At 69.7% G+C, this 42,014-nt stretch carries 41 protein-coding genes and 3 tRNA genes; 8 read left to right on the forward strand and 36 right to left on the reverse strand.

The genetic code is table 11. The annotated features are described in order from the left end of the window. The 20 genes from rpoC to AB0K82_RS38250 form a co-directional block, all read right to left on the reverse strand. On the reverse strand, nt 1–2,194 hold a 2,194-nt coding region (gene rpoC / locus AB0K82_RS38155), incomplete at its 3' end, for a DNA-directed RNA polymerase subunit beta' (RefSeq protein ID WP_364406656.1). Between the two features lie 139 nt (nt 2,195–2,333). After that, nucleotides 2,334–5,804 carry a DNA-directed RNA polymerase subunit beta gene (gene rpoB / locus AB0K82_RS38160; RefSeq protein WP_364406659.1) on the reverse strand — a complete coding sequence of 1,157 codons (3,471 nt, stop codon included), beginning with the start codon at nt 5,802–5,804 and terminating at the stop codon, nt 2,334–2,336. A gap of 429 nt (nt 5,805–6,233) precedes the next feature. Beyond that, a complete protein-coding gene (locus tag AB0K82_RS38165) occupies nt 6,234–6,860 on the reverse strand; it encodes a hypothetical protein (RefSeq protein WP_364406662.1) in 627 nt (208 codons plus the stop codon). After that, nucleotides 6,857–7,381 (reverse strand): hypothetical protein, encoded by a 525-nt coding sequence (locus tag AB0K82_RS38170; protein WP_364406665.1) that lies wholly within the window; start codon nt 7,379–7,381, stop codon nt 6,857–6,859. Before AB0K82_RS38170 ends, AB0K82_RS38165 begins: the two co-directional genes overlap by 4 nt. Then, complete coding sequence (locus AB0K82_RS38175) at nt 7,345–8,781, reverse strand: MlaD family protein (protein ID WP_364406668.1); 1,437 nt, start codon at nt 8,779–8,781, stop codon at nt 7,345–7,347. The genes AB0K82_RS38170 and AB0K82_RS38175 overlap by 37 nt, the downstream gene beginning before the upstream one ends. Next, complete coding sequence (locus tag AB0K82_RS38180; protein ID WP_364406671.1) at nt 8,778–10,049, reverse strand: MCE family protein; 1,272 nt, start codon at nt 10,047–10,049, stop codon at nt 8,778–8,780. The genes AB0K82_RS38175 and AB0K82_RS38180 overlap by 4 nt, the downstream gene beginning before the upstream one ends. A gap of 1 nt (nt 10,050) precedes the next feature. After that, nucleotides 10,051–11,094 carry an MCE family protein gene (locus tag AB0K82_RS38185; RefSeq protein WP_364406674.1) on the reverse strand — a complete coding sequence of 348 codons (1,044 nt, stop codon included), beginning with the start codon at nt 11,092–11,094 and terminating at the stop codon, nt 10,051–10,053. A gap of 36 nt (nt 11,095–11,130) precedes the next feature. Next, complete coding sequence (locus tag AB0K82_RS38190; RefSeq protein ID WP_364406677.1) at nt 11,131–12,150, reverse strand: MlaD family protein; 1,020 nt, start codon at nt 12,148–12,150, stop codon at nt 11,131–11,133. Then, entirely contained in the window at nt 12,147–13,454 is a 1,308-nt protein-coding gene (locus tag AB0K82_RS38195) for an MCE family protein (RefSeq protein ID WP_364406680.1), read from the reverse strand. Before AB0K82_RS38195 ends, AB0K82_RS38190 begins: the two co-directional genes overlap by 4 nt. A gap of 50 nt (nt 13,455–13,504) precedes the next feature. Further along, entirely contained in the window at nt 13,505–14,269 is a 765-nt protein-coding gene (locus AB0K82_RS38200) for an ABC transporter permease (protein WP_364406758.1), read from the reverse strand. A gap of 86 nt (nt 14,270–14,355) precedes the next feature. Continuing rightward, entirely contained in the window at nt 14,356–15,150 is a 795-nt protein-coding gene (locus AB0K82_RS38205; protein WP_364406682.1) for an ABC transporter permease, read from the reverse strand. Further along, nucleotides 15,150–16,172 (reverse strand): ABC transporter ATP-binding protein, encoded by a 1,023-nt coding sequence (locus AB0K82_RS38210; protein WP_364406685.1) that lies wholly within the window; start codon nt 16,170–16,172, stop codon nt 15,150–15,152. Before AB0K82_RS38210 ends, AB0K82_RS38205 begins: the two co-directional genes overlap by 1 nt. A 458-nt stretch (nt 16,173–16,630) precedes the next feature. Further along, entirely contained in the window at nt 16,631–17,017 is a 387-nt protein-coding gene (gene rplL, locus AB0K82_RS38215) for a 50S ribosomal protein L7/L12 (protein WP_364406688.1), read from the reverse strand. 74 nt (nt 17,018–17,091) lie between these two features. Then, nucleotides 17,092–17,667, reverse strand: coding sequence for a 50S ribosomal protein L10 (gene rplJ, locus AB0K82_RS38220; RefSeq protein WP_364406690.1), 576 nt, complete (start codon nt 17,665–17,667; stop codon nt 17,092–17,094). 415 nt (nt 17,668–18,082) lie between these two features. After that, nucleotides 18,083–18,901: an LppX_LprAFG lipoprotein gene (locus AB0K82_RS38225; protein ID WP_364406693.1), complete on the reverse strand. Its 819-nt coding sequence runs from the start codon at nt 18,899–18,901 to the stop codon at nt 18,083–18,085. 275 nt (nt 18,902–19,176) lie between these two features. Then, entirely contained in the window at nt 19,177–19,899 is a 723-nt protein-coding gene (rplA, locus tag AB0K82_RS38230; protein ID WP_364406696.1) for a 50S ribosomal protein L1, read from the reverse strand. Nucleotides 19,900–20,087: 188 nt separating this feature from the next. Beyond that, a complete protein-coding gene (gene rplK, locus AB0K82_RS38235) occupies nt 20,088–20,522 on the reverse strand; it encodes a 50S ribosomal protein L11 (RefSeq protein ID WP_364406699.1) in 435 nt (144 codons plus the stop codon). Between the two features lie 156 nt (nt 20,523–20,678). Then, complete coding sequence (gene nusG / locus AB0K82_RS38240) at nt 20,679–21,410, reverse strand: transcription termination/antitermination protein NusG (RefSeq protein WP_364406702.1); 732 nt, start codon at nt 21,408–21,410, stop codon at nt 20,679–20,681. A gap of 48 nt (nt 21,411–21,458) precedes the next feature. Beyond that, complete coding sequence (gene secE / locus AB0K82_RS38245; RefSeq protein ID WP_364406704.1) at nt 21,459–21,701, reverse strand: preprotein translocase subunit SecE; 243 nt, start codon at nt 21,699–21,701, stop codon at nt 21,459–21,461. A gap of 101 nt (nt 21,702–21,802) precedes the next feature. Continuing rightward, a tRNA-Trp gene (locus AB0K82_RS38250) sits at nt 21,803–21,876 on the reverse strand. 188 nt (nt 21,877–22,064) lie between these two features. Between AB0K82_RS38250 and AB0K82_RS38255 the strand changes: the two genes are divergently transcribed. After that, nucleotides 22,065–23,267 (forward strand): pyridoxal phosphate-dependent aminotransferase, encoded by a 1,203-nt coding sequence (locus tag AB0K82_RS38255; protein WP_364406707.1) that lies wholly within the window; start codon nt 22,065–22,067, stop codon nt 23,265–23,267. A gap of 293 nt (nt 23,268–23,560) precedes the next feature. Here AB0K82_RS38255 and AB0K82_RS38260 read toward each other — a convergent pair whose 3' ends face one another. From AB0K82_RS38260 to AB0K82_RS38270, 3 genes are all read right to left on the reverse strand, one after another. Next, nucleotides 23,561–24,313 carry a hypothetical protein gene (locus AB0K82_RS38260; RefSeq protein WP_364406710.1) on the reverse strand — a complete coding sequence of 251 codons (753 nt, stop codon included), beginning with the start codon at nt 24,311–24,313 and terminating at the stop codon, nt 23,561–23,563. Between the two features lie 3 nt (nt 24,314–24,316). Further along, on the reverse strand, nt 24,317–24,832 hold the full coding sequence (locus tag AB0K82_RS38265; protein WP_364406712.1) for a SigE family RNA polymerase sigma factor: 516 nt from the start codon (nt 24,830–24,832) through the stop codon (nt 24,317–24,319). Between the two features lie 81 nt (nt 24,833–24,913). Further along, complete coding sequence (locus tag AB0K82_RS38270) at nt 24,914–25,906, reverse strand: hypothetical protein (protein WP_364406714.1); 993 nt, start codon at nt 25,904–25,906, stop codon at nt 24,914–24,916. Between the two features lie 161 nt (nt 25,907–26,067). Between AB0K82_RS38270 and AB0K82_RS38275 the strand changes: the two genes are divergently transcribed. From AB0K82_RS38275 to AB0K82_RS38285, 3 genes are read left to right on the forward strand one after another with little or no spacing between them, the layout of a single operon-like run. Further along, entirely contained in the window at nt 26,068–27,123 is a 1,056-nt protein-coding gene (locus tag AB0K82_RS38275; RefSeq protein WP_364406717.1) for an adenosine deaminase, read from the forward strand. A 9-nt stretch (nt 27,124–27,132) separates the two neighbouring features. Further along, nucleotides 27,133–28,053, forward strand: a complete 921-nt coding sequence (locus AB0K82_RS38280; RefSeq protein ID WP_364406720.1) for a GNAT family N-acetyltransferase — start codon at nt 27,133–27,135, stop codon at nt 28,051–28,053. After that, nucleotides 28,050–28,424, forward strand: coding sequence for an SDR family NAD(P)-dependent oxidoreductase (locus tag AB0K82_RS38285; protein WP_364406761.1), 375 nt, complete (start codon nt 28,050–28,052; stop codon nt 28,422–28,424). The genes AB0K82_RS38280 and AB0K82_RS38285 overlap by 4 nt, the downstream gene beginning before the upstream one ends. 171 nt (nt 28,425–28,595) lie before the next feature. On the opposite strand, the gene AB0K82_RS38290 is transcribed toward AB0K82_RS38285, so the two are convergent. The 8 genes from AB0K82_RS38290 to AB0K82_RS38325 form a co-directional block, all read right to left on the reverse strand. After that, a complete protein-coding gene (locus AB0K82_RS38290; protein WP_364406722.1) occupies nt 28,596–29,735 on the reverse strand; it encodes a UDP-N-acetylmuramate dehydrogenase in 1,140 nt (379 codons plus the stop codon). Further along, nucleotides 29,735–30,160 carry a MaoC family dehydratase gene (locus tag AB0K82_RS38295; protein WP_364406724.1) on the reverse strand — a complete coding sequence of 142 codons (426 nt, stop codon included), beginning with the start codon at nt 30,158–30,160 and terminating at the stop codon, nt 29,735–29,737. Before AB0K82_RS38295 ends, AB0K82_RS38290 begins: the two co-directional genes overlap by 1 nt. 2 nt (nt 30,161–30,162) lie before the next feature. Continuing rightward, a complete protein-coding gene (locus AB0K82_RS38300) occupies nt 30,163–30,600 on the reverse strand; it encodes a MaoC family dehydratase N-terminal domain-containing protein (RefSeq protein WP_364406727.1) in 438 nt (145 codons plus the stop codon). 149 nt (nt 30,601–30,749) lie between these two features. Next, nucleotides 30,750–30,914, reverse strand: coding sequence for a 50S ribosomal protein L33 (gene rpmG / locus AB0K82_RS38305; RefSeq protein ID WP_252780260.1), 165 nt, complete (start codon nt 30,912–30,914; stop codon nt 30,750–30,752). Between the two features lie 73 nt (nt 30,915–30,987). Next, nucleotides 30,988–31,064, reverse strand: a tRNA-Met gene (locus tag AB0K82_RS38310). A gap of 102 nt (nt 31,065–31,166) precedes the next feature. After that, nucleotides 31,167–31,239, reverse strand: a tRNA-Thr gene (locus AB0K82_RS38315). A gap of 349 nt (nt 31,240–31,588) precedes the next feature. Beyond that, nucleotides 31,589–32,218: a LysE family translocator gene (locus tag AB0K82_RS38320; protein WP_364406730.1), complete on the reverse strand. Its 630-nt coding sequence runs from the start codon at nt 32,216–32,218 to the stop codon at nt 31,589–31,591. Nucleotides 32,219–32,248: 30 nt separating this feature from the next. Then, a complete protein-coding gene (locus AB0K82_RS38325) occupies nt 32,249–33,376 on the reverse strand; it encodes an acyl-CoA dehydrogenase family protein (RefSeq protein ID WP_364406733.1) in 1,128 nt (375 codons plus the stop codon). A gap of 148 nt (nt 33,377–33,524) precedes the next feature. Here AB0K82_RS38325 and AB0K82_RS38330 point away from each other — a divergent pair, with 148 nt between their 5' ends. Next, nucleotides 33,525–34,436: an amidohydrolase family protein gene (locus AB0K82_RS38330; RefSeq protein WP_364406736.1), complete on the forward strand. Its 912-nt coding sequence runs from the start codon at nt 33,525–33,527 to the stop codon at nt 34,434–34,436. A gap of 47 nt (nt 34,437–34,483) precedes the next feature. On the opposite strand, the gene AB0K82_RS38335 is transcribed toward AB0K82_RS38330, so the two are convergent. Beyond that, entirely contained in the window at nt 34,484–34,957 is a 474-nt protein-coding gene (locus tag AB0K82_RS38335) for a hypothetical protein (RefSeq protein WP_364406738.1), read from the reverse strand. 365 nt (nt 34,958–35,322) lie between these two features. Between AB0K82_RS38335 and AB0K82_RS38340 the strand changes: the two genes are divergently transcribed. Then, nucleotides 35,323–37,770 carry an ATP-binding domain-containing protein gene (locus AB0K82_RS38340; protein ID WP_364406740.1) on the forward strand — a complete coding sequence of 816 codons (2,448 nt, stop codon included), beginning with the start codon at nt 35,323–35,325 and terminating at the stop codon, nt 37,768–37,770. Nucleotides 37,771–37,876: 106 nt separating this feature from the next. On the opposite strand, the gene AB0K82_RS38345 is transcribed toward AB0K82_RS38340, so the two are convergent. Further along, complete coding sequence (locus AB0K82_RS38345; protein WP_364406743.1) at nt 37,877–38,335, reverse strand: response regulator; 459 nt, start codon at nt 38,333–38,335, stop codon at nt 37,877–37,879. Next, the gene (locus tag AB0K82_RS38350; RefSeq protein ID WP_364406746.1) at nt 38,332–38,685 is read right to left on the reverse strand and encodes a winged helix-turn-helix domain-containing protein; all 354 of its coding nucleotides are present in this window, start codon (nt 38,683–38,685) and stop codon (nt 38,332–38,334) included. The genes AB0K82_RS38345 and AB0K82_RS38350 overlap by 4 nt, the downstream gene beginning before the upstream one ends. Nucleotides 38,686–38,804: 119 nt before the next feature. Between AB0K82_RS38350 and AB0K82_RS38355 the strand changes: the two genes are divergently transcribed. Then, a complete protein-coding gene (locus AB0K82_RS38355; RefSeq protein ID WP_364406748.1) occupies nt 38,805–39,167 on the forward strand; it encodes an STAS domain-containing protein in 363 nt (120 codons plus the stop codon). A 232-nt stretch (nt 39,168–39,399) separates the two neighbouring features. Next, the gene (locus AB0K82_RS38360) at nt 39,400–40,386 is read left to right on the forward strand and encodes an alpha/beta hydrolase (protein ID WP_364406750.1); all 987 of its coding nucleotides are present in this window, start codon (nt 39,400–39,402) and stop codon (nt 40,384–40,386) included. 520 nt (nt 40,387–40,906) lie between these two features. On the opposite strand, the gene AB0K82_RS38365 is transcribed toward AB0K82_RS38360, so the two are convergent. Both AB0K82_RS38365 and AB0K82_RS38370 read right to left on the reverse strand, forming a co-directional pair. Beyond that, nucleotides 40,907–41,383 (reverse strand): pentapeptide repeat-containing protein, encoded by a 477-nt coding sequence (locus AB0K82_RS38365; protein WP_364406752.1) that lies wholly within the window; start codon nt 41,381–41,383, stop codon nt 40,907–40,909. A gap of 342 nt (nt 41,384–41,725) precedes the next feature. Next, nucleotides 41,726–42,014: hypothetical protein (locus AB0K82_RS38370; RefSeq protein WP_364406755.1), on the reverse strand; the 289-nt coding region annotated here is incomplete at its 5' end.

Below are 42,014 nucleotides of genomic sequence, written 5' to 3' on the forward strand. Positions count from 1 at the left end.
TGATGTCCGCCTTGTTCGGCGGGGCGATGACGTCGTCGATCGCGATGGTCACGCCGGAGCGGGTCGCCCACCGGAAGCCGGTGTCCTTCAGCGCGTCCAGCGCGTTCGCGACATCGACCTTCGGGTAGGTCTCGGCCAGCTCGTTGACGATCGCCGACAGCTGCTTCTTGCCGACCTCGTAGTTGACGAACGGGAAGTCCGGCGGCAGCGCCTCGTTGAACAGCGTCCGGCCGAGCGTCGTCTCGAGGCGGATCGGCTGACCGGCCTCCCAGCCCTCCGGCGCCGTCCAGCCGCGCGGCGGCGGGACGTCCTTGAGCCGGACGTTGATCTTGGCCTGAATGTGCAGGTCGCCCCGGTCATAGGCCATGATCGCCTCGGAGATGCTGGCGAACGAGCGGCCCTCGCCGTCGGCGCCCTCCTTCTCCGTCGTCAGCCAGAACAGACCGATGACCATGTCCTGGGTCGGCATGGTGACCGGCTTGCCGTCGGACGGCTTGAGGATGTTGTTGGTCGAGAGCATCAGGATGCGCGCCTCGGCCTGGGCCTCGGCCGACAGCGGCAGGTGCACGGCCATCTGGTCACCGTCGAAGTCCGCGTTGAACGCGGTGCAGACGAGCGGGTGGATCTGGATGGCCTTGCCCTCGACCAGCTGCGGCTCGAAGGCCTGGATGCCCAGGCGGTGCAGCGTCGGCGCCCGGTTGAGCAGCACCGGGTGCTCGGTGATGACCTCTTCGAGCACGTCCCACACGGCCGGGCGGGCCCGCTCGACCATGCGCTTGGCGCTCTTGATGTTCTGCGCGTGGTTGAGGTCGACCAGCCGCTTCATCACGAACGGCTTGAACAGCTCCAGCGCCATCTGCTTGGGCAGACCGCACTGGTGCAGCCGCAGCTGCGGGCCGACGACGATCACCGAACGACCGGAGTAGTCGACGCGCTTACCGAGGAGGTTCTGCCGGAAGCGGCCCTGCTTGCCCTTGAGCATGTCGGACAGCGACTTGAGCGGACGGTTGCCCGGCCCGGTGACGGGCCGGCCGCGGCGGCCGTTGTCGAACAGCGCGTCGACGGCCTCCTGCAGCATCCGCTTCTCGTTGTTGACGATGATCTCGGGCGCGCCGAGGTCGAGCAGCCTCTTCAGCCGGTTGTTCCGGTTGATGACCCGGCGGTACAGGTCGTTGAGGTCGCTCGTGGCGAACCGGCCACCGTCGAGCTGCACCATCGGGCGCAGGTCCGGCGGGATGACCGGGATGCAGTCGAGCACCATGCCCCGCGGGCTGTTGCGGGTGTTGAGGAACGCGGAGACGACCTTGAGGCGCTTGAGGGCGCGGGCCTTCTTCTGGCCCTTGCCGCTGCGGATGGTCTCCCGCAGCCGCTCGGCCTCGGCGTCGAGGTCGAAGTTCTCCAGGCGCTTCTGGATGGCCGCGGCGCCCATGCCGCCCTCGAAGTAGCGGCCGAAGCGGTCGCGCATCTCGCGGTAGAGCAGCTCGTCGCCCTCGAGGTCCTGGACCTTGAGGTTGCGGAAGCGGCTCCAGACCTCGTCGAGCCGGTCGAGCTCGCGCTGCGCCCGGTCGCGGAGCTGCTTCATCTCCCGCTCGGCGCCCTCGCGGACCTTGCGGCGCTGGTCACCCTTCGCCCCGGCGGCCTCGAGCTCGGCCAGGTCGGTCTCGAGCTTCTTCTGCCGGGCCTCGATGTCGGCGTCGCGGCGCTGCTCGAGCTGCTGCCGCTCGACGGAGACCTTCGCCTCCAGCGACGGCAGGTCGCGCTCACGCAGCTCGGTGTCGACATGCGTGATCATGTAGGCCGCGAAGTAGATGATCTTTTCGAGATCCTTGGGCGCCAGGTCCAGCAGGTAGCCCAGCCGGCTCGGCACGCCCTTGAAGTACCAGATGTGCGTGACGGGCGCGGCCAGCTCGATGTGGCCCATCCGCTCACGCCGCACCTTGGCGCGAGTGACCTCGACGCCGCAGCGCTCACAGATGATGCCCTTGAACCGGACGCGCTTGTACTTACCGCAGTAGCACTCCCAGTCCCGGGTCGGACCGAAGATCTTCTCGCAGAAGAGCCCGTCCTTCTCCGGCTTGAGAGTCCGGTAGTTGATCGTCTCCGGCTTCTTGACCTCGCCGTGCGACCACTGCCGGATGTCGTCAGCCGTGGCCAGGCCGATCCGCAGCTCGTCGAAGAAGTTGACGTCGAGCACTTTCTTAACCAGTCCCCTGTTGTCGTTTGCCGATTCCGAGGTCCGAAACGCCTACTCGCTCACTCGGCGGGCGGCCGGCCGGGCGCTGTCGCGCGCCCGTGCCGCCGCCCACGTCGTTCACTCGTCGGCTCCCCGTTCCTCAGACCTCTTCGACACTGCTCGGCTCACGCCGGGACAGGTCGATGCCGAGCTCTTCCGCGGCGCGGAAGACGTCCTCGTCGGTGTCACGCATCTCGATGGACATGCCGTCGCTGGAGAGCACCTCGACGTTCAGGCACAGCGACTGCATCTCCTTGATCAGCACCTTGAAGGACTCAGGGATGCCCGGCTCAGGGATGTTCTCGCCCTTGACGATGGCCTCGTACACCTTCACGCGGCCGAGGACGTCGTCGGACTTGATGGTGAGCAGCTCCTGGAGGGCGTAGGCGGCGCCGTACGCCTCCAGCGCCCAGACCTCCATCTCACCGAAGCGCTGGCCACCGAACTGGGCCTTACCGCCGAGCGGCTGCTGGGTGATCATGGAGTACGGGCCGGTCGAACGCGCGTGGATCTTGTCGTCGACCAGGTGGAGCAGCTTCAGGATGTAGATGTAACCGACCGCGATCGGGTCCTTGAAGGGCTCACCGGTCCGCCCGTCGAACATCCGCGCCTTACCCGTCTTCTGGACCATGCGCTGGCCGTCGCGGTTCGGCAGGGTGCTGTCGAGCAGCTCGGTGATCTCCTCCTCGCGGGCACCGTCGAAGACCGGGGTGGCGACGTTGGTCCCCGCGTCGGCGGCGTCGGCTCCGATGGCCTTCAGCTGGCGCTTCCACTCGGCGTCGTCCCCGTCGACCTTCCAGCCTCGGCTGGCGACCCACCCGAGGTGGGTCTCCAGGACCTGGCCGACGTTCATCCGGCCCGGCACGCCGAGCGGGTTGAGGACGATGTCGACCGGGGTGCCGTCCTCCAGGAACGGCATGTCCTCGACCGGCAGCACCTTGGAGATGACGCCCTTGTTGCCGTGACGGCCGGCGAGCTTGTCACCATCGGTGATCTTGCGCTTCTGGGCGACGTACACCCGGACCAGCTCGTTCACGCCCGGCGGGAGCTCGTCGCCCTCTTCCCGGCTGAACACGCGGACCCCGATGACCTTGCCCTCTTCGCCGTGCGGCACCTTCAGGGAGGTGTCGCGGACCTCGCGGGCCTTCTCGCCGAAGATGGCGCGCAGCAGGCGCTCCTCCGGGGTCAGCTCGGTCTCGCCCTTGGGCGTTACCTTGCCGACCAGGATGTCGCCCGTGGTGACCTCGGCGCCGATGCGGATGATGCCGCGCTCGTCCAGGTCGGACAGGACCTCTTCGGAGACGTTCGGGATGTCCCGGGTGATCTCCTCCGGGCCCAGCTTGGTGTCACGGGCGTCGACCTCGTGCTCCTCGATGTGGATCGAGGACAGGACGTCGTCCTGCACCAGACGCTGGGAGAGGATGATCGCGTCTTCGTAGTTGTGGCCCTCCCACGGCATGAACGCCACCAGGAGGTTCTTGCCGAGCGCCATCTCGCCGTTGTCCGTGCACGGACCGTCGGCGACGACGGTGCCGACCTCGACCCGCTGGCCCTCGTCGACGATGGGCTTCTGGTTGAAGCAGGTGCCCTGGTTGGACCGCTTGAACTTGGCGACACGGTAGGTGGTGCGCGTGCCGTCGTCGTTCATCACCGTGATGTAGTCGGCGGAGACCTCCTCGACGACACCGGCCTTCTCGGCCGTGATGACGTCACCGGCGTCGGTCGCCGCGCGGTACTCCATGCCGGTGCCGACCAGCGGCGCCTCGCTGCGCAGCAGCGGGACGGACTGGCGCTGCATGTTGGAGCCCATGAGCGCGCGGTTCGCGTCGTCGTGCTCGAGGAAGGGGATCATGGCCGTCGCGACCGACACCATCTGGCGCGGCGAGACGTCCATGTAGTCGACCTCGGACGGCGGGATGAACTCGACCTCGCCGCCCTTCCGGCGGACGAGGACGCGGTTCTCCACGAAGGTGCCGTCGTCCTGGAGCGGCGTGTTCGCCTGGGCGACGACGTGCCGGTCCTCCTCGTCCGCGGTGAGGTAGTCGATCTGCTCGGTGACCCGGCCGTCGACGACCTTGCGGTACGGCGTCTCGATGAAGCCGAAGGAGTTGACCCGGCCGTACGAGCTCAGCGAGCCGATCAGACCGATGTTCGGGCCTTCCGGCGTCTCGATCGGGCACATGCGGCCGTAGTGCGACGGGTGGACGTCACGGACCTCCATGCCCGCCCGCTCACGGGACAGACCGCCGGGACCCAGCGCGTTCAGACGCCGCTTGTGCGTCAGACCCGCCAGCGGGTTGGTCTGGTCCATGAACTGCGACAGCTGCGAGGTGCCGAAGAACTCCTTGATCGACGCCACGACCGGGCGGATGTTGATCAGGGTCTGCGGCGTGATCGCCTCGACGTCCTGCGTGGTCATCCGCTCGCGGACGACGCGCTCCATGCGGGCCAGGCCCAGGCGGACCTGGTTCTGGATCAGCTCGCCGACCGAGCGGATACGACGGTTGCCGAAGTGGTCGATGTCGTCGGTCTCTACGGGGATCGTGTGGCCCGCCGGGCCCGTCATCTCCTCCTCGCCGGCGTGCAGCCGGACGAGGTAGTCGATGGTGGTGACGATGTCGTCCTCGGTCAGGGTGCCCTGGGTCAGGTCCAGGTCGAGGCCGAGCTTCTTGTTGACCTTGTAGCGGCCGACCTTCGCCAGGTCGTAGCGCTTCGGGTTGAAATAGAGGTTCTCGAGCAGCGTCTGCGCGGACTCCTTCGTCGGAGGCTCGCCCGGACGCAGCTTGCGGTAGATGTCGAGCAGGGCGTCGTCCTGCCCGGTGGTGTGGTCCTTCTCCAGGGTGATCCGCATCGACTCGTAGTCGCCCCAGCGCTCAAGGATGCGGGCGTCGTCCCAGCCGAGCGCCTTGAGCAGAACGGTGACGCTCTGCTTGCGCTTGCGGTCGATCCGGACGCCGACGTTGTCACGCTTGTCGACTTCGAACTCGAGCCATGCACCCCGGGAGGGGATCACCTTGCAGCCGAAGAGGTCCTTGTCGGACGTCTTGTCCAGGGCCCGGTCGAAGTAGACGCCGGACGAGCGGACGAGCTGCGAGACGACGACACGCTCGGTGCCGTTGATGATGAAGGTGCCGCGCGGCGTCATGAGCGGGAAGTCACCCATGAACACCGTCTGGCTCTTGATCTCCCCCGTGGAGTTGTTGATGAACTCCGCCGTCACGAACATCGGGGCGGAGAAGGTCATGTCCTTGTCTTTGCACTCCTCGACGGAGTACTTCGGCGGCTCGAACCGGTGATCGCGGAACGAGAGGGACATGGTGCCGGAGAAGTCTTCGATCGGACTGATCTCTTCGAAGATCTCCTCAAGTCCCGACTGGGTCGGGACGTCCTTACGACCGGCCTGCTGGGCCGCAGTGACCCGGGCCTTCCACCTCTCGTTACCGAGCAACCAGTCAAAGGACTCGGTCTGCAGCGCGAGGAGGTCCGGAACTTCCAGAGGCTCCTTGATACGCGCGAAAGAAACGCGGTTCGGACCGGTTGCGGTAGTCGAGGCGTTGCGCGAGGCTGCCAAGAGTGGTCCTTCCGAGGGCTCGCGGCGGACTGACGACGCGCACGCCAGACGATCCACGCCGATAGACCCCGCCGAAACGGGGGTGTCGATGTGTGGATAGTCAGAGGGCAGCGCAAAGGGGCAGTGTAGCCGAACGCCACACCGCTGTCGAGCGCAGAGCCACGGTATGCATCACAGTTGCTCCGCAGCATCGCTCGTCAGCGGCCCCACGTCAAGACTAGACATGGACATTCCGCCCGATCGACCAGCGTGAGGAAGCCCATAGTTTACGGGGAAGCGGGCCCCCGGCCGTCCTCGCGCAGGTCGGCGCGCCGCCCCGGCACGGGGCGGCGTCACGTTTCTCGAAATCTCTTCGGATCGGACGGCGCCACGGGGCGGGAAACGATCAGCGCTTCGTCGACGCGGAGGGTGTCGCGGGGCCGGAAACGATCAGCGCTTCTTGGACGCGGAGGGGGTCGGCGTCGGCGTCGGGGTGGCGCCGGAGGAGGCCGGCGGCGGGGTGGTCATCCGCGGGCCGTCGATGAGCCACTTCTTGCCGACCTTCTTCATCTGCAGGCGCGGCCACGACGTGTCCACCTGGGGCTCCTTGTGCGCGGCGTTGACCGAGATCATCTTCACGAAGAGGAGCACCTCGACCCGGCCGCCGGTCGCCTGCGTCACCGACGCCACCTGGATCTGGGTCAGCGCCTGGGTCTGGCTCTTCTCCACGGACGTCCGGAAGATCTTCCAGTACTCGGCGTAGGACTTCGCCATCGCCGGCGTCATCTCGGACTCCGCCTTCTTCAGGTCGTAGTCCAGCGTCCGGTAGTTGTACGACAGCAGGTCCTTGGCGGCGGACTGCGCGGCGGCCAGGCCGTCCTCACGCGCGCGGCGGACCGCCTCGTCCTGACTCATCCGGTACCACAGGTCCAGGCAGCCGATGGCCACGACGAGCACGGCGCAGACCAGGATGGCCAGCGGGGCCGTGACCGGCGACCGCCGCGCCGTGCGCTCCGCCGCCGTCTCCTCGGCGGAGTCCTCGGCCGGCGCGCCCTTGCGCCTGGTGAGCGCGGTCACTGCAGCCCTCCCATCCCGGAGACCCGCCAGTGACCACCGATCTTGGTCAGCTGCACCTGGGCGCTCTGCCACGTCGCGGCGGGCGTCGTGACCTGGGCGGACTGCGCGGTCCTGCGGACGGTGACCATGACCTCGGCCGACTTGGACTGGATGTCTATCACTCCCGAGGCGGACACCGCGGCGCTGGAGATCAGCTTGTTGTTCACGACGGTCTGCTTCCAGGTCGTGCCGAGCTGCTGGACCGCCTGCGCCTTGAACTTGTCGGACATGTCGGCGTAGACCCGCTGGGCGTCCTGGTCGAAGTTCTGGTAGCCGATCGAGTAGAAGTTGGTGACGACCCGGCGGGCGACGGTCTGCACCGACGCGATGTCGGCCCTGCGGGTGTCGGCGGCGTACGTCTTGTCGGCGAGGTAGCCCGCCGGCACCAGGAGGGCGAGGAGGACGACTCCGAGCAGCGCGAGCGTCACCCCCAGGCGACGGCCGCTCAGCCGACGATCGGGCTCAGCAGAAGCGTCTGCCATGAAGCGTCTCCCGTCAGTTGACTGACCTTGCCCAGGCGGTACTGCTTACCGTCGGGCCCCACGTAAACGCGGGTCCGGGGATCGTAGCCGCTGACGAACAGCGTCTGCAGCCCGGAGGAGGCCGTCTGTCCGGAGCCGGAGTCCCCCGTCGACGAGCCGCCGCTCGCCGCCGACCGCCCGCTCGCCGACGCCTGCTTCGCGGCGTCCCCGCCGCCGCTCGAGCCGGTGCCGGTCGAGGTCTCGTACGGGAAGCCGGCCCCCGACGTCGCGCCGGCGGGCAGCTTGGGGTACGGCCCGGGCGGTGGCGCGTTGCGGGAGCCGCGTACGGCGGTGCTGGCGTCCTTGGGCGCCTTGCAGGACGCCTTGGCGTTGATGGTCGCCGGACGGGTGTCCTGCGGGTAGCGGATCTTCGTGCCCTCGTAGCCCTTGGTGCAGACGGCCGGCCGGTTGAAGTTGAGCTCGAGGCCGAAGTGCACCGTGCCATCGCCGGGGGTGACGCTGAACGCGCCGCCGACGATGAGCGGGTAGGTGATCAGCATGGTCCGGAGCTGGTCGGTGCGCGAGGTCAGCACCGACCCGATGACCGAGCCGTTGGCCAGCAGCGTGGGCAGGGTCGGCTGGAGACGGTCGAGCAGGTCCTGGCCCTGGTCCAGCGCGCCCGGCGTGACGTTCAGGAACTTGCGGACGTCGGGGTCGTCGCGCTTCAGCTCGGCGGTCAGCGACGCGAGGTTGCGGGAGAACTCCCGGAACACCGACCCCTCGTCGACCTGCGTGTCCAGCACCGTGCGCCCGTTGTTCAGCAGCGCGATCGTCTCAGGGTAGGTGTCGTTCAGCGCGGCCAGGATCTTCTTGTTGGAATCGAGCAGCGACTGCAGGTCCGGCCCCTCGCCCGACAGGCCCTTGTCGAGCTCGTCGATGACCGTTCCGAGGTCCTTGGGGTTCACGGTGCGCACGAGGGCGTCGATGTTGTGCAGCAGCTCGTACGTCTGCACCGGCAGGTGGGTGTGGTCGCGCGGGATGACGTCGCCGTTCTTCAGCGACGGGCCGTTCCCGGCGGGACGCAGGTCGATGTACTGCTCGCCGACGCCCGAGCGGTTGAGCACGTACGCCTGGACGCCGTTGGCGGGCACCTTGCGGTCGTGGTTGATCCGCAGTTCGACGCGGACGCCGTTCTTGGTCAGGCGCAGTGGCCCGACCCGGCCGACCGTGACGCCGCGGTAGGTCACCTCGGCGTTCGTGAAGATGCCGCCGGAGTCGGACATGTCGACGTAGACGCGGTACCGCAGGTCGAGGACGGTCTGCCCGATCCCGATGATGTTGACCAACGTGTAGGCCATGGTCAGGACCGTGATGATCGCGAAGATCGTCAGCTGGATCTTGACGCCGCGCTTGATGATCATGCGGTGCCTCCGCTCAGCAGGGCGCCCAGGTCGTCGCCCGGGGCACCGCCGCCCATTCCGAGGGGTGGCAGGATGCCGCCGCCCTGCTGCGAGCCACTCTGACCCGTACCGGCGCTTGAGCCACCCTCTGGGAGGACGCCCAGCGGGTTGTCCGGAACACTCGTGTGGGGGGCCGGCAGGGACGCCTGGAGCTTCTCAGCGCCCTTCACGGCCCCTTCCAGGGCGGTCCCGGTCAGGAAGTTGTGCGCGATGTTCCCGACGTCGAGGTCCAGGGTGGCGAACAGGTTGCCGTAGTCGCCCTTGAGCGCCTGGGAGACCGTCTGCGGGAACGGGAACGTCAACAGGCCGCCCAGGATCTTCGGGATGACGTTACTGGCCTTGTCGGTGTTCTGCAGCACCGTCTGCAGGTCCTTGAGGTTGGCGACCGTGTCGTCGTGCGACCGGTTGATCACCCGGGTCGCCACGGTGCCGAGCCGGTCCATGTTGACCAGGAGCTTGGTGAGGTCCTGCCGCTGCTCGGCGAGGATCTTGACCGCGGGGCCGGTGCTGTCGATCGTGTCGGCGATCGTCTGGTTGTGCCGGGCGAGCGTGGCGGCGAGCCGGTCGACCTTGTCGATCGTGGTGACGATCTGTGCCTTCTGCCGGTCGAGGGTGCCGACGAAGACGTTGACGCGGTCCAGGAGATCGCGCATCTGCGTGGTGCGGCCCTGCATCGCGGCGTTCAGCTCGTGGTTGATCGTGGAGATCTGCTCGAGGCCGCCGCCGGTGACGAGCATGGACATCGCCGACAGCACCTCCTCGACCTCGGTGTCGCGGGTGGTGCGGTCGAGGGGGATCTCCGCGCCCTGCGTCAGCCTCCCCTGAGGCGTCTGTCCCTGCGGCGCGGACAGCGCCACGAACTTCTCGCCGAGGAGGCTGGTCTGGGAGATCGTGGCGACGGCGTTGGCCGGCAGGTCGACCGAGCGCAGCAGCCGGCACGTGACCTCGGCGTTCCAGTTCACCAGGCGGATCCTGGTGATCCGGCCGACCGGGACGTCGTTGACGCGGCACTGCGACTGCGGGACCAGGTCCAGGACGTTCGAAAAGACGATCTTCACGTCGTACGGGTCGGAGCCGGTGTCGATGCCGCCGGGCAGCGGCATGTTCGACACGCCCCGGAACGTACAGCCCGAGACGGCGGCGGTGAGCGTGAGCGCCGCCGCAACGATCCGCGCCGCTCGGCCGCGCGCCGGCCGCTCCGATCGAGACACCTCGTACGTACCTCTCATCTCAACGGCCCGTGCCGGACGTGGGCGTACCGCTGGGCGTGCGCTTGCCGGACGCGCTCGTGTCGTCACCGGTCGCCGGCTGGGCCGGGCCGATCGCGAGCGGAAGCGGGATCAGGTTCTGCAGGTAGCCGTCGAACCACCGGCCCTGGGCGGTGGCGTCGGCCGAGACGCTGACGAAGGGGCCCAGGGTCTTGACCGCCTTGTCGAGGTTGTTCTGGTTGCGCAGCAGGATGTTCACGACGCTGTGCAGGTGCCGCATCGCGGGGTTCAGCGTGGCGCGGTTCTCCTCGATCGTCCCGGTGATCTGGTTCGCGAGGGTGACCGTGCCGGACAGCAGCGAAGTGATCACCTGCCGCCGGTCGTTGAGCTCCTGCAGCAGCAGGCCGCCGCTCGACACCAGCTGCGCGAGGTCGCCGCTGCGGTCGGCCAGCAGGCCGGTGAGGCTCCGGGTGTGGCCGAGGAGGCTGGTCAGCTCGTCGTCGCGAGAGGACACGGCCCGGGAGATCTTCTGCAGGCCGCTCAGCGTCCGGCGCACGTTGGCCGGGGAGTACTGCAGCGTCTGGTTCAGGGTGTCCAGCGCCGTGGCGAGCTGCGGGACGTCGATCTTCTGGAGCTGTCCGGACAGGTCCTGCAGGGCGGGGACGACCTCGTACGACGGGGCGGTGCGCGAGGTGGGGATCTCGGTGTGCGGCGACTGGCGGCGGTCGCCCCTCGGGTCGACCTCGAGGTAGTGCGCGCCCAGCAACGTAGAGATCTTGATCCGCACCTGCGACTGGGTGCCGAAACGGACGTGGGAGCCGGCGGTGAAGCCGACCCGCACGTGGTCGCCCTCCAGCTTGACGCTCTTGACCTTGCCGACCTTGACTCCGGCGACGCGCACCTCTTCGTTCGGCTTGAGGCCGCTGGCCTCGGTGAACGCCGCGTGGTACGTCGTTCCGCCCTCGAGGAGCGTCAGGTTGAACGCCGCGAACACGAGGAGGGCCACCGACGACATGCCGATGATCCCCATCATCAGGGGGTCCCGGTCGCGGAAGGAGACTCTCACCGTTGTGCTCCCCTCGTCGCTGCCTCGTTCACCCGATCACCCCTTGCACCGGGGGCTCTCGTTCAGGATCTGCGGAGTGTTGAAGGAGACCTGGCCCGGCAGCCCGATCCGCGCGTCCAGGCTGCACAGGTAGAAGTTGAACCAGGAGCCGTACGACGCGGCCCGGTCGAGCAGCATGAAGTTGGTCGGCATCGCGGCGAACGCCTTGTCCAGCTCGCCGCCGTTGGCCGCGAGCACCTTCGACAGGTGGCCGAGCGTGGCGATGTCGGCCTTGACCGAGGGGCGCACGTCGGTGAGCAGGCCGTTGGTCGTGTAGATGAGCTGGTTGACGCTGACCAGCGACTCGCCGATCGCGTGCCGGTCGTCGGACAGCCCGGACACCAGGCTCTTCAGGTTGGTGATGAGCCCGGAGACCTCCTGGTCGCGCGAGTCGATGGTGGCGATCACCTTGTCGAGGTTGTCGATCACCCGGCCGATGACCTCGTCGCGGTTGCCGAGGGTCTCGGTCAGGGAGGCGACGTGCGCGAGCAGCCCGTTGACGGTCCCGCCCTCGCCCTGCAGCACCTGGATGAGCTGGTAGGCGAGCTGGTTGACGTCCTGCGGCTTGATCGCCCGCAGCAGCGGCCGGAAGCCGTTGAACAGCGCGGTCAGGTCCAGCGCCGGCTGGGTCTGCTCCTTCGGGATCGTCCCGCCGGCCGGCAGCGTGCCGCCCTGCCCGGAGCCCTCGGTCAGCGAGATGTACCGCTGGCCCATCAGGTTGCGGTACCGCAGCTGGGCCTGCGTGCTGCGCGGCAGGGTCTGGTCGTCGACCACCGAGACCGTGACCTTGGCCAGGTGCCCCTGGTAGAGCTTGATCCCCTTGACCTCGCCGACGCGCACGCCGGCGATCCGGACCTCGTCGCCCGTGTTGAGCCCCGCCGCGTCCGTGAAGATCAGGTTGTAGTTCCGGCTCGGCACGAACTGGGTGTTGGAGATGGTGACGGCGAGCACCGCCGTGGCGAGCGTGGCGATCACCGCGAAGATGATCAGCTTGATCGTCGCCGAGGTGGTCTTCACTTGGCGGTCACCACCATTCCGTTGGCGGCCGGCTTGTACAGCAGCGTGGCGAGGTCGGAGACCTGGTCGGCGCGGGTACCCATGGCCGGCCCCATCAGGCTCTTGAGCAACGCGTCGTCGTCCGTGGAGCTGCCCGGTTTGACCAGGACGCTCGACAGGGAGCGGCCCGCGCCGCCCGCCCACCACTGGTCGTCCTCGGTCCCGTCGAGCTCCTGATACTGCGGGAACGGCACCTTCGGGTTCGGCAGCCCGTAGCAGCGGGGGTTGCGGTAGTCCTTGAACTCCGGGCGGTCCAGGCCCGGCTTGTACCCGGGGCGCGGCTTGACCAGCTCCAGCGTGACGTGCACGCCCGGCTGGCGGCCGCCCATCGCGTCGATCAGCCGGGGCGTCAGCTTGGCCATGCCCTGGAACACGCACGGCACGCTCGGGGAGTACTTGGCCAGCAGCGCGAGCGCCTTCCGGTTGGCGATCATCGCCCCGACCAGGCGGGGCTCGTTGTCGGCGGTGAACTCCGTGGCCTGGCCGGTGAGGCCGATGCCCTTGTCGAGGGCCTCGACGAGCTGGGGCTCCTTGTCGACGATCGTGCGGTTCGTCGTCTGGAGGTTCTGCATGATCGAGATCAGGTCGGGCGCGGCGCCGTTCAGGTTGTCGCTGACGATGGCGAGCTGCCGCAGGTCGTGCACGACGGTGGGCAGGTGCGGGTTGAGCCGCTTGAGGTAGTCGTCGGCGTCGACGAGCATCTGGCCGATCTGGTCGCCGCGGCCCTGCAGCGCGGTGGCCAGGGCGTTCAGGGTGGCGTTGAGCTTGGCCGGCTCGACCTCGTCGAGGATCGGCATCACGTCGTTGAGGACCTGGTTGACCTCCACGGCGGTGGTGGAGCGGTCCTGCGGGATGACGTCGCCGTTCTTCAGGTGACGGCCGCCGAGCGTGCCCGCCGGGGGGACGATGTCGACGAACTTCTCGCCGAACACCGTCTTGGGCAGCATCCTCGCCGAGGAGGCCGCCGGGATGAGCCGGGCCTTACCGGGGTCGATCGCCAGGTCGATCGCCGCGCCGTTCGGCGTCTGGCGGATCTTCCTGACCTCCCCGACGATCAGGCCGCGGACCTTCACGTCGGAGTGCGGGACGAGCTGCAGGCCGGCCCGGTCGCTGTCGACGGTGACGTGGTAGACGGGCGTGAACGCCTTGTTGTACTGCATCACCATGAGCACGACGAGCAGGAGGACCACCAGCACGAACGCCACCCCGTAGAGGCGGTAGCGAAGCCGCTCGGACCACGAGCCGAAGGGCGGGGTGTAGCTCATGAGTCCTCCCCCGGCTCAGCAATCGTCATCGCGCACTCACACCTCTCGTCTCAGCCGGCGATCCGTACGCTCGTGGTGGCGCCCCAGATCGCCATCCCCATGAGCAGGTCCACGATGTTGACGACCACGAGGCTCGTACGGACGGCGCGGCCGACCGCCAGGCCCACGCCGGCCGGTCCGCCGCTGGCGTTGAAGCCGTAGTAGCAGTGGATCAGCATGACGAGGATCGCGAAGATCAGGACCTTCCCGAACGACCACAGGACGTCGTGGGGTGGGAGGAACAGGTAGAAGTAGTGGTCGTACGTGCCGCTGGACTGGCCGAACGACACGGTCACCATCAGCCGGGTGGCGACGAACGACGCCAGCAGGCCGATGACGTACAGCGGGATCACGGCGAGCATGCCGGCCACCAGGCGCGTCGTCACCAGGAACGGCAGCGACGGCACGCCCATGACCTCGAGCGCGTCGATCTCGTCGCTGATCCGCATGGCGCCGAGCTGGGCGGTGAAGCCGCAGCCGACCGTGGCCGACAGCGCCAGCGCGGACACCGTGGGGGCCAGCTCCCGCGTGTTGAAGTACGCCGAGACGAAGCCGCTGAAGGCGGCGCTGCCGATCTGGTTCAGGGCGTTGTAGCCCTGCAGGCCGACCTCGGTACCGGTGAAGAAGGTCATGAAGCCGACGATCGCCACGCTGCCGCCCATGACGGCCAGGCCGCCGGTGCCGAGGCTGACCTCGGCGAGCAGCCGGACGACCTCCTTCTTGTAGCGCAGGGCGACCCGCCAGACCCACGCGAACGCCCGCACGTAGAACGCCATCTGGTGGCCGAAGCCCTCCAGGCGCTCCAGCGGAGCGTCGATGACGCGCTTGGCGGTGCGGAACCCGCCCCAGGTGCCGGCCGCCATCACATGCCCTTCTGCGGGACGAGCTGGAAGTACAGCGCGCTGAGCACGAAGTTCTCCACGAACAGTGCCATCGCCGCGATGACCACGGTCTGGTTCACCGCGTCACCGACGCCCTTCGGGCCGCCGGAGGCGGTCAGGCCCTTGTACGAGGCGACGAGCGCGGCGGTGATACCGAACACCACCGCCTTCACCTCGGCCTGGTACAGGTCGGAGAGCTGTGCCAGGCCGCTGAACGAGGCGATGTACGCGCCGGGCGTGCCGCCCTGCAGCATGACGTTGAAGACGTAACCGCCGGCGATGCCGACGACCGAGACGATGCCGTTGAGGAAGAGCCCGACGAACGCGCAGGCCAGCACGCGCGGCACCACGAGGCGGTGCAGCGGGTTGATGCCGAGCACCTCCATCGCGTCGATCTCCTCGCGGATCTTCCGGGCGCCCAGGTCGGCGCAGATCGCCGAGCCGGCCGCCGCCGCGATCAGGAGAGCCGTCACGATCGGGCTGGCCTCCCGGACGATCGCCAGCACCGCCGTCGATCCGGTCTGGGACTGCGCGCCGAGCTGCCGGATCAGGTTGCCGACCTGCAACGAGAGGATCGCGCCGAACGGGATGGCGACCATGATGGTGGGCGCCACCGTGACGCTGACGATGAACCACGCCTGCTGGAGGAACTCCTGCCACTGGAACGGCCACTTGAACATCGCCCGGAAGGTGTCCAGCGACAGGGCGAAGAAGCGGCCGGGCTCGCGCAGCGTGGCGGTGGCGACGCCGTCGGCCACCTTGCCGGCGCGCGGCATCAGTGCGCCCCTTCGGAATGCCGCCCGGCACCGGCCGCCATGGCGGCGACGTACCGCGGCCACTCCTCGAGCCAGTCACGGCCCATCTCGTCGATGAACGAGCCGTCCGGCGGAGTGACCCCGTGCGCGCGCAGCCATTCGCCGGGAGCGTGCTGGGTCCGGCGGAGGCGCCCGTCGCTGGTCATCAGCTGCGGCGGGATCGGCGGCAGCGGGCCCGGGTCGCGGCCGAGGCGGGCCTCGGCCTCCAGCTCGGACAGGTCCTTCTCCTCGGACATGCCGATCGGGCCGACCTTGCGCGCGTTGAGGAACTGCCGGACCACCGGCTCCTCGCTCGACAGCAGCATCTCGCGCGGCCCGAACATCACCAGCTCGCGGCGGAACAGCATGCCGATGTTGTCCGGCACCGTACGGGCGGTGTTGATGTCGTGGGTGACGATGAGGATCGTCGCCTCGATCTCGGCGTTGAGGTCGACGATCAGTTGGTTCAGCAGGACCGTGCGGACCGGGTCCAGGCCGGAGTCGGGCTCGTCGCAGAGAATGATCTGTGGGTCGAGCACGAGCGCGCGGGCCAGCCCGGCCCGCTTGCGCATACCGCCGGAGATCTCGCCGGGGAACTTGTTCTGCGCTCCCCCGAGGCCGACCATCTCCATTTTCTCCAGGACGATGCGCCGGATCTCCGACTCCGACTTGCGCGTATGCTCGCGCAGCGGGAAGGCGATGTTGTCGAAGAGGTTCATCGAGCCGAACAGCGCGCCGTCCTGGAACAGGACGCCGAACAGCTTCCGCACCTCGTACATGTCGTGTTCGCGGAGATTCGGCATGTCCTTGCCGTCGATCCAGCAGTGGCCGCGGTCCGGCTTGAGCAGGCCGACCATCGTCTTGAGGAACACCGACTTGCCGGTTCCGGAGGGTCCGAGAAGGACGGAGATCTCACCGGCGGGCAGCGTCAGGGTGACGTCCTCCCAGATGACCTGACGCCCGAAGGACTTGGTCAGCCCTTCGACTCTGATTTCGACGCCCACTCGTCACCTTTCGTCCAGCCGGCCCATGGGTGTCCGGTACAACGAGCGAGTTACCGATGGGTTACGTTGCCGGATCACACAGAGCCACTGAGCAGTGGCCGGGGGCCATCGTGCGTGCCGCGTCCACCTACCGTAGTCATCCCTCGCTCGAATGGAAGAGGTAAAACCATCGTCACCGGGACGGAGATTGCCTCGTAAGCAGATCGTTACTCAGAACCGACTTATGAGACTAGCGGTCCAACAGTTCCCTTGGGAAGGGGATGCCCGACGGGCGGAACCCGGCGAACTTCTACGGACGGTCCGGAAATGATCACGTACATGAGGCCGCATCGTATCAACCAAGCGCTTGATAGGTAAGACCTTCGAGGGACCTCCTCCCCGGGTAACGCCGAAGGGCGGCCACCCGGAAGGGTGACCGCCCTCGAAGAGCGCTGAGAAAGCGCCGTGAAGAAGACGCCTTACTTGACGGTGACCGTCGCGCCGGCCTTCTCCAGGGCCTCCTTGGCCTTGTCGGCCGTCTCCTTGTTGACCTTCTCCAGCAGCGGCTTCGGCGCGCCGTCGACCAGGTCCTTGGCCTCCTTCAGGCCCAGGCTCGTGAGGCCACGGACCTCCTTGATGACCTGGATCTTCTTGTCGCCGGCGGCCTCGAGGATGACGTCGAACTCGTCCTTCTCCTCGACGGCCTCAGCCGGGGCGCCCGGGGCGCCGGGGGCGGCGGCGACCGCGACCGGGGCGGCGGCCTTGACGTCGAAGGTGTCCTCGAACTGCTTCACGAACTCGGAGAGCTCGAGAAGGGTCATCTCCTTGAAAGCGTCGAGCAGCTCGTCGGTGCTGAGCTTCGCCATGGTGTTGCTTCCTCCTGTTGAAAACCCGCGTCGCTCACGCGGATGGGTAATTCAGGTCTGTTACGACCGCGGGATCAACCCTCGTCCGACGTCTCGGCCGGCGCCTCGGCGGCGGCCTCCGTGGCCCCGCCTTCCTCTTCGCGCTTGACCCGCAGGGCCTCGGCCAGCTGAGCGGCCTTGACCGGCAGGGCGTTGAAGAGAGCGGCGGCGTTGCCCATCGACGCCTTCATCGCACCCGCGAGCTTCGCGAGGAGGACCTCGCGGGACTCGAGGGACGCGAGCGTGGTGATGTCCTCGGACGTCATCGGCTTGCCGTCGACGACGCCGCCCTTGATCACCAGGTTCGGGTTGGCCTTGGCGAAGTCACGCAGGCCCTTGGCGGCCTCGACCACATCGCCCTTGACGAACGCGATCGCCGACGGGCCCTGGAGCAGCTGCTCGAGCTCCTCGGTGACCCCGGCCTCGCGCGCGGCGATCTTGGTCAGCGTGTTCTTCACCACGGCGAAACGTGCATTCTCACCGAGCGATCGGCGCAGCTCACTGATCTGCGCAACGGTGAGCCCGCGGTACTCGGTCAGCACGGCACCGCTCGAGCTCTCGAACTCGCTCTTGAGCTCGGCGACCGCTGCCGCCTTGTCCGCCCTCGCCATGGGCCTCCTTCCAGATGTGCGCCGGTGGAGAAGGCCCGAGAAACGACGAACGCCCCGGCGCAGGCGCACGGGGCGGATGACATGACCAGCACCGGGTCACGTCTCAGCTCTCAATGTCACCTACGCGGGCCGCCCGCTGTGCGGGACCTTCAGTCACCCCGTGGGTGACGACCGGCGGTCTTCGGCGTTGAACAGCGTACGCGATCCCGCCGAGACCGCCAAATCCGCACCCCCACAGTGGCCGGGACCGGACGGCACCCGAGCACCACGGCGATCGGACCGGTACGGCGCTCAGGGTGGCACGGCACCGAGCCGTTCGTTCACCTCTCGAAGAAAAAGGTGCGCCCCGCGGCGTCCGAGCCGCGGGGCGCACCCCTCCGGACCGCCCGGGGGCGGGCCGTCCGCACTACCGGAGTCAGTGGCCGGAGCCCCAGTTCCGCAGGAGCTGCGAGCCATCGGCGACCTGGTTCGCCGGCGGCGCGGACACGCTGAAGGACTTGTTGAAGTTGCTGTAGATCATGGTGGCGGTGGCCGAACCGCCCGACTCGGTGCCCTTGGCCGTCAGCTTGCGCGGCAGGTTGTCCGAGCCGACCCACAGGTCGAACACGACCTTCTTCGCACCGCTCTTCTGGTACAGGTCCTGGAACGACTGCTTGGCCTTACCGGACAGCTGCGCCGCGGCGTCCTGCGCGGTGATCGTCCCGGTGTAGTGGGTGGTCTTGACCCCATTGATGGTCTGCGTGCCGACCTTGCGCACGTCCTTCGAGCTGGTGAAGATCTTGGTCTGCTGCGCGGGGTCGGCCTGCTTGAGGATGTCGTTCAGGTTCACACCGGCCTGCTGCGCGGCCTGCGAGACGGAGAACTTCACCCACTGCTTGCCGCCGGCGAACTGCGAGAGCTGCGAGGGGACCTTCCCGTAGAGCGCGTCACCGAGAAGGATCGCCCGCAGGCCGGTCCCCACCGAGCGGCCGCCGAAGCCGGCCGAGTCGAGGGTGCCGACCGCGGCGAGCTCGGGGCTGAGCCGGACCTGTACGGTCCCGTGCGCCTTCGAGGCCGCCTGCCCGCTGCCGCTCTCGGTGATGTCGACCTTGTACGACTTGACGGTGCTGGTCTTCTGCGCCGCCAGAGTGATCGCCTGAGCGGCGGAGACGTTCACCGCGCCGGCGCCGTCCTTCCCCGCGGCCCCGCACCCGGCGAGGGAGACGACCAAGGCGGCACCGGCGGCTGTACCCACGGCATATCGACGAACCATTGAACCCTCCTGCGTATCGCGTACGGCCCCCGGCTCGATGAGAGCGCGAACGTCTGGTTCCAGCACTATCGAGTGTTACCTCCAGGGATCTTGTAAACATCCCCCATGGGGACCAGATCCCCTTCGCCCGAGTGCGACGTAAGTCGTACCGAAGGATGACGCACCGCAAAAAGGGCGCCCCCGAAACGGGGACGCCCCTTTGCGCGTTTCGCTGATGCGTCAGCTCACCGCGTCAGCTCGCCGCAGTGCTCACCGCGTCAGCTCGCGGACTCTTCCAGCTCCGCGACGAGGTTGCGCGTGGCGTTCGGGTCGACCGGAATGCCCGGGCCCATCGTCGTGCTCAGGGTCGCCTTCTTGATGTAACGCCCCTTGGCCGCCGACGGCTTGAGCCGCAGGATCTCCTCCAGCGCGGCGGCGTAGTTCTCCACGAGCTGCTTCTCGGAGAAGGACGTCTTGCCGGCGATGAAGTGCAGGTTCCCGTGACGGTCCACGCGGAACTCGATCTTGCCGCCCTTGATGTCGGACACGGCCTTGGCCACGTCGGTGGTGACGGTGCCGGTCTTCGGGTTCGGCATGAGACCACGGGGGCCGAGCACGCGGCCGAGGCGGCCGACCTTGCCCATCATGTCCGGGGTCGCCACGACCGCGTCGAAGTCGAGCCAGCCGCCCTGGATCCGCTCGATCATGTCGTCGGAGCCGACGTGGTCGGCGCCGGCCTCGCGGGCCTCGTCGGCCTTCGCGCCACCGGTGATGACCAGCACGCGGGCGGTCTTACCGGTGCCGTGCGGCAGGTTGACGGTGCCGCGGACCATCTGGTCGGCCTTACGGGGGTCGACCCCGAGCCGGAACGCGACCTCGACGGTGGCGTCGAACTTGGTCGGCGAGGTCTCCTTGGCCAGCTTCACGGCCTCGGCCGGGCTGTAGAGCGCCGCCTTGTCGATCTTGTTGTCGGCGTTGCGGTACGCCTTGCTGCGCTTCATCTTCTTCTCCTGATCTGGAGCTCGTGGTCCGGGCCTGCGCGCGGCCCTCCCACATGGGGTTTCGGCCGGGCCGACGGCATTCCCCGCGAGGGCGTCGCCCCCGCGGAGTCCGCGGCCGAGCCCGTCATCCGGCACACGCCGTGCCGGACACGGCGCCTACTGTCGCACTCGCTCGTCGCGGGTGCGGGTCAGTCGGTGACCGTGATGCCCATCGAACGGGCGGTGCCGGCGACGATCTTCTCGGCCTGCTCGGGCGAGTTGGCGTTGAGGTCCGGCATCTTGGTGGCGGCGATCTCCCGGAGCTGGTCGCGGGTGATCGTGCCGACCTTGGTCTTGTGCGGCTCGCTGCTGCCCTTGTCGACGCCGGCGGCCTTCTTGATCAGCTGCGCGGCCGGCGGGGTCTTCGTGACGAAGGTGAACGAACGGTCCTCGTAGATGGTGATCTCTACGGGGATGACGTTGCCGCGCTGGGACTCCGTCGCAGCGTTGTACTGCTTGCAGAAGTCCATGATGTTCACGCCGTGCGGACCGAGCGCGGTACCGACGGGCGGCGCGGGCGTCGCCTGTCCGGCCTGCAGCTGGACCTTGACGATCGCGGTGACCTTCTTCTTCTTGGGAGGCATGCCTCACCCTTTCGTTCCGATTCTTCGTCGGCCCCCACTCCCGCACACGCGGGCGACGCGGCGGATGGAACGTCGACCACCGCGTTGGGACCGTCTTCCCCGCGGGCACGCGGGGACGTCTGTGGAGCGTAGGCGCCGGAGCGTCGTGCTCCGGCGTCAGATCTTGGAGACCTGGTTGAAGGACAGCTCGACCGGAGTCTCCCGACCGAAGATCGACACCAGCACCTTGAGCTTCTGCGCCTCGGCGTTGATCTCGTTGACGGTCGCGGGCAGCGTGGCGAACGGGCCGTCCATGACGGTGACCGACTCGCCGACCTCGAAGTCGACGGTGGCCGCGGCCTTCGCCGTCTCCTTGGTCTTGGCCTGCTCCTCGGGCTCGGGCGCGAGCAGCGTCGCCACCTCCCGGAGGTGCAGCGGCGACGGGGTGTTCGACAGGCCCACGAAACCGGTCACACCCGGCGTGTTCCGGACGGCCGCCCAGGACTCGTCGGTGAGCTCCATGCGGACCAGGATGTAGCCCGGCAGGACCTTCTCGTTGACCTTCTGACGCTTGCCGCCCTTGACCTCGGTGACCTCGTGCTGCGGCACCTCGACCTGGAAGATGTAGTCCTCCATGTTGAGCGACTGGGTGCGCTGCTCGATGTTGGTCTTCACGCGGTTCTCATAACCGGCGTACGAGTGAACGACGTACCACTCGCCCGGAAGGAGCCGCAGCTGCGTGGTGAACTCTTCGACCGGGTCCGACGCCTCGTCGGACGCCTCTTCGGACGCTTGGGCGGACGTTTCGTCGGACTCCGTGGCGACTTCCTCAGCCTCGGCCGAAGCCGGCGCTTCCACCGACTCGGCCTCTTCGATGGCCTCGTCGTGAAGCTCTGGGGACTCGGACACGGTCACTCTTTCTCTCGGTGTGGGTTGCTGATGGAATCCGGCACGCGATCAGCCGAAGAGCTTCAGCACAACCCAGGAGAAGGCGTTGTCGAGACCGAACACGATCGCCACGACGATGATCACGAAGACCAGCGACACGGTCGTGTAGGTGATGAGCTCGTTGCGCGTAGGCCAGATGACCTTGCGAAGCTCAGCGACCACCTGGCGGTAGAACAGGACCGGCGAGGTCCGTTTCTTGACGGACTTGCCGTTGTCCTTGGTCGCGGTCTCGCCGCGCGTCTCGGTCGCCATTGGTGTCGACGCATCCCCTCGTCGGTTGTGTCGCGAACTTCCGGTGTGGGCGTGCGCTTAAGTACGCCCGCGCACGTACGCCGTGCACGAACCGTATTCCGCAGGGCAGGAGGGACTCGAACCCCCAACCACCGGTTTTGGAGACCGGGACTCTGGCCAATTGAGCTACTGCCCTTCGCAGTGTCGCCACATCATGGCACGCGTGAACCATGCAGGACGCCACTAGGTCACGCAGTCTACGTCTCAAACCGCCCCCGCGTCGAACCAAACGCCGATCAGGTCCGCCGCGCCCCTCTGAAGCCCCGTCTCCGTAAGGGGGATATCGGGCTGAGACCTGCCGCGCCGTCTGCGACGATAGGCGGTATGAGCTCTCGAATCTCCGCTCGGATCGCCGCGATCTCCGAGTCCGCGACGCTCGCCGTCGATGCCAAGGCCAAGGCGCTGAAGGCCGCGGGGCGTCCGGTGATCGGATTCGGCGCCGGCGAGCCCGACTTCCCGACTCCGGACTACATCGTGGAGGCCGCCGTCGAGGCGTGCCACAACCCGCGGTTCCACAAGTACACGCCGGCCGGTGGGCTGCCCGAGCTCAAGGCCGCTGTCGCGGAGAAGACCAGGCGCGACTCCGGCTACGAGGTCGAGGCGTCGCAGGTGCTCATCACCAACGGCGGCAAGCAGGCGGTGTACGAGGCGTTCGCCGCGCTGCTCGACCCGGGCGACGAGGTCCTGGTGCCGACCCCGTACTGGACGACCTACCCCGAATCGATCAAGCTGGCGGGCGGCGTACCGGTCGACGTGGTCGCCGACGAGACCACCGGCTACCTGGTGAGCGTGGACCAGCTCGAGCAGGCGCGCACCGACCGGACCAAGGTGCTGCTGTTCGTCTCCCCGTCCAACCCGACCGGCGCGGTGTACACCCGCGAGCAGGTCGCCGAGATCGGCCGCTGGGCCGCCGAGCACGGCCTGTGGGTCGTCACCGACGAGATCTACGAGCACCTGGTCTACGGCGACGCGGAGTTCTCCTCGATGCCGGTGGTCGTGCCGGAGCTGGCCGACCGCACCCTCGTGCTCAACGGGGTGGCCAAGACGTACGCGATGACCGGCTGGCGCGTGGGCTGGCTGATCGGCCCGCAGGACGTCGTGAAGGCCGCGACGAACCTTCAGTCGCACGCGACCTCGAATGTGGCCAATGTCTCACAGGCCGCGGCGCTCGCCGCGGTGTCCGGTGACCTGTCCGCCGTCGCGGAGATGCGCACGGCGTTCGACCGGCGCCGCAAGACGATGGTGCGGATGCTGAACGACATCCCCGGCGTCCTGTGCCCCGAGCCGAAGGGCGCCTTCTACGCCTACCCGTCGGTCAAGGAGCTGCTGGGCAAGGAGATCCGCGGCAAGCGCCCGCAGACCTCCGTCGAACTGGCCGCCCTGATCCTCGAGGAGGCCGAGGTGGCCCTCGTCCCCGGCGAGGCGTTCGGCACGCCGGGCTACTTCCGCCTGTCCTACGCGCTCGGCGACGAGGACCTGGCCGAAGGCGTCGGCCGCGTGGCCAAGCTGCTGTCCGAGGCCCACTGACCCCTGCGGACACCACGACGCCCCACGAGTGCCACGGTGCTCGTGGGGCGTCTCCGGTATGGCTCTGACCGCCGCTGCGAGGGGCCGTGCCGCAGCGCCGGTCGGGGTCGACTCGGGGCGGGCCGAGTCGACCCCGGCCGGCTCGATCGCCCCCGACTCGATCGGCCCCCGGCTTCATCCCCTCACCCGACCGGCCCCCGGTCTGCCGGTCGGTCTCCCCAGCCGACCGGTCTCCCCAGCCGACCGGTCTCCGGTCGGGCTCGGTCGGCGCGCGGCGGACAGGTCGGCGGGGCTCAGTCGACGCGGACGCCCTCGGCGACCCGCATGAGGTGGGTGCCGAGCGTCGGGCCGACCCCGACCCAGACGCCGAGCCCCGACCGCTCGATCCACATGACCTGGCCGAACGTCGCGCTCGCGGCGGCGCGCAGGGCGGTATGGCCGTGCACCTCGGCGTGTTGCGCCGCGGCCGGAGTGAACCCCATGTCGCCGGGTCCCTTGAGCGTGTCGTCGCGCACGAGTCGTACCTCGATCCAGCCCGCCGGGCCGGTCCAGCGGCAGGTCGTGGTGCGGCGGGCGCCGGTGCTCCCGGTGTGGCAGGTGTCGTGCGGGTCGATGCCCGCGGGGAGGTAGGCCAGCAGCGCCCTGCCGAGGTCCGGCACGGTGCCGTGCGTGCCGTTGCTCGGATGCCGCGACGGCCGCGCCCCCGGGCGGGTCGTGGCGGACGGGTCGGCGGACGGGGCCGTGGAGCCGCTGCTCCGCGCCGCCGACGGCGACGGCACGGCGGACCCGGCGGTCGTCGTCCCACCTGTCGTCCCGTGGTGCCGCCCCTCGGGTCCCGGAGCGCTGACGGGTTGCGGGCGGATCGCCTGATAGGTCGGGATCACCGCGATGGCGACCACGACCCCGGCCGCCGCCACCGCGACGGTCGCCCGCCGTCGTACCGTCCGCTGATGGCGGCGCTTCGCCTCATGCGCCAGCGTGCCGGGCGCGGACACCCCCGTGACATGCTCCGCCATGGCCTGCCGGAGCTCGTCCTCCAGATCCATGGTTCACCCCCTTGACGCCGCCGCCTGTGCGGACTTTCCCATTCGTTCGCGGAGACGGGCGAGACCTCGCGCGGCCTGACTCTTGACGGTGCCGACCGAGCAGCCGAGCATGGCGGCCGTCTCCGCCTCGGACATGTCCTCCCAGTACCGCAGGACCAGCACGGCCCGCTGGCGCGGGCCGAGGCGCCTCAGCTCCTCGATGAGCACACCGCGCAGCTCGACGGTGCCCGCCTCGGACGCCGTCGGCGTCTCCGGCGGGGCGGCCATCTGGACCTCCCGCAGCACCCGCCATCGTCTGGCCCGGCTGACGGACAGGTTGACCAGGATCTTCCGGACATACGGCTCTGGATCGGCGTCGGGTCTCATCCTGCCCCAGTGCCGATATGCCTTCTCCAGGGCCGTCTGCAGCAGATCCTCCGCATCCGTCCGCGCCCCGCACAGCAGTTGGGCGGTCCGAAGCAGCGCCGTTCCACGCTGCGCCACGAACTCGACGAATGACTCGTCATCTCGACGCGCCAAGGCACTCCGTCCGTCGTAGGCCCGTTATTCCTGTGAATCGGTCGCGGGTGGCCCACCGCGCGGGGCCACCCGCGCCGAGCCTCAGTGCAGCTGCCGCAGCTGCGTGGCGATCGCCGGGAGCTGAGCCGAGTAGGCGGGGCTGCCGGTCAGGTAGATCGCGTAACCCTTGTCCGAGATCCACAGCATGCCGGTGCTCAGCGGGCTCTGCCACGTCTGGGTGCCCTCGGCCGAGACCAGGTTGCCCTCGGGCAGCTTCAGGTCCGCCGCCAGCTCCTTGGCCGTGACCTGCGGCGGGACGTTCAGCCGCTCCACCGTGAGGTACTTGCCGCCCGCGGCCGCGAACTTCTGCGTGACGGCGCAGATCTTGCCGCTCTGGACGGTGACCGTGTGGGTGTGGGTGGTGGCGAGGCTCAGGCCGGTGGGCAGCGTGATGTCCTTCGCCTTGGAGTGCGTGGTCTTGATCACGGCCGGGACCGAGTCGCAGGACGGCAGCTTGGCCTCGGGAACGCCGACCTTCGGCAGACCCGGCTTCGCCACGGGGGTGTCGGACTTCGGCGTGCTCTGGGTGACCTGGGTCGAGCCGGGCGCGCAGGTCGGCAGGGTGGCCGGAACCTTGCCGTTCGGGAGCTTGGCGTCCGGAACCTTGGCGTCCGGGAGCTTGGCGGCCGGGACCTTCGCCTTGTCGGTCGGCAGACCCTCGGGGGCCTTCACCTTGCCGGTGGGCACGGTCGCCGGGGCCTCGGCCTTGTCCGCGGGCAGCGGCAGGTTCGGCTTCTCGCCCGTCTTCGGCAGCTCGGCCTTGGGGAGCTTGTCCTTGGGCAGCTCGGCCTTGGGCACGTCGCCCTTCGGCAGCTTGCCCTTCGGCAGCTTGGTCTGGGGGACGGTCACGCAGGTCGGCGCGGCGGTGGGGGCCGCGGCCTCGGCCTGCTTGACGACCTTCTGCGCGGTGTCCGCCACCGGCTTGGCGGACGGCGCCGGCGAGCTGCTCCCCGCGGCCGCGTAGGCGACGCCGCCGGCGGCGATGGCGCCCGCGGCGCCGGTGGCCAGTGCAGCCAGCTTCAGGTTGACGATCACATTCATCCCTTTCAGCGCTTTTTGACTCTCGCGCCCCTCATATACGCGTGGGTCCCAAGGGGGGTTGCACGGCTTCTCGAACTTTTTTCCGCGGCCGTGCATCCATGCCGTTCGGGGGAGGTCGCCGCGGGCCCGAGCAGCGCATACGGCAAGATCGGTGCATGGAGGCCCGTTCCATCACCGCCCTGCCCAAAGCCCATCTGCACGTCCACTTCACCGGCTCGATGCGGCACAGCACGCTCGTCCAGCTCGCCGACAAGCACCGCGTGCACCTGCCCGACGCCCTCGTCGAGGAGTGGCCTCCCCGGCTGCGTGCCACGGACGAACGCGGCTGGTTCCGGTTCCAGCGCCTGTACGACATCGCCCGTTCGGTGCTGCGCGACGAGGACGACGTACGACGGCTGCTGCGCGAGGCGGCCGAGGACGAGGCCGCGGAGGGCTCCGGCTGGCTGGAGATCCAGGTGGACCCGAGCGGGTACGCCGGCCGGTTCGGCGGCGTGACGGCCTTCACCGACCTGGTGATGGACGCGACGCGGGAGGCCGCCGCGGCCACCGGGGTCGGCATCGGCGTGATCGTCGCCGCCAACCGCACCCGGCATCCCCTCGACGCCCGCACGCTGGCGCGGCTCGCCGCCCAGTACGCCGGACGCGGGGTCGTCGGCTTCGGGCTGTCCAACGACGAGCGGCGCGGCCGGGCGTACGACTTCGACCGGGCGTTCGCCATCGCCAAGCGTGCCGGGCTGCTCTCCGTGCCGCACGGCGGCGAGCTCCTCGGGCCGGCGAGCGTACGGGCCTGCCTCGACGGGCTGGGCGCCGACCGGATCGGGCACGGCGTGCGCGTGGTCGAGGATCCGGCCCTCATGGACACCGTCGCGGCCCGCGGCGTCACCCTCGAGGTGTGCCCGTCGTCCAACGTCGGCCTCGGCGTCTACGGCGCGGCCGGCGACGTGCCGCTACGGCGCCTGTTCGAGGCGGGGGTGCCGATCGCGCTGGGCGCCGATGACCCGTTGCTGTTCGGGTCGCGGCTGGCCGTTCAGTACGAGCTGGCCCGCCGGGACCACGGGTTCACCGACGATGAGCTGGCCGAGCTGGCGCGCTCCTCGATCCGGGGTTCGGCCGCGCCCGCGGAGACCCAGAAACGGCTCCTCGACGGCGTGGACGCCTGGCTCGGGACTCGGCCCGGAACGGCCCGCACGGCGGCGGACGAAATGGAATGATCGGACACCGTGATCCTCCGTACCGCGACTGCCGAAGAGGCCGCACGGCTGGCCCCGTACCTCCCCGTCACGCACGCCGTCCTCGACGGTGACCGGCTGGCCGGCGGACTGAGCCTGATCGAGGCCCGGCCCGGCGTCCGGGAGGTGAGCGTCTGGGTGATCCCCGAGGAGCGCCGCCGCGGCGTGGCGAGCAAGGCCCTGCGGACGCTGACCGAGCAGGCCGACGGGCGGCTGGAGATGATCACCGACGTCGTCGACACGGTGTCCCAGCGCGTCGCGCTGAACGCCGGGTTCACGCGCGAGTCCGTGCGCCGGGGCAGCGGCCCGAACGGCGGCGGCCGGCCGGACGAGGTCGTCTGGGCCTGGCTGCCGGGCGACCCTGCCGGGTCGGCCCCGCGACCGCTGCCGGACCTGCGGGACGGGGAACTGCGCGACGGCGAGGTGAGCCTGCGCCCGCTCGGCCCCGCCGACGCGGACGACCTGTGGGCCCTGATGAACCTGCCCGACGTCCGCCACCGGTCCGTCTACACGCAGGAGCGGCCACGCACCGACGTCGTACGGCGCTGCGAGCGCGCGGCGAGCGAGTGGCTGGCGGGCAACCGCGCGGACTTCGTGATCCGGGTCGGCGACGCGTTCGCCGGGGACATCGGCCTCTACAACGAGGCGTGGAGCCGGCAGGCGATGGTCGGCTACAGCATGCTGCCGGAGTTCCGCGGCAAGGGCGTCGCGACCCGCGCCGTACGGCTGGTCAGCGCCTGGGCGTTCGAGATCGGCGTGCGGCGGCTCGTGGCCGGGACGATGACGGACAATGTGGCGTCGCAGCGGGTGCTGGAGAAGGCCGGGTTCGTCCGCGAGAGCGTTCAGCGGTCCCGCTTCGACCGCCCCGGCGGCACGCGCATCGACGACGTCGTCCACGTCCTGTTCCCCTGACCGGGCGAACGCCGGGCGTCGTCGACGGACGACGGCGTCGGCGGCGCGGACGCGTGGTCACCGTTTCGAGCAGCGCCGGGTCATTCTGGGCAGTGAACAACCCCGACCGGCCGGAGTTCCACCTGCCGCTTGCGCTCTACTCCGCGTCCAAGTCGGCGGCAACCATGCTGACGATCCAGTACGCCAAGTCCCAGCCGGGCATCAAGTTCAATGCGCTCGAGCCCGGCACCACCGCCACCGACATGACCGCGGCCTTCGGAATCGGAAGGTCACCGGAGGAGAGCGCCAGAACGGTCGTCCGTCTGGCGACTCTCGGCGCGGACGGTCCGACAGGAACCTTCCAGGACGAAAGCGGTGAACTGCCCTGGTAAGCACGCGGGAACGGCCGGCACGGCCCGTAGGACAGTGTGGACCGTACCGGCGTTCGGCACGGTTTTCCGGCAGGTGAAAGCCCTCGACCAAGCCCAGCGGGACGGGACGGCGTCGTCATGACGAGTTAGGGGGCCGTTCGGCCTCGACCGGCGGAGAGCAGTCGATCCGGGTCAGAGGGCGACGCCGACGAAGACCGGTTCGTTGACCAGCGTGACGCCGAAGGCGGCGCGGACGCCGTCGCGGACCTCGCGCGCCAGGGCGAGAAGGTCCTCGGTGCGTCCGCCGTCGGCGTTGGTCAGCGCGAGGGTGTGCTTGGTCGAGATCCGGACCGGACCCCGGCCGTACCCCTTGGTGAAGCCGGCCTTGTCGATCAGCCACGCGGCCGAGGTCTTCGTACGGCCGTCCGGCTCCGGGTAACGGGGGAACACGGCGCCTGCGCCAAGCCGGTCGGCGACGCGCTTCTCCAGGTCGGTGACCTGGTCCGGGTCCAGGATCGGGTTGGTGAAGAACGATCCGGCGCTTCGCGTGTCGGGGTCGGCGGGGTCGAGGACCATGCCCTTGCCCCGGCGCAGACCGAGGACGGCCTCGCGGGCGTCCCGGAGCGGCACTCGTTCACCGGGGTCGACCCCGAGCGTCCGGGCCAGTTCGGCGTACCGGATCGGGGCGGACAGGTCGTCGTGTTCGAGGGCGAACGTCACCTCCAGCACGACGTGCCGGTGGGCGCCCTTGAAGGCGCTGCCGCGGTACCCGAACCGGCAGGCGTCGCGGTCGAGGACGACGACCTCGCCGCGTTCGCGGTCGTACGCGCGGACCTCGACGATCGTCTCGCTGACGTCCTGGCCGTACGCGCCGACGTTCTGGATGGGGGTGGCGCCGAGCAGGCCGGGGATGCCGGACAGGCACTCGACCCCGGACAGCCCCTCCTCGACGCACCGGGCGACGAACGGGTCCCACTCCTCGCCCGCGCGGGCGCGTACGAGCACGCGGCCGTCGCGGGACGCGGCCGGCCCGGCGGCGCGGGAGCCGCCCGGACCCGTGGTCACGCCACGCCCCGCGTCGCGGGACTCGCCGGGCCCCGTGGTGACGCCGCGCGTGGCGACGTGCACGACGGTGCCGGCGAAGCCCTCGTCGGCGACGACGAGGTTGCTGCCGCCGCCGAGGACGAGCACCGGCTCGCCCTCCCGGTCGGCGCGGCCGACGGCGTCGATGAGCTCATCGTCCGTCGTGGCCTCGACGAAGCAGCGTGCCGGGCCGCCCAGCCGCAGTGTCGTGTAGCCCGCGAGGCGGACCTGCTCGCAGCGGACCGCCATCAGGCGAGGCGGACCGTGGCCTTGGCGCGGGTGAGGACCTTCTGGCCGCCCGACCGGGCGGTCAGCGCGACCACGACCCGGTTGTCGTCGAGCTTGTCCTCGATCACACCGCTGATCTCGATCTCGGTGCCGTCGTCGTGCGGCACGACGACCATCGAGGAGAACCGCACGCCGTAGTCCACGACCGCGCCCGGGTCGCCGGCCCAGTCGGTGACGTACCGGCCGCCCTGCGCCATCGTGAACATGCCGTGCGCGATCACGTCGGGCAGGCCGACGGACCTGGCGAACGGCTCGTCCCAGTGGATCGGGTTGAAGTCACCGGAGGCGCCGGCGTACTTCACCAGGTCGAGGCGCCGCACCGGGTAGGTCCGGGCGGGGAGCTCCTGGCCGACCTCGACCTCGTCGTACTTCACCGTGGCGGTCATGGTCAGGCACCTCGCTCGATGATGACGTTGTGGGCCGTGCACACGTGCTCGCCGTCGACCGTCTTGATGACGGTCTGCAGGTCGAGGCGCTCGTTGCGCCCGATGGAGCGGATGCCGGCGATCGTCGACTCCGCCGTGACGACGTCGCCCGCGTGCAGCGGCCGGTGGTACTCGAACCGCTGCTCGCCGTGGACGACCATCGCGTAGTTGAGGCCGAGCTCGGGGTCGGTCAGGGACGAGCCCATGATCGAGATGGCGATGGGGAAGGTCGGCGGCGCGATCACGTCGGGGTGCCCGGCGGTCTTGGCCGCCTCCGGGTCACGGTAGATCGGGTTCAGGTCGCCGATGGCGTCCGCGAACTCCCGGATCTTCAGCCGGGTGACCTCGTACGGCTCCGACGGCGGGAACGCCCGCCCGATGAAATCGCGGTTGAGCGCCATTCAATCCGTCCCTTCCCCGGGGAGTACCCGCGTCCGCGCCAGGTGATCGATGCTGCGACGTTAACAGACGCGCTTCAGCCCGCCCCGGCGACCAGGCCGGGACGGGCTGCGAACGTCAGGGAACGCCGACCGGCGAGCCCGCTCCCGCGTCAGCGGGTCTCGCGGTGCGCCTGGTGCTTGCGGCAGTTCGGGCAGTACTTCTTCAGCTCGAGGCGGTCCGGGTCGTTACGCCGGTTCTTCCGCGTGATGTAGTTGCGGTGCTTGCACTCCTGGCAGGCCAGCGTGATCTTTGGCCGTACGTCGGTGGCAGCCACGAGGGAGTGCCTTTCTGGTGAGGGACACTGGACAGCGACCTACCGCTCCCCTGCGAGAGGGGAGGCGGTGAGGTGGTAGCGGAGGCCGGACTTGAACCGGCGACACAGCGATTATGAGCCGCTTGCTCTGCCTGACTGAGCTACTCCGCCGCGTGGTCGGGACGACCGGAGAAAAGAATACCGGATCCTCCGAGCGTGCCCGAACAGACGAAACCCCGGCCCACTGCGGCGGACCGGGATATCGGCTGCTAGAGCCCCCTTACGGAATCGAACCGTAGACCTTCTCCTTACCATGGAGACGCTCTGCCGACTGAGCTAAGGGGGCGTGCGCCCTTCCGCGCTCCGTAACCATACACGCTGCGCGGCTCCGACACGAAATCGATTCGCCGCCCCCGCTCACCGCCCGCCGTCCGGGTCCCCCGCGGAGCGCTCGCGACCGCCCCTGACCTGCCTCTGAGCCGACCCTGACCTGTCCCTGAGAGCCCGGTCACGGCGGCGATCCCGGCCCCAACGTGATCAAGGTCCACAGGTTCCCGGCCGGGTCCCATGTCGCTCCGGACCCCGTACGTCGGCGTCCGCCCAGAAGGGATGTCCCTTGATCCTGACAGGCGGGCTCGCGCGCTCTCAGGCCTCCGCACGCGCGCCGGCGCGGTCGCCGTGCGCACGCTGGGCGCTCAGCGCCGAGCGGGCCCGGTCGCCGCCGCGGCGACGCCGAGCGCGATGTAGAGCCCGCCGGAGACGTACCGCGAGGCGCGCCCTCCGGCCCGGCCGCGCGGCAGGCGGCGCGCGACGGCGTTCGACGCCAGGGAGTAGATCACGCGCACGCCGGCGCCGCATACGACGAACGTCATGCCGAGCAGGAGCACCTGCGGCCAGGCGGGGGCGTCGGCGCTGACGAACTGCGGCAGGAAGGCGAGGAAGAACAGGGCGTTCTTCGGGTTGAGGGCGTTGACCAGCACGCCCTGCCCGTAGATCCGGGACAGCGGGGCGCGGCCGTCGGGCCGTTCCACCGCCGTGTCCCGGCTGAGGACGCGCCGGACGCCGAGGTAGATCAGGTACGCCGCCCCGAGGTACTTCACCGTCGTGAACGCGGTGGCGGAGGCGGCGACGATCGCCGACAGGCCGAACGTCGCCGCCGCGACCTGGATCACGTCACCGGTGGACAGGCCGGCGGCGGACGCCAGGCCGGCCGCGCGTCCCTGGTCCACGCTCCTGGCGATCGTGTAGAGGATCGCCGGACCGGGGACGAGGAGGAACCCGACGGCCGTCGCGATGAAAACCCCATAGGTCGTTATATCGGGCATGGTGCTCATTCTGGCGGCACGCCCGCCGCGTCAGCGGAGCAGGTGGCGGGCGATGACGACCTGCTGGATCTGGCTCGTCCCTTCGTAGATCCGGAACAGGCGCACGTCGCGGTAGAGCCGCTCGACGACGACACCGCGCATGTAACCCATGCCGCCGAAGATCTGGACGGCGCGGTCGGCGACGCGGCCGGCCATCTCCGAGCAGAAGTACTTCGCGCAGGAGGGGCCGAGCTTGCGGTCCTCCCCCGCGTCGTACGCCCTCGCCGCCTCCAGCACCATCGCGCGGCCCGCGTAGAGCTCGGTCTGCGAGTCGGCGATCAGTCCCTGGATGAGCTGGTACTCCCCGATCGCCCGGCCGCCCTGGCGCCGCTCCCTGGCGTACGCGACCGTCTCGTCGAGGAGGCGCCGCGCCACGCCGACGCACACCGCCGCGATGTGCAGCCGGCCGTGCGCGAGCGAGGCCATCGCGGTGCGGAACCCGGTGCCCTCCTCGCCGACCATCGCCGTCGCCGGGACCCGTACGCCGTCCAGGTTGACCTCGGCGGTGTGCGCGCCGCGCTGGCCCATCTTCTCGTCGGACGGCCCGACGGTGAGGCCGGGCGTGCCCGCCTCCACGATGAACGTCGAGATCCCCCGCGCCCCCTCGCCCCCGGTCCGGGCGAAGACCATGAACACGTCGGCCTCGGGCGCGTTGGTGATGAAACGCTTCGCCCCGTCGATCCGGTAGTGGTCGCCGTCGCGTACGGCCTTCGTCGTCAGCGCGCTGGGGTCCGAGCCCGCCTCCGCCTCGGTCAGCGCGAACGCCCCGACGGCCTGCCCGGCGGCCAGCCGCGGCAGCCAGCGGTCCCGCTGCTCGTCGGTCCCGGCCTTGACGAGGACCTGCCCCGCGATGCCGTTGCTGGTGCCGAACATCGACCGGAACGCCGGGCTGGCGTACCCGAGCTCGAACGCGAGGCGCACCTCCTCGCTCATCGACAGGCCGAGCCCGCCGTACGTCTCCGGCAGCGCGTAGCCGAACAGGCCCATGTCGCCCGCGGCCTGCCGGAGGTCCTCCGGGATGCGGTCCGTGGTCTCGATCTCGTCCTCGCGCGGGATCACCCGCTCGCGGACGAAGGTCCGTACGGCGTCGAGCACGTCTGCGAAGTCCTGGGCGTCCACGCGTCCTCCGATAACCGAATCGGATTCTTGTCCGGGACCACTGTAATCGGGCGCACCAGACCGATCGCCGTCGGCTCTGACTCTCTGTGAGCGCCCACACCGGGATGTGGTGACCGACCGGATTCCGCGCCCTGGGATGATGCGGACCATGTCCTCCCCCGGCGATCAACGCACCGTACGGCCCCCGGCGGACGACGCGGAGATCCCGGCGTTCTGGCGGTCCCTCGGCCTCCCCGGCCTCATCGACGTGCACACCCACTTCATGCCGGCCAACGTCCTGACCAAGGTCTGGGCGTACTTCGACCGGTTCGCCGAGACGGACGGCCGCCCTCCCTGGGAGATCCGGTACCGCCACGAGGAGGAGCGGCGGCTGCGCCTGCTGCGAGGGTTCGGGGTGCGGCGGTTCACCGCGATGCTCTACCCGCACCGTCCCGGGATGGCCCAGTGGCGGGGCGGCTGGGCGGCCGACTTCGCCGCGCGCACGCCCGACTGCCTGCGCACGGCCACCTTCTTTCCCGAGCCGGAGGCCGGCGCGTACGTCGCCGCGGCGATCGAGGACGGCGCCAGGGTGTTCAAGGCGCACGTCCAGGTCGGGGCGTACGATCCCCGCGATCCGCTCCTGGACCCGGTCTGGGGCCTGTTGGCCGAGTCGCGCACGCCGGTCGTCGTGCACTGCGGGTCCGGGCCGGAGCCGGGCCCGCACACGGGTCCGGCGATCTTCGCCGAGGTCCTCGCCCGCCATCCCGGCATGATCCCGATCGTGGCGCACCTGGGCATGCCGGAGTACGCGGAGTTCCTCGACCTCGCCGACCGCCATCCGGGCCTTCGGCTCGACACGACGATGACGTTCACCGACTTCGCCGAGGACATGCACCCATGGCCCGCCGAGCTGACGCCCCGCCTGGCCGACCTCGGGGATCGCGTCCTGCTGGGCACCGACTTCCCGAACATCCCGTACTCCTACGCCCACCAGCTCGCGGCGCTGACGCGGCTCGATCTCGGCGACGAATGGCTGCGGGCCGTCTGCCACGACAACGCCGCGCGGCTGTTCGCGCGCTGAGCGGCGTGCGTCCGCTGACCGCGCGGCTGTTCGAGGACTCTTCCCAATCAGTCGGACAGCGGCCTCGTGGCGCAGTGCAGGCGGTCGGCCAGCTCATCCAGGACCCGCAGCAACGCGCCCCGGCCGTTCGCCCGGTGCCCGCGGCCGACCGTCAGCGGTACGAGCCGGGCGACCGGCCCGGTCGCGCAGTTGAAGGTCTGCTGCGTCACCAGCGTCCCCTCCGCGTGCTCCGCCACCTGGAACCGGCCGCACCACCACCACTGGCCGCGCGCCTGCACCCAGCCGGCGTCGCGATCGACCTCGATCGTGAGCGGAACCCCCGCCACGGTGGCGGTGAACGTGCTCGGGCCGCCGGAGACCGTCACGTACCGGTCGCCCGTCGAGCCGATGACGAGCGGCGCCTCCGCCCCCCTGAGCCGTCCGGTCGGCACGGCGAGGACCGCGCCGCGCACCTGGTCGATCGGTGCTTCGACGAGTCCCTCATGCGCGGACATCAGCGCGCCCGGACGCTGTGTGGTCATGGTGGAATTCAACCCGTTCGCCCCGGCCACCGCAGTCGGAATCCACCGCCTTCGGCCTCGGCCTCGGCCTCGGTGAAGTAGGAGGCGTCCTGCCAGGTCGTCACCGCGGCGATCCGCTCTTCGGCCGCCCCGGTGTTGCCGACGGCCTTGAACGTCGAGTGTGGAGAGTGACGTGTCGGCGGAAGAACAAGACTGTTGTTCGCCGAGCCGACGAGGCAGTGTGGATGCCGGGTCGAAGATCCCCTCCGCGTACCGGTCCGGAGCGGTTTCCCGGAAATGAAAAAAGAACTACGCTGGTTGCCGACTTTTATTATTTCGGCGCTCTTCGCAGTTCTTATAACAATTATATCAGCAGAGGGGGACAATTGTCCACCAGCGAGCTCGAGCTCGAGCAGGAATACGTCGCGATGCTCTATCAGCGGGTCGACGAGCTGCGCGAACAGGCTTCCGGGCGGCTGACCGGCGTGCTCCGGGAGAACGACGGGACCCGGCAGGCGCGCGTCGAGCGGGAGTCCGCGTTCGCCCGGTACACCGAGCGGGTGGCGAGGTTGGACGCGGCCGAGAACGGCCTGTGCTTCGGCCGGCTCGACCTGCGCGCCGGCGGACGCCACTACATCGGCCGGATCGGCATCCTCGACGACTCCGACGAGGACGCCGATCCGCTGCTGGTCGACTGGCGCGCGCCGGCCGCGCGCCCGTTCTACGTGGCCACGGCCGCCGCGCCGGAGGGCGTACGCCGCCGCCGTCACATCACCACGCGCCACCGCAGGGTGGTGGACCTGGACGACGAGATCCTGGACAGCGAGGCGCTGGACACCGCCGGCGAGGAGGGGCTGATCGGGGAGGCCGCGCTGCTGGCGGCGGTCAACGCCGGACGCACCGGCCGGATGCGGGACATCGTCGAGACCCTGCAGGCCGAACAGGACGAGATCATCCGCTCCGACCACCGGGGCGTGCTGGTCGTGCAGGGCGGGCCGGGCACGGGGAAGACCGCCGTCGCGCTGCACCGCGCCGCGTACCTCCTCTACACCCACCGGCGCCTGGCCGGGCGCGGCGTCCTGGTCGTGGGCCCGAACGCGACCTTCCTGCGGTACATCGGCCAGGTGCTGCCCGGTCTCGGTGAGACGAACGTGCTGCTGTCCACGGTCGGCGGGCTGTTCCCCGGCATCGAGGCCCGGCGCGCCGAGCCGCCCGCGGTCGCCGAGGTCAAGGGCAGGGAGCTGATGGTCGAGGTGGTGGCCGCCGCCGTACGGGACCGGCAGGCCCCGCCCTGCGGCCCGGTGGAGATCCCGTACGGCGGCGAGGCCCTACGGCTCGAGGAGGAGGACTACCGGCGTGCCGCGGCGGTCGCGCTCAGCGGTCCGGTGCCGCACAACCAGGCGCGGCGGATCTTCGTCCGCGAGATCCTCGACCTGCTCACCCGGCAGGCCGCCGAGCGGATCGAGGCCGTCGTACTCGACGACGACGGGCGGCCCCTCGACGGCGGCGACGGGCAGGGCGTGCTCGGCGGCGCGGACGTACGGGCCCTGCTCGCGGCCGGGTACCCCGAGGACCTGCTCGACTCCCCCGAGGAGGCACGGTCACTGCTCGACGAGTCCGACCTGGCCGACCTTCGCGGGGAGCTCGCCGCCAGCGCGGACGTACGGGCCGCCCTCGCCGAGCTGTGGCCCAGCCTGACACCGCAGCGGTTGCTGGAGGACCTGTTCGCCGATCCGCGGCGGCTCGCGTCGGCCGCGCCCGGCCTCACCGAGGAGGAGCGGGGCCTGCTGCTGCGGGCGCCCGGCGGCGGCTGGTCCCCGGCGGACGTGCCCCTGCTGGACGAGGCGGCCGAGCTGCTGGGCGAGGACGACCGGGCGGCCGCCGCGCAGGCGAAGGCCGAATCACGGGCGGCGGCCGAACGCCGGGAGCAGATCGCGTACGCGCAGGGCGTGCTCGACATCGCGATCGGCTCGCGGTCCACCGACCTGGAAGAGGGTGAGGAGGCCGAGATCCTCACCGCCGCCGACCTGCTCGGGGAGGAGGAGCTCGCCGAGCGGCACGAGGTCGTGACCCACCGGACGGTGGCCGAACGGGCCGCCGCCGACCGGACCTGGACGTTCGGGCACGTGATCGTGGACGAGGCGCAGGAGCTGTCGGCGATGGCCTGGCGGCTGCTCATGCGGCGCTGCCCGAGCCGCTCCATGACGATCGTCGGCGACGTGGCCCAGACCGGTGACGCCGCCGGCACGTCCTCGTGGGAGCGGGTGCTCCGGCCGCACGTCGGCGACCGGTGGCGGCTCGCGCAGCTGACCGTCAACTACCGCACCCCGGCCGAGATCATGGCCGTCGCCGCCGACCTGCTCGCCGCGCTCGACCCCGGCCTGCGGCCGCCCCGCTCGGTACGCGAGACGGGACGGTCGCCCTGGCGCCTGGCCGCCGCCCCTGCCGACCTCCCGAAGCTCCTGGCCGAGGTGACCGCGCGCGAGGCGGCGTCGGCGGAGGACGGCCGCCTCGCCGTCATCGTCCCCGACACCCGGCTCGCCGAACTCGCCGCCGCCGTCACCGCCGCCGTTCCCGACCTGGCCTACGGCGCCGATCCCGACCTGGAGCGCCGGGTGGTCATGCTGACCGTGCGCCAGGCCAAGGGCCTGGAGTTCGACTCGGTCCTGATCGCCGACCCGGCCGCGATCCTGGCCGCCTCCCCGCGCGGCCGGAACGACCTGTACGTCGCCCTGACCCGCGCCACGCAGCGGCTCGGCATCCTGCACCCGGGCCCGCCCCCCGCCGAGCTGGCCGGACCGTCGGTGCCCGAGATCGGCGCCGACCGGGCCTGACGCCGATCCGCCCGAGCAGGCCTGCGCCCGCTGAGCGCCCCGAGCCCGGACCCACCGCCTTCGCGGGGATCCGGGCTCGGTGCTCGGCCGGCCGGCGTCGGTGGCCTCAGGCGGCGTACCGGGAACCGGGCAGGCGGGCCGTGTGGACGAAGAAACCCTTGATGTTGCGCAGGGCGGCGGTGAAGGCGTCGAGGTCGACGGGTTTCGTCACGTAGGCGTTGGCGTGCAGCAGGTAGATGGCGCTGATGTCGTCGATGTTCGCGGACGTGGTGAAGATGACGACCGGGATCGACCGCAGCTCCGGATCGGACTTGACCTGTTCCAGCACCGCCCGCCCGTTGTACTTCGGCAGGTTCAGGTCCAGGAGCACCAGGTCCGGGCGGGGCGCGTCGGCGTACGGGCCGCGCCGGTAGAGGAAGTCGAGGGCCTGCTGCCCGTCCTCCAGCAGGATGAGCCGCGCCGGAGCGTCGGCGTCATGCTCGGCGAAGGCCTCCTGGATGAGGATCTGGTCGCCCGGGTCGTCCTCGACGATGAGAATGGAGACCGGCCGCTGCGCGGCGCTCACTCCGTCACCGCCTGCGCGTCGGACTCGTTCGCACTCTGCTTGTCGTCGTCGTGGTCGCTGAACAGGGTGAGCAGTCCTTCGACGCGATGGTCGGCATCCGCGGGGTGCCGGAACGGACGGGTGGGATCGACGCTGTAGTGATTCCGGCGCCCGACCTTGGTGCGGGTGATGTACTCGGCCCCTTCGAGATCGTTCACGATCGTCTGGGCGGCGCGTTCGGTGATGCCGATCGTGTCGGCGATGTCGCGTAGCCGCGTATGCGGGTTGCGGGCGATCACGATCAACACCCGGGCGTGGTTGGTCAAGAAGGTCCAGGGCTTCTCATCGACCGTACCGCCGCGTCGCGCCACCTGGCCTCCTCTTCCGGTCGCGCGCCACGCGACGACCGACCCTAACTCCTGACTCACGTTTACCGAATATTATTTCATGAAGACTTGACCCTTGCTACGGGCGGGTAGACGCTCGAAAGGTGCTGGCCCAGCCTGCCCCTCGGCCGACGCCGGCCGGGAACCCGATCGGCACCACCGTCGTGATCACCATCAGCGTCGTGGGTGATCAGGTGAACGTCGTCCTGACCGGTGAGATCGACGCGACCAACGCCGACCGGCTGCGCACGGCCCTGTTCACCCACCTCGACGACGGCCGCGCTCAGGTGGTCCTCGACATCAGCGCCCTGACCTTCATCGACTGCTCCGGCCTGGCCGTCATACGGAAGGCCGCCGCGTACGCCGAGGCCCTGGGCGGCTCCGTCCGACTGACCGGCGAACCGCACCCCCGCGTCCACCGGATCCTGCGACTGACCGGGATCGCCGGATCGGAGACGACGGTCTAGCCGCACGTACGCCGCGAACCGTCACCGGCCCCCTCTTCGATCCCCCATCCCGTACGCGCCGATCCCCATCCTGTGCGTGCCGATCATCCCGTACGCGCCGGCTCCCGTCCGTACGCGAGCGGTTCGGGCGATTTGCCGAACCGGCAACAGAACGCGCGGCAGCCGCGCCGGTCGCTGGATGATCCAGGTCGACGCACTTACTCCGCGAGGATCGAAAACCCTGGGGGAACCAATGCCGCAGTCCGTACCGGTCACCGACCTCACGCACCGTCTCGTCCCAACACCCGCCGGCCGCATCCACCTGGTGGAACAGGGCTCCGGGCCGCTGGTGCTGCTCGTCCACGGGTTCCCCGAGACGTGGTACTCCTGGCGCCACCAGTTGCCGGCGCTGGCCGCGGCCGGCTACCGGGCCGTCGCCGTCGACGTACGGGGCTACGGCCGCTCCTCCAAGCCCGAGGACGTGGCCGCGTACCGGATGCTGGAACTGGTCGAGGACAACGTCGCCGTGGTGCGCGCTCTGGGAGAGCGGACGGCGGTGATCGTGGGCCACGACTGGGGCGCGACCATCGCCGCCGACTCCGCCCTCCTGAGGCCTGACGTCTTCCGCGCGGTCGGCCTGCTGAGCGTGCCGTACGCCCCGCGCGGCGGACCACGCCCGAGCGAGATCTTCGCGCGAATGGGCGGGGACGAGGAGTTCTACGTCCGCTACTTCCAGGAGCCCGGCCGGGCCGAGGCCGAGATCGAACCGGACGTCCGCGGGTGGCTCGCCGGCTTCTACGCCGCGCTGTCCGCGGACACCATGCCGCCCGCCGGCGCCCCGGACCCGCACTTCGTCTCCCCGGGCGGGACGCTGCGCGACCGGTTCCCCGCCGGCCGGCTACCCGCCTGGCTCGGCGAGGCCGACCTCGACGTGTACGCCGCGGAGTTCGAGCGGACCGGCCTGAGCGGGGCGCTCAACCGCTACCGGAACATGGACCGGGACTGGGAGGACCTCGTCGACCTCGACGGCGCCCCCATCACCCAGCCGTCCCTGTTCATCGGCGGCGCGCTGGACGCCTCCACCACCTGGATGGCCGACGCCATCGAGGCGTACCCCGCCACCCTGCCCGGCCTGGTCTCCTCGCACCTCCTCGACGGCTGCGGCCACTGGATCCAGCAGGAGCGCCGTACGGAGGTCAACGAGATCCTCACCGACTGGCTCACCGCCCTGCCCGCCTAGCCTCGCCCACAACGCCGCGCCACCCCGCTGCACGGGCGGCCCACCAGGTCACACGACGCATCGTTGCAGCCCCAGGTGAGTCCGGAAACGCGAGGATCCTCGCGTTCCGCGAGGTGGACCACCTCCAACCCGGGCTGCCGGGCGAGGACGAGCGACCTGAATGTGTGATCTGTGGAGATCGTCCGCTATCTCCTCGGGGTGGTCGTGCGGGGGGCGTACCGAATGCACGGCAAAGGCCCAACCCAAGATGCTGACATGCGAGCTTTTCCCCGTCCTGGGCTGCGGTCGCCGAGCATTCGGTACGCCGTGGGTGGCGGCCCGGAGCCGCCCCGGCTGCCGGCTCGGCCCGACCAGGGTGACGAACCCGCCGCTATCGGGCAGTGATCAGCCTGGTCCATCATCTACGGCACCGCCGCCCGGCAAGACGGCAGCAGCCGCTACCTCGAACACGGCGAGCCCGTCACTCCCGCCTTCTGACGCGACGCGAGCCCTGTTCTTTACCGAATCTCGCTGTATTGGATCAACGCGGTGGCGCAAGCGCCGCCGCAGGCCGCCCGCTCCGGCACGCCCTACGGGCGTGCGGCGTTCGCCACCCGATGACCCGGTCAACCTCGAGATCGTGAAGACGGGCATTGGCGAAATTCGCGCCGGTGACGTCGGTCAGGCCATAGGGGTGGCTACCGGTGTTGACGTTCCCGAGGAGACCTCCGGTGAGGTCGGCGTCACGCAGATCAGCGTCGCGAAGATCACAGCCGGCAAGTCTCGCGCCCCTCAATGACGCCCCTCGGAGGTTGGCGCCCCGGAAGTCGCACATCTTGAAGAAGCACCCATCGAGGGTCGCGTGGCGAAGGTCGGCACCGACGAACGAGCAGCGGGCGAACCTCAGTTGCTGTGTCCGTACCGACGCGAGATCCCGGCCATCGAAGACCTGCCGGTCTACGGCTGCGAAATATGGAAGCCGTCCCAACATCTGCTTCGGGGTCACCCCGTAAGTCATGCTCGCTATCGTGTCAGCGGGTCTAAGCGGCCGCTATCCCATTAACCGGCGCAATCGGCGGATCGAGCGCACCTCTGGGGCTCCGCCGCCCCCAGACCCCGCGAGCCGTGGCACTCACCCGCACGATGGGGTCTGTCACCACGTCCCGCCGTTCGCGCAGGCGAGCACCACGGACCGATGCGCTCGCATCAGACCCCCGAATCCAGGGAACCGCCGCGGCTTCCGCGCAGGTCGGCGGGGGAGTAGCGCCAAGACCCATGACGTCCTGTGAATCCTGTCGTCGGCGCATCCCGCGTATGTTCCGGATCTTGAAACGGGTGCCGTCCATGGTCAAGCAGGCTTCTATCCGTACTCGGCGCCGAACATCTCCGTGAAGATGTTCTGTGGGTCGGTGCCTGGTTCGAAGAGGTGTGCATGCGCGTCGCCGATCGCCGCACGTAGAGCTTCCTCGATCGTCGCGCCAAAGCCTTCGCCGTCGTACGGGGTGACGTGCCGGGTGTCCTCAGTGAACCGCACTCGCCAGCGGCCTTCGACGACGACCGCCTCCACGAGCGCGTGTTCCAGCTCCTCGACGGGTGGCATCGGTTTCGGGGCCGGGCGTGCCATGCGGCGATTATCCGGAACATCCCGT

Source organism: Actinoallomurus sp. NPDC052274 (assembly GCF_040679475.1).
GTDB classification, from domain to species: Bacteria; Actinomycetota; Actinomycetes; order Streptosporangiales; family Streptosporangiaceae; genus Actinoallomurus; species Actinoallomurus liliacearum.

What these genes read in the sequence shown, in the direction of transcription:
- AB0K82_RS38170 (WP_364406665.1), bottom strand. Translation starts at nt 7,381, where the DNA reads ATGGCAGACGCTTCTGCTGAGCCCGATCGTCGGCTGAGCGGCCGTCGC.
- AB0K82_RS38175 (WP_364406668.1), bottom strand. Translation starts at nt 8,781, where the DNA reads ATGATCATCAAGCGCGGCGTCAAGATCCAGCTGACGATCTTCGCGATC.
- AB0K82_RS38180 (WP_364406671.1), bottom strand. Translation starts at nt 10,049, where the DNA reads ATGAGAGGTACGTACGAGGTGTCTCGATCGGAGCGGCCGGCGCGCGGC.
- AB0K82_RS38195 (WP_364406680.1), bottom strand. Translation starts at nt 13,454, where the DNA reads ATGAGCTACACCCCGCCCTTCGGCTCGTGGTCCGAGCGGCTTCGCTAC.
- AB0K82_RS38200 (WP_364406758.1), bottom strand. Translation starts at nt 14,269, where the DNA reads ATGGCGTTCTACGTGCGGGCGTTCGCGTGGGTCTGGCGGGTCGCCCTG.
- AB0K82_RS38205 (WP_364406682.1), bottom strand. Translation starts at nt 15,150, where the DNA reads ATGCCGCGCGCCGGCAAGGTGGCCGACGGCGTCGCCACCGCCACGCTG.
- rplL (WP_364406688.1), bottom strand. Translation starts at nt 17,017, where the DNA reads ATGGCGAAGCTCAGCACCGACGAGCTGCTCGACGCTTTCAAGGAGATG.
- rplJ (WP_364406690.1), bottom strand. Translation starts at nt 17,667, where the DNA reads ATGGCGAGGGCGGACAAGGCGGCAGCGGTCGCCGAGCTCAAGAGCGAG.
- rplA (WP_364406696.1), bottom strand. Translation starts at nt 19,899, where the DNA reads ATGAAGCGCAGCAAGGCGTACCGCAACGCCGACAACAAGATCGACAAG.
- rplK (WP_364406699.1), bottom strand. Translation starts at nt 20,522, where the DNA reads ATGCCTCCCAAGAAGAAGAAGGTCACCGCGATCGTCAAGGTCCAGCTG.
- secE (WP_364406704.1), bottom strand. Translation starts at nt 21,701, where the DNA reads ATGGCGACCGAGACGCGCGGCGAGACCGCGACCAAGGACAACGGCAAG.
- AB0K82_RS38255 (WP_364406707.1), top strand. Translation starts at nt 22,065, where the DNA reads ATGAGCTCTCGAATCTCCGCTCGGATCGCCGCGATCTCCGAGTCCGCG.
- AB0K82_RS38260 (WP_364406710.1), bottom strand. Translation starts at nt 24,313, where the DNA reads ATGGATCTGGAGGACGAGCTCCGGCAGGCCATGGCGGAGCATGTCACG.
- AB0K82_RS38275 (WP_364406717.1), top strand. Translation starts at nt 26,068, where the DNA reads ATGGAGGCCCGTTCCATCACCGCCCTGCCCAAAGCCCATCTGCACGTC.
- AB0K82_RS38290 (WP_364406722.1), bottom strand. Translation starts at nt 29,735, where the DNA reads ATGGCGGTCCGCTGCGAGCAGGTCCGCCTCGCGGGCTACACGACACTG.
- AB0K82_RS38295 (WP_364406724.1), bottom strand. Translation starts at nt 30,160, where the DNA reads ATGACCGCCACGGTGAAGTACGACGAGGTCGAGGTCGGCCAGGAGCTC.
- AB0K82_RS38300 (WP_364406727.1), bottom strand. Translation starts at nt 30,600, where the DNA reads ATGGCGCTCAACCGCGATTTCATCGGGCGGGCGTTCCCGCCGTCGGAG.
- AB0K82_RS38320 (WP_364406730.1), bottom strand. Translation starts at nt 32,218, where the DNA reads ATGCCCGATATAACGACCTATGGGGTTTTCATCGCGACGGCCGTCGGG.
- AB0K82_RS38330 (WP_364406736.1), top strand. Translation starts at nt 33,525, where the DNA reads ATGTCCTCCCCCGGCGATCAACGCACCGTACGGCCCCCGGCGGACGAC.
- AB0K82_RS38335 (WP_364406738.1), bottom strand. Translation starts at nt 34,957, where the DNA reads ATGACCACACAGCGTCCGGGCGCGCTGATGTCCGCGCATGAGGGACTC.
- AB0K82_RS38360 (WP_364406750.1), top strand. Translation starts at nt 39,400, where the DNA reads ATGCCGCAGTCCGTACCGGTCACCGACCTCACGCACCGTCTCGTCCCA.
- AB0K82_RS38365 (WP_364406752.1), bottom strand. Translation starts at nt 41,383, where the DNA reads ATGACTTACGGGGTGACCCCGAAGCAGATGTTGGGACGGCTTCCATAT.